The 57671-nt window shown below is 42.1% G+C and carries 52 protein-coding genes and 2 tRNA genes (1 of these 54 running past the window's edge); 21 read left to right on the forward strand and 33 right to left on the reverse strand.

Annotated elements, in window-relative coordinates:
* Together EV690_RS16660 and EV690_RS16665 are read left to right on the forward strand one after the other, a co-directional pair.
* Positions 1–148: transposase (locus EV690_RS16660; RefSeq protein WP_165872795.1), on the forward strand; the 148-nt coding region annotated here is incomplete at its 5' end.
* Between the two features lie 126 nt (positions 149–274).
* On the forward strand, positions 275–925 hold the full coding sequence (locus EV690_RS16665; protein WP_131914162.1) for an SDR family oxidoreductase: 651 nt from the start codon (positions 275–277) through the stop codon (positions 923–925).
* Positions 926–1021: 96 nt separating this feature from the next.
* Here EV690_RS16665 and EV690_RS16670 read toward each other — a convergent pair whose 3' ends face one another.
* Both EV690_RS16670 and EV690_RS16675 read right to left on the reverse strand, forming a co-directional pair.
* Positions 1022–1792: a DNA repair protein gene (locus tag EV690_RS16670; protein ID WP_131914163.1), complete on the reverse strand. Its 771-nt coding sequence runs from the start codon at positions 1790–1792 to the stop codon at positions 1022–1024.
* A gap of 28 nt (positions 1793–1820) precedes the next feature.
* Positions 1821–2513, reverse strand: a complete 693-nt coding sequence (locus tag EV690_RS16675) for a sensor histidine kinase (RefSeq protein ID WP_131914164.1) — start codon at positions 2511–2513, stop codon at positions 1821–1823.
* Between the two features lie 146 nt (positions 2514–2659).
* Between EV690_RS16675 and cysB the strand changes: the two genes are divergently transcribed.
* The gene (gene cysB / locus EV690_RS16680) at positions 2660–3646 is read left to right on the forward strand and encodes an HTH-type transcriptional regulator CysB (RefSeq protein ID WP_131914165.1); all 987 of its coding nucleotides are present in this window, start codon (positions 2660–2662) and stop codon (positions 3644–3646) included.
* 18 nt (positions 3647–3664) lie between these two features.
* Here cysB and EV690_RS16685 read toward each other — a convergent pair whose 3' ends face one another.
* From EV690_RS16685 to pabB, 3 genes are read right to left on the reverse strand one after another with little or no spacing between them, the layout of a single operon-like run.
* On the reverse strand, positions 3665–5041 hold the full coding sequence (locus EV690_RS16685) for an L-serine ammonia-lyase (RefSeq protein WP_131914166.1): 1377 nt from the start codon (positions 5039–5041) through the stop codon (positions 3665–3667).
* A gap of 3 nt (positions 5042–5044) precedes the next feature.
* On the reverse strand, positions 5045–5623 hold the full coding sequence (locus tag EV690_RS16690; RefSeq protein WP_131914167.1) for an NUDIX hydrolase: 579 nt from the start codon (positions 5621–5623) through the stop codon (positions 5045–5047).
* Positions 5623–6975, reverse strand: a complete 1353-nt coding sequence (pabB, locus tag EV690_RS16695; RefSeq protein WP_131914168.1) for an aminodeoxychorismate synthase component I — start codon at positions 6973–6975, stop codon at positions 5623–5625. The genes EV690_RS16690 and pabB overlap by 1 nt, the downstream gene beginning before the upstream one ends.
* A 341-nt stretch (positions 6976–7316) precedes the next feature.
* On the opposite strand from pabB, the gene EV690_RS16700 reads away from it, so the two are divergent.
* From EV690_RS16700 to EV690_RS16710, 3 genes are all read left to right on the forward strand, one after another.
* Entirely contained in the window at positions 7317–8834 is a 1518-nt protein-coding gene (locus EV690_RS16700) for a fumarate hydratase (RefSeq protein WP_131914169.1), read from the forward strand.
* Positions 8835–9042: 208 nt separating this feature from the next.
* A complete protein-coding gene (locus EV690_RS16705) occupies positions 9043–9579 on the forward strand; it encodes a hypothetical protein (protein WP_131914170.1) in 537 nt (178 codons plus the stop codon).
* A gap of 315 nt (positions 9580–9894) precedes the next feature.
* The gene (locus tag EV690_RS16710; protein WP_131914171.1) at positions 9895–11793 is read left to right on the forward strand and encodes a methyl-accepting chemotaxis protein; all 1899 of its coding nucleotides are present in this window, start codon (positions 9895–9897) and stop codon (positions 11791–11793) included.
* Positions 11794–11882: 89 nt separating this feature from the next.
* On the opposite strand, the gene EV690_RS16715 is transcribed toward EV690_RS16710, so the two are convergent.
* Positions 11883–12728, reverse strand: a complete 846-nt coding sequence (locus EV690_RS16715) for a MurR/RpiR family transcriptional regulator (RefSeq protein ID WP_131914172.1) — start codon at positions 12726–12728, stop codon at positions 11883–11885.
* 380 nt (positions 12729–13108) lie between these two features.
* Here EV690_RS16715 and EV690_RS16720 point away from each other — a divergent pair, with 380 nt between their 5' ends.
* The 4 genes from EV690_RS16720 to EV690_RS16735 all read left to right on the forward strand — a co-directional run bounded on the left by EV690_RS16720 (position 13109) and on the right by EV690_RS16735 (position 14919).
* Positions 13109–14092: a glucokinase gene (locus EV690_RS16720; RefSeq protein ID WP_131914173.1), complete on the forward strand. Its 984-nt coding sequence runs from the start codon at positions 13109–13111 to the stop codon at positions 14090–14092.
* A gap of 103 nt (positions 14093–14195) precedes the next feature.
* Positions 14196–14283 (forward strand) — tRNA-Ser (locus EV690_RS16725).
* Positions 14284–14297: 14 nt separating this feature from the next.
* Positions 14298–14390, forward strand: a tRNA-Ser gene (locus EV690_RS16730).
* Positions 14391–14499: 109 nt separating this feature from the next.
* Positions 14500–14919 carry a GNAT family N-acetyltransferase gene (locus EV690_RS16735; RefSeq protein ID WP_131914174.1) on the forward strand — a complete coding sequence of 140 codons (420 nt, stop codon included), beginning with the start codon at positions 14500–14502 and terminating at the stop codon, positions 14917–14919.
* Positions 14920–14958: 39 nt separating this feature from the next.
* Here the strand turns inward: EV690_RS16735 and EV690_RS16740 are convergent, their stop codons facing one another.
* The 7 genes from EV690_RS16740 to dgcN all read right to left on the reverse strand — a co-directional run bounded on the left by EV690_RS16740 (position 14959) and on the right by dgcN (position 24062).
* Positions 14959–15693 carry a hypothetical protein gene (locus EV690_RS16740; protein WP_131914175.1) on the reverse strand — a complete coding sequence of 245 codons (735 nt, stop codon included), beginning with the start codon at positions 15691–15693 and terminating at the stop codon, positions 14959–14961.
* On the reverse strand, positions 15680–18808 hold the full coding sequence (putA, locus tag EV690_RS16745; protein WP_131914176.1) for a bifunctional proline dehydrogenase/L-glutamate gamma-semialdehyde dehydrogenase PutA: 3129 nt from the start codon (positions 18806–18808) through the stop codon (positions 15680–15682). Before putA ends, EV690_RS16740 begins: the two co-directional genes overlap by 14 nt.
* Positions 18809–18953: 145 nt before the next feature.
* Entirely contained in the window at positions 18954–19745 is a 792-nt protein-coding gene (locus EV690_RS16750) for an AraC family transcriptional regulator (protein ID WP_131914177.1), read from the reverse strand.
* 53 nt (positions 19746–19798) lie between these two features.
* Complete coding sequence (locus EV690_RS16755; RefSeq protein ID WP_131914178.1) at positions 19799–21109, reverse strand: hypothetical protein; 1311 nt, start codon at positions 21107–21109, stop codon at positions 19799–19801.
* A gap of 71 nt (positions 21110–21180) precedes the next feature.
* The gene (locus tag EV690_RS16760; protein ID WP_131914179.1) at positions 21181–22041 is read right to left on the reverse strand and encodes a D-amino-acid transaminase; all 861 of its coding nucleotides are present in this window, start codon (positions 22039–22041) and stop codon (positions 21181–21183) included.
* Between the two features lie 28 nt (positions 22042–22069).
* Positions 22070–23047, reverse strand: a complete 978-nt coding sequence (dgcA, locus tag EV690_RS16765) for an N-acetyl-D-Glu racemase DgcA (RefSeq protein WP_131914180.1) — start codon at positions 23045–23047, stop codon at positions 22070–22072.
* Between the two features lie 13 nt (positions 23048–23060).
* A complete protein-coding gene (gene dgcN, locus EV690_RS16770; RefSeq protein WP_131914181.1) occupies positions 23061–24062 on the reverse strand; it encodes an N-acetyltransferase DgcN in 1002 nt (333 codons plus the stop codon).
* Positions 24063–24740: 678 nt separating this feature from the next.
* Between dgcN and alr the strand changes: the two genes are divergently transcribed.
* The gene (gene alr / locus EV690_RS16775; protein ID WP_131914182.1) at positions 24741–25829 is read left to right on the forward strand and encodes an alanine racemase; all 1089 of its coding nucleotides are present in this window, start codon (positions 24741–24743) and stop codon (positions 25827–25829) included.
* A gap of 263 nt (positions 25830–26092) precedes the next feature.
* Here alr and EV690_RS16780 read toward each other — a convergent pair whose 3' ends face one another.
* The 3 genes from EV690_RS16780 to EV690_RS16790 all read right to left on the reverse strand — a co-directional run bounded on the left by EV690_RS16780 (position 26093) and on the right by EV690_RS16790 (position 29102).
* Positions 26093–27295 carry an MFS transporter gene (locus EV690_RS16780; RefSeq protein ID WP_131914183.1) on the reverse strand — a complete coding sequence of 401 codons (1203 nt, stop codon included), beginning with the start codon at positions 27293–27295 and terminating at the stop codon, positions 26093–26095.
* Between the two features lie 366 nt (positions 27296–27661).
* On the reverse strand, positions 27662–28261 hold the full coding sequence (locus EV690_RS16785; RefSeq protein WP_131914184.1) for a TetR/AcrR family transcriptional regulator: 600 nt from the start codon (positions 28259–28261) through the stop codon (positions 27662–27664).
* A gap of 7 nt (positions 28262–28268) precedes the next feature.
* Positions 28269–29102, reverse strand: coding sequence for an oxidoreductase (locus tag EV690_RS16790; RefSeq protein WP_224055022.1), 834 nt, complete (start codon positions 29100–29102; stop codon positions 28269–28271).
* A gap of 863 nt (positions 29103–29965) precedes the next feature.
* Between EV690_RS16790 and EV690_RS16795 the strand changes: the two genes are divergently transcribed.
* Both EV690_RS16795 and EV690_RS16800 read left to right on the forward strand, forming a co-directional pair.
* Complete coding sequence (locus tag EV690_RS16795; RefSeq protein ID WP_131914185.1) at positions 29966–30697, forward strand: SDR family oxidoreductase; 732 nt, start codon at positions 29966–29968, stop codon at positions 30695–30697.
* Positions 30698–31103: 406 nt separating this feature from the next.
* Positions 31104–31700 carry a LysE family translocator gene (locus EV690_RS16800; RefSeq protein WP_131914186.1) on the forward strand — a complete coding sequence of 199 codons (597 nt, stop codon included), beginning with the start codon at positions 31104–31106 and terminating at the stop codon, positions 31698–31700.
* A gap of 54 nt (positions 31701–31754) precedes the next feature.
* On the opposite strand, the gene greB is transcribed toward EV690_RS16800, so the two are convergent.
* From greB to kdgK, 3 genes are all read right to left on the reverse strand, one after another.
* On the reverse strand, positions 31755–32243 hold the full coding sequence (gene greB, locus EV690_RS16805; protein WP_131914187.1) for a transcription elongation factor GreB: 489 nt from the start codon (positions 32241–32243) through the stop codon (positions 31755–31757).
* 269 nt (positions 32244–32512) lie between these two features.
* Complete coding sequence (locus tag EV690_RS16810; protein ID WP_131914188.1) at positions 32513–32920, reverse strand: gamma-glutamylcyclotransferase family protein; 408 nt, start codon at positions 32918–32920, stop codon at positions 32513–32515.
* A gap of 131 nt (positions 32921–33051) precedes the next feature.
* Positions 33052–33990: a 2-dehydro-3-deoxygluconokinase gene (kdgK, locus tag EV690_RS16815; protein ID WP_131914189.1), complete on the reverse strand. Its 939-nt coding sequence runs from the start codon at positions 33988–33990 to the stop codon at positions 33052–33054.
* 238 nt (positions 33991–34228) lie between these two features.
* Here kdgK and EV690_RS16820 point away from each other — a divergent pair, with 238 nt between their 5' ends.
* On the forward strand, positions 34229–34756 hold the full coding sequence (locus tag EV690_RS16820) for a YgjV family protein (RefSeq protein ID WP_224055023.1): 528 nt from the start codon (positions 34229–34231) through the stop codon (positions 34754–34756).
* Between the two features lie 200 nt (positions 34757–34956).
* The gene (locus tag EV690_RS16825) at positions 34957–35301 is read left to right on the forward strand and encodes a DUF3634 family protein (RefSeq protein WP_131914190.1); all 345 of its coding nucleotides are present in this window, start codon (positions 34957–34959) and stop codon (positions 35299–35301) included.
* Between the two features lie 59 nt (positions 35302–35360).
* Here the strand turns inward: EV690_RS16825 and EV690_RS16830 are convergent, their stop codons facing one another.
* Positions 35361–37418: a methyl-accepting chemotaxis protein gene (locus EV690_RS16830; RefSeq protein WP_165872796.1), complete on the reverse strand. Its 2058-nt coding sequence runs from the start codon at positions 37416–37418 to the stop codon at positions 35361–35363.
* A gap of 337 nt (positions 37419–37755) precedes the next feature.
* Between EV690_RS16830 and EV690_RS16835 the strand changes: the two genes are divergently transcribed.
* Complete coding sequence (locus tag EV690_RS16835) at positions 37756–38616, forward strand: HAD-IIA family hydrolase (RefSeq protein WP_165872797.1); 861 nt, start codon at positions 37756–37758, stop codon at positions 38614–38616.
* A gap of 247 nt (positions 38617–38863) precedes the next feature.
* Here the strand turns inward: EV690_RS16835 and asnB are convergent, their stop codons facing one another.
* From asnB to cspD, 9 genes are all read right to left on the reverse strand, one after another.
* Positions 38864–40534 carry an asparagine synthase B gene (gene asnB, locus EV690_RS16840; protein WP_131914193.1) on the reverse strand — a complete coding sequence of 557 codons (1671 nt, stop codon included), beginning with the start codon at positions 40532–40534 and terminating at the stop codon, positions 38864–38866.
* Positions 40535–40714: 180 nt separating this feature from the next.
* Entirely contained in the window at positions 40715–42313 is a 1599-nt protein-coding gene (locus EV690_RS16845; RefSeq protein WP_224055024.1) for a cation:proton antiporter family protein, read from the reverse strand.
* Between the two features lie 189 nt (positions 42314–42502).
* A complete protein-coding gene (locus tag EV690_RS16850; protein ID WP_131914194.1) occupies positions 42503–43189 on the reverse strand; it encodes a DUF2982 domain-containing protein in 687 nt (228 codons plus the stop codon).
* Between the two features lie 82 nt (positions 43190–43271).
* Positions 43272–44399 (reverse strand): cupin domain-containing protein, encoded by a 1128-nt coding sequence (locus EV690_RS16855; protein ID WP_131914195.1) that lies wholly within the window; start codon positions 44397–44399, stop codon positions 43272–43274.
* A gap of 58 nt (positions 44400–44457) precedes the next feature.
* Complete coding sequence (gene purB / locus EV690_RS16860; RefSeq protein ID WP_131914196.1) at positions 44458–45825, reverse strand: adenylosuccinate lyase; 1368 nt, start codon at positions 45823–45825, stop codon at positions 44458–44460.
* Positions 45826–45849: 24 nt separating this feature from the next.
* A complete protein-coding gene (gene hflD / locus EV690_RS16865; protein ID WP_131914197.1) occupies positions 45850–46473 on the reverse strand; it encodes a high frequency lysogenization protein HflD in 624 nt (207 codons plus the stop codon).
* On the reverse strand, positions 46470–47582 hold the full coding sequence (gene mnmA, locus EV690_RS16870; protein ID WP_131914198.1) for a tRNA 2-thiouridine(34) synthase MnmA: 1113 nt from the start codon (positions 47580–47582) through the stop codon (positions 46470–46472). Before mnmA ends, hflD begins: the two co-directional genes overlap by 4 nt.
* Before the next feature lie 57 nt (positions 47583–47639).
* On the reverse strand, positions 47640–48332 hold the full coding sequence (locus tag EV690_RS16875) for a pseudouridine synthase (RefSeq protein WP_131914199.1): 693 nt from the start codon (positions 48330–48332) through the stop codon (positions 47640–47642).
* Positions 48333–48530: 198 nt separating this feature from the next.
* Entirely contained in the window at positions 48531–48746 is a 216-nt protein-coding gene (gene cspD, locus EV690_RS16880) for a cold shock domain-containing protein CspD (protein ID WP_131914200.1), read from the reverse strand.
* Positions 48747–48954: 208 nt separating this feature from the next.
* On the opposite strand from cspD, the gene clpS reads away from it, so the two are divergent.
* Both clpS and clpA read left to right on the forward strand, forming a co-directional pair.
* The gene (gene clpS / locus EV690_RS16885) at positions 48955–49275 is read left to right on the forward strand and encodes an ATP-dependent Clp protease adapter ClpS (protein ID WP_131914201.1); all 321 of its coding nucleotides are present in this window, start codon (positions 48955–48957) and stop codon (positions 49273–49275) included.
* Between the two features lie 39 nt (positions 49276–49314).
* Positions 49315–51573, forward strand: a complete 2259-nt coding sequence (gene clpA, locus EV690_RS16890; RefSeq protein ID WP_131914202.1) for an ATP-dependent Clp protease ATP-binding subunit ClpA — start codon at positions 49315–49317, stop codon at positions 51571–51573.
* Positions 51574–51651: 78 nt separating this feature from the next.
* On the opposite strand, the gene infA is transcribed toward clpA, so the two are convergent.
* The 3 genes from infA to aat all read right to left on the reverse strand — a co-directional run bounded on the left by infA (position 51652) and on the right by aat (position 53325).
* Positions 51652–51870 carry a translation initiation factor IF-1 gene (gene infA, locus EV690_RS16895; RefSeq protein ID WP_016401030.1) on the reverse strand — a complete coding sequence of 73 codons (219 nt, stop codon included), beginning with the start codon at positions 51868–51870 and terminating at the stop codon, positions 51652–51654.
* Positions 51871–51946: 76 nt separating this feature from the next.
* Positions 51947–52642 carry an arginyltransferase gene (locus EV690_RS16900; RefSeq protein ID WP_165872798.1) on the reverse strand — a complete coding sequence of 232 codons (696 nt, stop codon included), beginning with the start codon at positions 52640–52642 and terminating at the stop codon, positions 51947–51949.
* Positions 52639–53325 (reverse strand): leucyl/phenylalanyl-tRNA--protein transferase, encoded by a 687-nt coding sequence (gene aat, locus EV690_RS16905; RefSeq protein ID WP_131914204.1) that lies wholly within the window; start codon positions 53323–53325, stop codon positions 52639–52641. Before aat ends, EV690_RS16900 begins: the two co-directional genes overlap by 4 nt.
* Positions 53326–53380: 55 nt before the next feature.
* Between aat and EV690_RS16910 the strand changes: the two genes are divergently transcribed.
* On the forward strand, positions 53381–53851 hold the full coding sequence (locus EV690_RS16910) for an outer membrane lipoprotein (RefSeq protein WP_131914205.1): 471 nt from the start codon (positions 53381–53383) through the stop codon (positions 53849–53851).
* A gap of 45 nt (positions 53852–53896) precedes the next feature.
* Here EV690_RS16910 and trxB read toward each other — a convergent pair whose 3' ends face one another.
* Entirely contained in the window at positions 53897–54850 is a 954-nt protein-coding gene (trxB, locus tag EV690_RS16915; protein WP_131914206.1) for a thioredoxin-disulfide reductase, read from the reverse strand.
* 547 nt (positions 54851–55397) lie between these two features.
* On the opposite strand from trxB, the gene lrp reads away from it, so the two are divergent.
* Together lrp and EV690_RS16925 are read left to right on the forward strand one after the other, a co-directional pair.
* Positions 55398–55865 (forward strand): leucine-responsive transcriptional regulator Lrp, encoded by a 468-nt coding sequence (gene lrp / locus EV690_RS16920; RefSeq protein ID WP_131914207.1) that lies wholly within the window; start codon positions 55398–55400, stop codon positions 55863–55865.
* Positions 55866–55999: 134 nt separating this feature from the next.
* On the forward strand, positions 56000–57671 hold the 5' portion of the coding sequence (locus tag EV690_RS16925) for a DNA translocase FtsK (protein ID WP_165872799.1). It continues 812 nt past the right edge of the window; the window shows 1672 of its 2484 coding nt (coding positions 1–1672); it begins with the start codon at positions 56000–56002; its stop codon lies off the right edge, out of view.

Here is a 57671-nt window from a genome sequence, read left to right on the forward strand (position 1 = left end):
CTATAAGTATCGACATCTGGTTGAGAATGCTTTCGCAAGGATTAAGCACTTTCGTTCTATATCAACGAGATATGACAAGTTAGCAAGGAATTACGCCAGTATGGTATCACTAGCATTTACGATAATGTGGCTACCGATGTATTGCTGAATAAAATATGTACAGCAAAGATCAACAGTCCCTAGTAATTGTTTGATTTGTCCCCATCTTATTTAAAGTTATCTTATGAATTTTTAGTTTATCTAGTAACAGCCATTTCGTTTAAAGGAGAAGTGAATGCGACCTTTAGTGGTGGGAGCCAATGGCCAAATTGGTCGGCAGTTAATCAATCAACTCCCTTTGTTTGGCCATCAGTGTACAGCAATGGTGCGCTCGAGTGAGCAATTCCAACAGCTTGAAGAACAAGGCGTTGCGGCAATTTGTGCGTCGCTTGATGATACAACCGAACATCTGACTGAAGTCATTAAAGGCCATGATAGCGTCATTTTTACTGCTGGATCTGGTGCTAAAACAGGGGCCGAGCAAACATTGCTTATCGATCTTGATGGTGCAGTTAAAGTGATGCAAGCAGCTGTTGTGGCAGGAGTAGAGCATTTTGTGATGGTCAGTGCCATCGGCGCTAACCAACGAGAACGCTGGAGTGAAGCTCTCAAACCCTATTATGTGGCGAAACATTACGCCGACAGGGAGCTGATTCGAAGTGGCTTAAATTATACAATTATCCGGCCAGGTCGATTAATTAATGGGCCTGCTACGGGTCAGGTAATGATTGCCTCTGAGATTTGTCATGAGGGGACCATTGCTCGCGCGGATGTCGCCTCAGTGATATGTACAGTGCTGGGAGATAAACACTTTTATGCTCACGACTTTGACTTATTAGCAGGTAAAGATGATATTCAACAGGCTCTGGAAGGACTGTTATCGTGATTTGGCTTGATTCAAAGATTAAAAAAGGCCCAATGATTCATGTTGGGCTTTTCTATTCATTGAGTGGGCAAAGAAATCGATAACAAGTAATGCAGGTTACCATTTTTTCTTCGGCTGGAAGAGCATATCCAGTTCGTCTTGCTCTTTGAGGTCTTTTGCTTTTTCTTCTTTTTGTTGGGTCTGAACTTTTTTTAATCGCTCACTCATTTCATCATTCATTTGGTGCATGTACGCTAATCGCTGCTCTAAATATTCATCCCGATCGCTCAAATTGCTGACAATTGTAATCGCCTTATTGAGTAATTGTCGAGCCGTTCCCCACTGCCGGACTGCTTGTGATTCGGCTGCCCTTTTGATCGTATTTTCGATGTTTACTTTTAAGGTCATCAATTCAAGACGGCGATCTTCAGCGACAAAAATGGGGGTTGCGATTCGCCCTCGAGAATGTTCTGAGCGAATGACTGCTCGAAGGCGTTTAATGACTTTAAGCATTTGTAATGCTTCGGTATCGTTATCAGGCATTCGCAAATGCGTTGGGCTTTCATAGTTCCGATTTTGGATTTGGGTCAATTGATTTTGACTGGCGTTAAGACGCTCATGTAGCCCTTTTACTTCGGGATCAATTTTTTTTATTTGCTCTAATGCGTACATGATCCGTTTATGTAATACGGTCATCATTTCTTTTGAATAGGGTATGCGTGCTGAATTTAGCAACAAATCTTCACTCTCGCTAATAATCACTTTTTGTCGTGAAATAGCGATCCGCTGGTCGGCTTGTTGTTTCTGTTTATATTGCAGAGCAATGTTATACCCGATCACCAGAAATAACAGGACGCCAATTGCAATTAACACCAGTGTGAAAATCATAAAAGCTAGCTCAATCCCTCTGTAAAATTTAAGGCAGATGCAAAGTAAAGATGCCGCCGCCTAAGTCTCCACCATTTGTTAAAGTAATTTCGCCGTGGCGATCCGCTTTATGATGCGCTTGTGCTGTCAATTGGGCAAAAAATAAACCTAGCCCGCTGTGGTTGCTGCTGCTTTTCCTCGGTTTTAGTGAAATATCTTGGACTGATTTGATTATATCACTATTAAAACCAATCCCATCGTCGAGAATACTTATTTCTAATTTGTTATCGGCCGTTTGGGCGATGATTTGAATATTTTTTTCCACAAAACGAAGCGCGTTGCTGATTATATCATTGAGAGTGTAGGATATTAACTGATTGTCACAATACCAGAACAAATCTTCGTCACAAATAATTTCGATATTGATCCCTCTGCGCAGGGTCACCCAGTGAAAGCGAGCTTTAACATCATCGAGTAAATCACGAATAAACACTTCTTCGATATTAATTGCAAGGTTATTGCCTTGGTTTTTGTACATTGTCAGAGCTTGTGTGAGCATAATACTCATATGCTCAGATTGCTCGCGTAGATGGGTGAGTTCTTGCTGTCTCTCTGATTCGTTTGTATAAGTTTTATTTGCGATTGTTTCAATGGATTGGTTGAATAAAGTCAATTCATTCTTCATATCGTGAAGCGTTGTTGCCATAACTGCGGAAAGATCGAGAGAATCAGTGCAATCCACTTTAGAAGCCTTTAAAATTGAGTTTTACCTAAGCAAGCTTAACGGGCATTGCTTAGAGCGTAAAGTTAATCATTAAAATAGTTGCACCTGTAAGCAAAAAGGCAAGCCAGTGCGGCGGTTCATTTGACTACAAGTTGAAATAACCCATGAAATTACAACAATTACGATACATCGTCGAAGTGTTAAACCATGACCTGAACGTCTCGGCAACGGCTGAAAGTTTATATACTTCTCAACCTGGGATCAGTAAACAGATCCGTACATTAGAGGATGAGTTGGGAATTCAGATTTTTGAACGCAGTGGTAAGCATTTAACGCGGGTGACTTCGGCTGGTAACGAAATTATTCGTATCAGCTCAGAAATTTTAGCCAAAGTTGAAAGTATTAAAGCGGTTGCGAGCCAACATACGCATCCTGATCAGGGCACCTTGAATATTTCAACGACTCACACTCAGGCTCGCTATGCATTGCCTGAAGCGATTCGCGGATTTATTCAGCGTTACCCCAATGTGCTGTTAAATATGCATCAAGGAACTCCGTCACAAATTGCCGATGCGGTTGCGAAGGGCACTGCTGATTTTGCGATTGCAACCGAAGCGATGTATATATTCTCAGACTTGATTACTTTGCCTTGCTACCACTGGAACCGCAGTATTTTGGTTAAAGCTGAACACCCACTGGCTAAAAAACATCTGCGTGGTGAGTTAGTGACGATTGAAGATGTGGCTCGTTATTCTTTGGTGACCTACATTTTTGGGTTTACGGGAAAATCTGAGTTAGACCATGCATTTAATGACGCTGGATTGAAGCCTAAGATTGTCTTTACTGCGACCGATGCGGATGTGATTAAAACCTATGTGCGGGTGGGGATTGGCATTGGGGTATTAGCCAGTATGGCCATTGACTCTGAGCAGGATAAAGATTTAGTTGCGATTGATGCCAGCCATATATTCCGTGCTAGCACCACTAATATCTGCTTTAGAAAGGGAACCTTTTTGCGCAGTTATATGTATGATTTTATCGAACGGTTTGCACCACATTTGACACGCAATTTAGTGGATAAGGCAGTGCAAACAAAATCTCAAGAAGAGATTGACGAGTTGTTTGCGGACATTGAATTGCCAGTCTATTAACTCGCAATTCAATTGTCTCTAACACTCGATAATATTAACTGCTAGGCCTCCCCGGGCAGTTTCTTTATATTTAGTTTTCATATCTTTGCCGGTTTGCCACATGGTTCGAATTGCTTTATCGAGTGAAATGGCGTGCATTCCGGTCCCTCTCAGTGCTAAGCGGCAAGCATTAAGTGCTTTAATTGCCCCCATTGCATTGCGTTCAATGCAAGGTACTTGGACTAAACCACCAACGGGATCACAGGTTAAGCCTAAATTATGTTCGATGGCAATTTCAGCGGCGTTTTCAACCTGTTCGGCTGTTGCTCCCATAATCGCGGCAAGCCCAGCAGCGGCCATAGATGAGGCAACACCAACTTCACCCTGACAGCCAACTTCAGCGCCTGATATGGACGCATTTTGTTTATATAAACTGCCAATTGCGGTTGCGGTTAGGAAATAAGTCTGGCAATGACTTGGCTCAAGTGGACGGATAAAACGGTTGAAATAAGCTAATGTTGCCGGGATGATTCCTGCTGCGCCATTGGTGGGGGCGGTCACAACTCGACCTCCTGAGGCATTTTCTTCACTCACTGCTAACGCATAGAGATTTACCCAGTCTAAGACATTGAGGGGGTCACCTGAAAGTTTTTCCATCGACTCGAGCTGTTGATATAAAATAGGGGCCCGTCGTTTCACTTTTAGCCCACCTGGTAAGATTCCTTCATTTTGAATGCCTCGGTCAATGCACTGTTTCATCACCGTCCAAAGTTGTTTGCAATATTCATTAATCGTTTGTTTATCATGAAGTTGTTGTTCATTGGCGAGAACGACACTAGCAATACTCAGACCATTGGTTTCACAATGGCTTAACAGTTGTTCTGCACTCTTAAACGAGTAGGGCTCGCTCGCGGTAAATGATTCGGGCACAAGGTCATGGGGGCGATAATCTTCCGATGGGGTAATAAAGCCACCACCGAGTGAAAAATAGGTTTTATCAATGCAACTGCCATCGCTGAATTGGGCATGAAATGTCATAGCATTATTGTGTCCGGGATGACTTTTACGGCGATGGAAACTAATCGTGCCTCGTCTTGCGAAGAAAATTGGATATTGAGCGATTAACTTCAGTTGCTGAGTTTTTTCAATAGCAGCTAAATAATCGTCAATTTTATCACAATCGACACTTTGCGGCAGTTCACCTAAAAGTCCCAAGATAATCGCTTTCCCCGTGCCATGGCCTCGGCCGGTGGCTCCTAACGAGCCAAACAGCTCAATATGGAGCGTGGTTTGAGCATTAAACTGGGGTTGTTTGACAAGCCACTGGGCAAATTTTTCAGCGGCTAGCATGGGGCCGACGGTGTGCGAGCTTGACGGGCCAATTCCAATGGAAAAAAGATCAAACACACTGATCATAATTTACCTCGATGATGACAAATTTAGGCCTGTTAAACGGCAGGCTAATTGATATAAAACAGCTGCGGTTGCTCCCCAGATAACACGATTATTCACTTCAATGAAGTCAATGACTCTTTTGTTTTGCCCATCTGAGGTCTTAAGGCGCAGATAATGCCTTGGTTGTAAAAAGGGATCTAGTGGTAAATGAAATATTTCTGTTACTTCAGCTGTATTGGGATACAGCTGAGGCTTATGTTGGAGTAATCCAACATAAGGTGTCATTGTAAATCGTTTGCCAGCATCTTGGTTAGGGAGTTTGGCAATTAATTTAACCTGATGTTGTTCAAGGCGAATCTCTTCATAAGCCTCACGAAGAGCTGTCACTGACAAATTATTATCTTCTGTTTCAAATCGTCCCCCAGGAAAAGCAAATTGACCTTTGTGATGGGCAAGCGTGTGGCTACGGCGAATAAAGATTAATCGCCACTGCTGATTTTGCTTAAATACGGGCAGTAGTACGGCCGAGGCAATACGCTGTGGGCAATCATCCGTAATAGGGTAATCTGGTGTGAGAATAAGCTTCGATAGCCAATTTTGCATCAGGACAACGACTCCAGAACAGGAAGAATCTTAGCTAGTTTATCAAAACATTCTTGATATTCCTCATCTGCTTTTGAGTCTGCAACAATTCCGCCACCTGCCCAAACGTACAGTCTATCGTGGTGAGCAACTAAAGTTCGAATGGCAATATTGGTATCCATCTTTGCATTTTGACTGATATAACCGATGGCACCACAATAGATGCTGCGTCGGTGCGGTTCTAGCTCATCAATAATTTCCATGGCTCGCACTTTCGGTGCTCCGGTGATTGACCCCCCGGGAAAACAGGCGTGAAGTAAATCTTCTGCTGTTAAATTATCATTTAATTTTCCAGTGACGGTGCTGACTAAATGATGAACCGCTTTAAAACTTTCAATTGCAAACAATTTGGGAACCTGAACACTGCCGGGTTGGCTTACTTGCCCAATATCGTTACGCAACAGATCCACAATCATCACATTTTCAGCGCGATCTTTTATCGAGTGAGACAGTTCATCAGCTAATTGCTGGTCTAAAGCAGGGTCTGAATGGCGGGGGCGGGTGCCTTTAATTGGTTTGGTTTCAATGTATTGCCCGTCTAACTTAATAAAGCGTTCGGGCGAAAGTGATAAAATTGTGCCTTGAGGAAAGTTCAGATAGGCGGCAAATGGTACCTGATTAGTCGATAGTAACTGCTGATAGGCATAACGAAGATCGCCTTTAAAATTGCAATAGAATTGTTGCGTCATGTTTACTTGATAACAATCACCACTTTCGAGATATTCTTTGATTTGACCAATACAGCTCTCGTATGCTCGTTGATCTAAACTGCCTTGCCAAGGGGAACATTTAGAAAATTCTTTGATTGGTTTTAAAGTGTGCTGATTGAGCCATTGCCAGCGCTGCTGAAGTTTTTGCCCCCCGTCATTTTGAGTCGTGTTAACGACCAAAGTTGTATTCTTGTCGATGCGATCAAAGATGAGAGCCCAGTCGTAGAGCCCTGTTAGCATATCAGGAAAATCGGGCAGATTACTTTTTGTCGCTGATGTCTTGGCTCGGCCCAATTCATAACCAAAGGCACCAACGAGTCCACCACAGAAGGGTAATTCACTTGTTTGTTCACTGCCAAGCCACTGTTGGCGCAATTGCTGACAGAGTAAAAATGGCTCTTCGGTCGTGGTATAACGGCCATTAGGTGTTTCGATAGTGGTAATTTGACCTGAAGTTTGCATTGCAACGATGGGATCGGCAACGGCAATGCTATAACGGTCATTGCCATTTCCGCTTGTTTGTAGCAACTGGCTCCATTCTAGAGGGGCAATTTTCAACATGAAATCTTGCAGCGTAAAATCTATTTTTCTTTGAAAGATCATTTTGTTAACTCAGTTATAGTATTGCCAAGTGACATAAAGAGGCGTTATGCTGAACAATGGATGTAAGCACATTTGTTTAATTGGTGCGATTTGGACTGTTTTAGCGCTACTCGTATTAGCAGATTGGTTAGCCCGCCGTATTCAATTGTAAACACTTTGTCGTTTTGGTGTTTGTGCCTCATCTGCGACATTGAAAGCATGTTAGATTGACCTTCATTCAGTGATAACAAGTCAATGGACTAAAGATATTGCTAATATATAAAGAGGCGTCTGAGTGAAGTCAAATGATTAACTTAGTTGATTGGTATCCAAAATCCCTACTTTAAAAAGGAGACGTTGCTATGACGGTCATCCAAAAACAAGATCTGGTTGAGAGTATTGCAGATGCATTGCAATTCATCTCTTATTATCATCCTGCTGATTTTATTCAGGCAATGAACGAAGCCTATGAAAAAGAACTTAATCCGGCAGCGAAAGATGCTATCGCTCAAATATTAATTAATTCGCGTATGTCTGCTCAAGGGCATCGACCAATGTGTCAAGATACCGGAATCGTGACGGTATTTGTCAAAGTTGGGATGCAAGTGCGATTTGATTTTGATCAGTCCTTACAAAGTGTTATTGATGAAGGGGTGAGCAAAGCTTATAAGAGCAGTGATAACCCGCTACGTAAATCGATCGTCGAAGATCCGGCCGGGACACGAAAAAATACAGGAACGAACGCTCCGGCTGTGGTCCACACTGAATTAGTGGCTGGCGATAAAGTGGTGATAGAAATTGCCGCTAAAGGGGGCGGTTCTGAAAATAAAGCTAAATTAGCCATGCTCAATCCATCCGATGATATTGTTGAGTGGGTGGCAAAAGTGTTACCCACGATGGGAGCTGGTTGGTGTCCCCCAGGAATGCTAGGCATTGGCATTGGCGGAACTGCCGAGAAGGCAGCTGTGCTAGCTAAAGAGTCATTAATGGCATCGTGTGATATTCACGAGCTGAAAGAGCGTGGTGCTCAAACAACAGAAGAAAAACTGCGTTTAGCTATTTATGACCGCGTCAATAAACTTGGTATTGGTGCGCAAGGGCTTGGAGGGTTAACCACAGTTTTAGATGTTAAAGTTAAATCTTTTCCAACTCATGCCGCCTCCAAACCGGTTGCACTGATTCCTAACTGTGCGGCAACCCGACATATTCATTTTGAGCTAAATGGGCATGGAGCGGCTGAATTTACCCCGCCGGATATCAATTTGTGGCCTGAGGTTACCCAAGCGAGCGCAGGCGATGTAAAACGGGTAAATTTAGATGACATCGACGCAGAGCAAATTGCGACTTGGAAAGCAGGGGACACGCTGTTGCTCAATGGTAAGATATTAACTGGACGAGATGCAGCACATAAACGCATTCAGGATCTACTAGCGACTGGGAAACCGTTGCCTGATGGTGTTGATTTTAACGGACGGTTTATTTATTACGTTGGGCCGGTTGATGCGGTTGGCGATGAAGCGGTTGGCCCGGCTGGACCTACAACCTCAACACGGATGGATCAATTTACCCAAATGATGCTCGCCAAACTTGGTTTGCTGGGTATGATTGGTAAAGCTGAACGGGGCGAGCAAACAGTGCAACTGATTCGTGAGCATCAAGCCGTTTATTTAATGGCTGTTGGCGGGGCGGCTTATCTTGTTTCCAAAGCGATTAAAAAAGCTCGGGTTGTTGCGTTTGAAGATCTGGGTATGGAAGCGATTTATGAATTTGAAGTGAAAGATATGCCGGTAACTGTTGCGGTAGATTCGCGTGGTCATAATGTTCATGAGCAGGGCCCGGTGATCTGGCGTGGTAAAATTGCACAAATGCAACCATCTTAATGGCTGTGGAGTGATTAGGTAAGCGGGATAATTCTTTTTGAGGATTATCCCGCTTGTTGATGATTTTATCGGAAAATATTTAAGTTTGAAGCCATTCAATATATGATGCTTTGCGGTATATCTAGAATTTAATTATATGTGTCTGTTTAAAAATACGATTTACTCTTGTTTATCGATGCTAGCCTGCATGTGTGTATTATCAGGGTGCGTGACGACGCAATCGGTCCCAAAAGCAGTTCAGCATACTGCCACTTCGTCGAGCAATCCGATACAAACGCTCATGATTAGTCGTGATGAACGTTACCCTTTAGTCGTCGGGTCTTTGATTCGTTTTTCGCCACAGATGACACAAATGATAACGCATCATAATACGGCTTTAAAACCCCACTATCAGTGGCTTGAATCACAGTTGCATTCACTTTTAAACTACCGTGGATTTATGGTCACTCCATCATCAGCAACCCTTTATTTTGCAGCGGCGCTCTATCATCCGCCATTACAAAAAAACACCGATTCATTAGCACGTATTTATCAGGCAAATCTTCAGCGTCCAGCGGGTCGTGAAGATTTATCTTTACTGCTGCGGATTTATCGTCGGGGAGCGGTTGATCCTTTGTGGCAGGGAGCTGTTGATCACTATGCCATCCTTAAATCAGATGGGACTCTTGTGGTCGATTTAGCTAAATCACGGCGGATTTTAATAAGTTTGTTAAAGACCATTCCAATGCGCTCTTCAGCGCAGTAACATCGAGTTATAGCTTGCCCGTTGGTTTTCATAACTGGCGCTATAGCTCTGTTGGCCACGCTGTTTATAAATTTTTGAATAAAAAAAACCCAGCGACTGCGAAGTGCTGGGCTAAGGACTGTGTTTAATTGCTTGGCATAATATAAGACTACGGCAAGTATGAAAAGTTCACCATACACTCAAAAAAAAGTGTTTTTTGTCGATAAAGTTTTGTAGCCCTTTGTTGGTAAGCCATAAAAATAAATAAATGTGGTTTAAAAAGGACCTCATTATAGATATATAAAGCGGATTTGGAATCTGCTAATTGGGGGAAATATGGAATATAAAAAAGGATTATCCTTGAAGCTGAAGCTTTCAGTGGCTGCGACAGTTGCGATCCTCATTGGTTGTCTTGCTGTGATGATTGTCTCTTTTTTCAGCTCAATCACACAGCGTACGGATGTACTTGATAAACAATTACAATCATTAACTACGAATTACAATCATTACGTAAAAGACTGGATTGATGCTCGTTCACGGGCTTTGAAAGCAATTCCTAATAAGATCCCAGCCGATAATATGCTGGCAACACTAAAACAAGTCCGTGATAGTGCAGGTTTTTCAAATGTATTTATTGCTTATTCTGATGGTTCTGAGCAAAACGCCGGGCAGGTGAAGTTGGCGGCAGATAATAATGATCCTCGGACTTGGGGCTGGTATAAGAATGCGAGTAAAGATCCTGGGACCTTATACATGGATAATCCTTCGGTTGCATCTGCAACAGGTGAAAATGTGGTTTCATTTGGTTTAGCCAAAGAGGTTAATTCGCAACAGGTTGTGTTTGGAGCGGATATGAGTATGAGCAAAATTTTAGTTCTGCTCAAAAGTGCTCAGTTGCCTGGTGAGGGACAGGTGTTGATCGCAAACCAACAAGGTAACATCTTCGCGTATCAAAATACCCAGCTATTAAATCAGCCTGTCGATTCGATTGCACACAAACTAACGAAAGCCAAACTAGCCGAACTTTCTCAATCTAATCAGATGGTTAATATGGATATTGGTGGGCAAGACTCGTATGTCATGGTTTCACCCATAGCGAATAGCCGTCTATATACTGTGGTAGTGATTAATAAAGATTCTATTTTAAGTCCTTTATATAATTCCCTATGGTCTCAGATTGCTGTGGCATTAGTTGTTGCGATAATTTGTATCATCTTATTTAACATATATAGCTATCACCTGTTAAAAGCATTAACGGTTGTTTCTGAAGCATTGGCTAAAATTGCCAAGGGTGGTGGAGACTTGACTCAGCGTATCAAGGTTTCCAACCGTGATGAAGTTGGAATGCTTGCTAATAACTTTAACCAGTTTATCTCCACCTTGCAGGGGCTTATTGCTGATTTGCGCAAAGATATTAGTGAGCTTCGTGACGCTGCTAAGTCGTCTGAGCAGCGAGCAAATGGCACAGCGAAGCGCCTAAATGAGCAGCAACGAGATGTGACCTCCGTGGCGACTGCGGTTGAAGAGATGGCTTCGGCAACGGCTGAAATTGCCTCGCATGCGCAGCACACTTTAGAATCTGTTGGTGAAGCGACGAATAAAGCGAGCGAAGGGAGTCAATTGGTTGAGAGCAATCGTCAATCTATCGATACTTTGGCAAACTCCGTTGAGCAGACTTCTCAAGTGATTGGTGAGCTGCATGAACATGCCCAGAACATTAATGATATTTTGACCGCCATTCAGACAATCGCTGAGCAAACGAATCTTTTGGCTTTGAACGCGGCGATCGAAGCGGCTCGAGCGGGTGAGCAGGGCAGGGGTTTTGCAGTGGTTGCTGATGAAGTTCGTAACCTTTCACAGCGTACTCAAAGTTCAACAGAGCAGATCCAGTCGACGATTACGACGCTACTGTCTATCACGGATAGAGCTGTTTCAATGATGCAAAAAAGTTATGAGAACTCTCAACATACGGTTGAAGATGCATCAAAAGCTGCTGAAGCGCTCAGTCAAATCGATCAGGCTGTTCAGGTTATTAGTGACATGAACGCGCAAATTGCGACTGCAGCGGAAGAACAGGCCCAGGTAACGACAGATGTCACTACTAATAGCGCCCGTATTAAAGATGTGACTGATGAGTTAGTCGTGGATGCAACTGAAGCGCGTGAACATTCAGTTGACTTGGATGGCCGAGCCGAACGGCTTGCCCATAAAATTGCCGAATTTAAAATCGACTAACTGATAAAAAGCCCATGTAATATGGGCTTTTTGAATGATTTGGCCCGCCTAATTAAGATTGATGGTGCGGGCAAGGATTAGTGCTAATTTCAAGATTGTTCAATCCGCGAATCGCGTAATGTTTTTTTCACTTTTTTCAGATTTTCCCTGAATCTATCGCCTCGACGCAATGTAAATCCAGTTGCTAAGACATCAATCAAGGTCATTTGAGCTAGCCTAGAAGCCATTGGCATATAAACATCTGTATCTTCAGGAACATCCATTGCAACCAATAAATGGCAGTATTCTGCCAGAGGTGAATGTTTGGAAGTCATCGCAATCACTGTTGCACCATTGCCTCTAGCAAGTTTTGCTATATCAACCAATTCTTTGGTGCGTCCGGTGTGTGAAATGAGTACAACGACATCATCTTCAGTACTCAAGATACAACTCATACGCATCATGACAACATCACTGGAGCAGGCAACAGGCACATTGAAGCGGAAGAATTTGTTCAGTGCATCATGAGCAACAGAAGCAGAAGCTCCAAGACCACAAAATGTAATGCGTTTGGCCTGAGTCAGCAGATCAACGGCACGATTTATGACGTTTGGATCTAAGCTATTTTTAGCTGCTTCTAAACAGGCAATCGATGATTCAAAAATTTTTGCCGTATATGCTTCTGGCCCATCATCTTCTTCAACATGTCGATTTACATAGGGTGTACCATTAGCTAGGCTTTGTGCTAAATGTAATTTGAAATCCGGGAAACCTTTAGTATCGAGTCGTCGACAAAAGCGATTGACGGTAGGTTCACTGACATCAGCCATTTTTGCTAAGGTTGCTATGCTCGAGTGAATCGCTGTTTGTGGAGATGCAATAATCACTTCAGCGACTTTCCGTTCGGATTTACTAAAAGAGTCAATATTCTTGGTGATTTTTTCGAGCGTATTCATAAAATTCTGTCTAAGGTTGTTGTCGTTTTAAGCAAGTTTCCGGAGAACTTGGTGAATGTTTATCAGCTTCAGGTTTGCGCAAGATCAACGGTATTTATACTACGCTCAACCGATCCAGTTGTTACCCTATCTGTAAGATTTTTTCAGTTAGTTAAGATGAACGCATAACTGCTTCTATTCAAGATAAAATTTCAATTAAACAATTTAATAGTAGATGTTTTTATGGGATTTTAGTATGACTTAAATCTAAATTTAGTTATTTTTATTATCTCTTTCGTAATTTTATAACGAAAGTTATTCACATTGAATCACGGTGGGTTTTATCTTCATGCCAATACGGGCTAGAATATAGCGATCAATAAAACTAAAAGGAGTGGCCCATGGCGAGTGCCGGCTTAATCGCAGATGTTGGCGGGACGAATATTCGTCTAGGTGTGATCGATTATCAAAGTGGCGAAATTCGTCATATTATCAAATATCGTTGCAGTGAGTTTCCTGGGATTGAGGACGCAATTCGTTCCTATCTTAATGAAGTGGATGAAAAGTTGCAGGAAGCGTGTATTGCGATTGCTTGTCCAACAGGTGGCGACTGGATTGCGATGACTAATCACAGTTGGGCTTTTTCCAGAAGTGAAACAAAACGGAACCTAGGGTTGGAAAGTTTTAATGTGATCAATGATTTCACAGCCAATGCGATGAGCATTCCAACCTTGAGTGATAAGCAAAAAATCCAGATTGGCGGTGGCCCGGCAGACCCATTGTCTCCCATTAGTGTTTATGGTCCGGGAACTGGCTTAGGGGTCGCGCATCTAGTCAACCACCAAGGACGTTACATTCCAATCTCCTGTGAAGGTGGACACGCTGATTTTTCACCGATCTCTGAATTAGAAGTTGAACTTTTGTCTTTCTTAAAAGGTCGTTTTGGGCGTGTCTCAAATGAACGGATTTTATCAGGTCCTGGCCTGGCAAATATTTATGAGGCACTTTGCCATATTCATCAGCAACCCGTTCAACAATACCAACCTGCCGATGTCTCAGCTAAAGGGTTAAGTGGTGAAGACTCGGTCTGTCGTCAAGCTTTAGCAATGTTTTGTCAAATGATGGGAAGCTTTGGCGGTAATTTGGCATTAACCTTGGGGGCTTTTGGTGGCGTATATATTGCCGGTGGTGTGGTCGGAAATTTTGTTGATTATTTCATTGCGAGTGATTTTCGTAACCGGTTTGAAGAGAAAGGTCGCTTTAGCCGCTATTGCGGAAAAATTCCTGTTTACCTGATTACAGCTGAGCAACCTGGCCTACAGGGAGCTGCTGCTTATTTGCGTCAGGAATTGGGGTATCATTTAAATGCGAAGAGCGCTAAGTAAGCAAATTGGTGATTTGCTCACCAATCAAACACTAAAGTAAAGAAAATAGTTGAAAGAAGGGGCGTGATTCCATAACATACGCCTCGCCTTTAAAGGCAACAGCGGTGACGTGTCCGAGTGGCTGAAGGAGCACGCCTGGAAAGTGTGTATACGGCAACGTATCGAGAGTTCGAATCTCTCCGTCACCGCCACAAATAAGTTACACGGTGAGATGGCCGAGAGGCTGAAGGCGCTCCCCTGCTAAGGGAGTATAGGGTTTGTAGCCCTATCGAGGGTTCGAATCCCTCTCTCACCGCCATTTTATTCTTTTAGCTTCTATCACATTCTTTTCTCTGTAGATTCATTATCCTTATCTATACTTAGTTAACTGCTTGTTTTGTAGCTTATATTTTAAGGATGAATAGTTTATGCAAGTAGATTGGATTGATTCACAGAGTATGGACGCAGCTATTGCGCTGCTGGCCAATAAATACCCCGCATATTTAATTGAAGATTTAGCTAAGCAGATTGTTGTTCAACGGGAAAAATTCCATTACCAGCTCATTGGCGTTTGGGTTGAAGGCGAATTAGTTGGTGTCGTCGGTTTTACCGAAGGAATGAAGCTCAATTGGGGAAAATATATCCTGTTAGATGATTTTTGTGTTGCGCTTAAATGGGAATACACCGGCGTTGCAGAAAAGTTGATTACTTGGTTACAGCATTATGGCAAGCAAACAGGTTGTCGGGAATTGCATATGAACTCAGATGTTCAAAATTTTGCAGATCATAAGTTTTTGTTGCAAGAGGGATTTAGAATTTCAAGCCACCACTTCTGTTATCGTTTATAACTTTGCTAAGAAGTGGCAGCCAGAAAAAGTGGGTATCTGTTAGTTTTTAGTAATGGCTGCTGTCGCGCCAAGTTCAAGTAAACTAGCATTCCCGCCAATGGCAGTAGTATTGATTGTACAGGTTTTCTCAGTACCAAAGCCAATACAAAATGTGCCGTTGTTCATCGTGGAGAGGTAAGGATCTGTTTCGCAGATCAGTGGCACGATGATCCCTTCTCGTTGAGAAAGTTGTCGATTAATCTGAATGATATCTTCATGATTTTTTGATGCTAGAGCCACCACTTTTAATTCAGGATCATTGAGTAGTTGTTCTTTTTGCTCCCAACTGACAATTGATACTTCCTCCATGTCGATAAAACGTCCCATCAGTTGTTTGAGCATTCCATCGGCGTATGGTTTAAGTTGCGGATGGACTGTTACTTTGACTGGGTTGCGACAGAGCAGGGCGGTGCTAAGCATGCCACTTAGTGCGGCAGCTGGCATGTCTTGATCGATAATAATAGCAGTGAGCCCTCGCGGTTCAATCCATAACTCATTACTTTCACCTGTTACGCCTGGCATCTGGTAGATACCTTGAAGAATTTTTTTGGCACTCACACATTGAAAATCGATCATCGCGACACATTCTTGCCACTGTCGATCATCACTGGGTTGTGCTTCTCGAATCGATTGCGCCCACTGTCGAAGTTTGTTGATGCGAGTTCCGACAATTTCGCTTAATTTCGGGTTACTGGTTGCGATGCTATCAGAGAGGTAAGTTTTAAGCATTTCCATGATTGCTCTCCTGCTGAGTGTCGGATACGGTGATATTTTGACTAAAGCGATAAAGGTAATGGGGACCACCTGCTTTGGGGCCTGTCCCTGATAAACCTCGACCCCCAAATGGTTGAGATCCTACTGTTGCACCAACTTGATCCCGATTGACGTAACAGTTCCCAACCTGTGCGTTTAAGGCAATATTCTTGAAGCGGTGCTCGATTCGGCTATGAATTCCTAAGGTGAGTCCATAACCGAGCTGATTAATCTGTTCAATCAGAGTTTCAAGGCCATTCGCAGGATAGCGAATCACATGTAAGATTGGGCCAAATTGCTCTTTTTCTAGCTGATTGAGCGAGCTAATTTCATAGGCTGATGGTGCAACAAAGATGCCTCGGCTGTCTTTAGGTGCTTCAAGTTCGAAGATCGTTTGGGCTTCGTTATGAAGCTTAGATTGATACGCTAACAGTTGTTTTTGAGCGGTCTCATCAATCACCGGACCAACATCGACATTTGCTTCGAGCGGGTTGCCAATTTTTAGTTCTGCCATAGCGCCTGCGAGCTGTTTTATAAATAGATCTGCCACATCATCTTGAACACACAATACTCGCAGCGCACTACAGCGTTGTCCAGCTGAAACAAATGCTGAGCGCAGCACATCTTTAATAACTTGTTCGGGCAGGGCACTACTATCGACAATCATGGCATTTTGCCCCCCTGTTTCAGCAATCAATGGGACGGGTAATTGCTCTCTTTGCGCTAATGCGCGGTTAATCGCTCGAGCGGTTTGCGTTGAACCAGTAAAGGCAACCCCCGCAATTTGCGCTGCGCTGACTAGCGCTTGGCCAATTTCGCCTTCGCCAGTGACCAGATGTAATACGTTAGTGGGAATCCCTGCTTGATGAAGTATCTCAACGGTACGCACTGCAATCAGAGTTGTCTGTGGTGCTGGTTTTGCAACCACAGTATTCCCACTGACTAATGCAGCAACGATTTGACCGGTGAATATTGCCACTGGAAAGTTCCAAGGACTGATACAGGCAAAGACACCCCGCCCCTTATAAGCATTGGCGCAGCTTTGATTCGTATAATCGGTAAAGACATTGGAACTGCCTAGCCGCAGTTGTGCCTGCATGGCATAGTAGTTACAAAAATCAATTGCTTCACGGATTTCATCAATAGAGTCTTGAAGTGTTTTGCCGGCTTCTCTTTGACACAAGGCGATCAACTCAGCAAAGTTTTCCTGCATGAGTTCAGCTGCTTTTTTAAGGCATCCAGCCCGAGAGGCCGTGTCTTGTTTTGACCAGTTAGGGTAGGCCTCTGAAGCAATCTGTAGAGCCTCATTGAGCTGTTGTGTTGATGTTGAACTGACTAATCCAACTTCAAGTGCACGATCATATGGTGAATGAATGCTATGTGCATTTTCAGGGTTAAATTGCAGTGAGCCATTAATTAAGGGGCCGGCTTGCCACTGGTGAGTTGCAAACTCATCGCGAGCTTCAATGAATGCCCGAAGATGATGAGCAACATGTAAATCGACCCCCTGAGAGTTGGCTCGTCGTTCGCCATAAATAGCCTGAGGCAATGCGATTCGTGGATTGGCAAACTGGTTTTGGGTACTGAGCTTGGCAATTGGATCTTCGACAATCTCTTCAACGCTACATTTAGGGTCAATGAGGCGATGAACAAAAGAGTTGTTTGCTCCATTTTCTAATAGTCGGCGAACTAAGTAGGGCAATAGATCTGCATGTTTCCCCACGGGAGCATATATACGGACACTGATGTTTTCTTGAGTGATAATGCGGTCATAGAGAATATCCCCCATGCCATGTAGGCGTTGAAATTCAAACGGGTGTGCTTTGGGGAATGTTAAAATGGCCGAGATTGTTTGGGCATTATGGCTGGCAAACTGTGGGTAAATTAGCCCTGTGGTTGCCTCACTTAACATCATTTTAGCGCAAGCCAGATAACTGACATCAGTGCCTTCTTTGCGGGTATAAACTGGATAGGTTTTTAGCCCTCGTTGTTGATACAATTTTATTTCGCTATCCCAATAGGCACCTTTCACTAAGCGTGTTGGGATTTCATCACCCACATCATGAGCCAATGCTGCAAGCCAAGCAAGAACAGCTAAGGTACGTTTTGAGTAAGCTTGTACAACGAGTCCCATTTTCCCCCAGCCTCGGCAAGCCTCATCACGAAAGACTTTTTCAAAGACTTTAAGAGAGATCTCTAAACGTTCAGCTTCTTCGGCATCAATGGTAATGGCAACGTCTCTTTGGCGAGCTTCTCTAACTAATTCCAAAACGGTCGTAACCAGCTCGGTTAATACCCGTTCTTCTTGTAAGCTGTCATAGCGTGGGTGAAGGGCTGATAGTTTAATGGAAATACTCGGTTTGGGGCTGTTCGGCAGTGCTTGGGTTGTCCCAACGGCGCGAATACTGTTGAGATAATCTTGTTTATAGGCATTTGCATCTTCGGCTGTTAATGCGGCCTCTCCAAGCATATCGAAGGTGTAGGTATAACCTTTTTTCCGATAGCTTTCACCATTTTTTAAGGCTTGCTTGATATCTTCACCGAGTACAAATTGGTAGCCAATGATCTTCATCGATCTACGAATCATGGTACGAATTGTTGGCGCACTAAAGCGCGACAACATAACGCGAATTCCTGATTCTGCCTGGCTTGGCGGAAGGTTGAGTAATTGTCCAGTTAATCGCAAACTCCAAGTTGCGGTGTTCACTAGCAATGAATCAGATTTGCCCTTGTGGGCACTCCAATTGCCTGAAGTTAATTTGTCATCAATGAGTGCTTGAGCTGTTGTTGGGTCGGGAATACGAATCAATGCTTCGCAAAGGCTCATTAACAGCACACCTTCTCGGGTGTTTAAGCTATATTCGAGCAGCAAGGCATCAAGCATCCCCATTGACTTTTTATCAGACCTAATATCGGAGACTAATTGGGTTGCTGATTGAGTAATCGCCTCTTGATCATACTGCTCTTTGGCCAAATCAATCAGTTCGGTTAACCATTCATCTTCGTCAATGTCATTGAGCAGAGCCAGATTTTCCCATAAGTCTTGTGGTGATTGGGTTAAATAGTTACGATCGAGTGTGTTTTTTGCGTTAAACATAGACTATTTTCCTTTCATCGTTGTCCAACGAATCTTTATTTTTGTAAGCGTATTGTTACGATTTTAAGACGAATTTTGAGTAAAAGTATTGAACCAACCTCCGATATTTTTGTGTAAAAATCGGAAAATGATCATTTTGTGTAACTTATTGGCTACTTGTGTGAGTATTTCGATAACGAGCTGGAGAAAAGCCAGTTAGTCGACGGAAGACATGGCTAAAACTACTCTGCGATGAAAATCCACAGCTTTGAGTGATCCCTTCAATACTCATTTGTGTATGTTCGAGCAGTTTTTGTGCTTGTTTGACTCTGAGTTGCGTGACATAGCGGGATGGGGTTTGCCCTGTTTGGCGTTTAAAACGGGCATAAAACTGGCTTTCTCCTAAGAAGACTCGGCTCGCCAGCTGTGCAACACTGATTGGGCCATCAAGGCGACTTATAATGTATTGATCTAATAGTTCGAGGTTAAAATTGCGTGGTGCAGTGCTGCTATTGCTCTGATAAACCGGCAAAAAGTGTTTTTCGAGTAAGCATAGGAGAATGTCGCCACAGGAGCGCTTGAGTAATTTATCTCCGGGATATTGGCTGATTTCTTTGACCAGATTCAGGATCAACTGTTGGGCACTTTGATCCAATTGAAAGTAGCCAGGCTTACTTAATAATGGAAGGATTCTCTGATGTACTTCCATGGAAAAAAAATAGTTATGCGCTGGCAAATTTAAAACGAGTATTTGATTTTTACCTGTTCCGCGGAAAGTATGGCCCTTTCCAGAAGTGACCATGACACCTTGGCCTCGCGAGACTCTGTTACTGATACCATCAATCACGAAATCAATATAACCTTCTAGTCCTATCACGATTTGATGGTGATCGTGGCAGTGTAGCATGGCCTGCTTGGTGAGAGTTTGAAGTTCCACTGGTTGCAGAGAAAAAGCCATATCTAATCCTTGTTATGTGGCTAACAGGCGTTTATGATTGATTTTTCAGCAATTTAGTTTTCGATTTGACGCCGAAAAAATCGAATCATTTCGTCGCGTGTTTTGCCATGATCCAGATGGAAAATATCATGAGGGAATAAAAGTTCAATGACCCCTGAATCAAAGATCCGTTTTACTTCATATTCATTGTGTGAAACATCTTGCTGATACATGTAGTTGAGCCAGGTTTGATTGGTATGAATGATAAATTCAACACGCATTCCTCCCAAGCGAGCAAAGAATTTTAACATCGAAGTTTTATCGCTCGAACCGATGGCTCGGCCTCGATATATAGAATTTTCTATTAATGTATCAGAGATATCTTCTAGCACCATTAGTGAATTAGCTTGTGCAGCACTGCGAGTGAGGTGTTGTTGGAACAGCTTAATATCACCAATATTATCCAAAACGGCCATTAAACCTAACTCATCATCCACTGCGACAGCCGGGTTTTTTTCGTTTTTACGTAATAGCTTTAAAACTTTTGCTTCAGGTGGTTTCTTACGAATCGAAACATAAATTGGAACTTGTCGTGCGCCACTGACAAAACGACGTCGTTTTAAAACTGTTAACTTTTCACCAGGATTGAGATTCACTAATTCAGCTTGTTTAGGATTCAAAACTTTGACATGAGTGCAACGGAAGTCATTGCAAGCATGTTCAGAATGCAGATATACCGGGTCTAATTCACCTATTTTTAAGTCTGAACTCCATACGTAGCTATTTAAAAATCCTAAGAAATTTGTGAATTTAGTCGCGATTTCTGTTTCGCGTTCACGTTGATCGATACTGGCCGCTAATGTCATTAAAGTGATTTTACGGCGGGCTTCAAATCGGGCTTTTTTATGATAACGATCATCAAACATAATGAGCATCAGTTCGATGGGGTTATTGACCATCTCTATTTCGTTAGTCGTTTCGATAAACGAGGCGTAAGGCGAGAGGATTTTATCTTTAAGGGAGTTAATGACAGCATCAGCAGTACGGGCGTATTCATAGACTCTATCGTCGATCTCTTTAGGCGTGCCATCAATACCGAACATGTTACTTAAGAGTTGAAATGCTCGTTGAGTCCGTTGCTTTTTGAGTTCTTGAGAGTGAATTAATTGGTCAATTTGGCTAAAGCTTTCAATCCCTAAAAATTCAAAAAGCTGGCTGCGTAAGGCTCGATATTTAGAGATATTGTTACTATCCTGTCGAAGGTCTTTGACCCACTGTCGTGTAGCGGTACTAAAACGGCTCCCTTTAAGAGCAGACTTTTGAACGGCAAATGGACCTTCTTGTTGTAAGGAGGTGAAAATACTTGACGAGGATAAAACAGACATATCCAAATTCTTTCTCATACAAAGTGGTAAATCGGTGTTACTCAGATGAGTAACACCGAGCTAAAGTTCAACTAGCTTGTTTGTTTAACCGCTAATTCAATGTAAATATCACGAAGACGGTTGGCCATTGGGCCAGGTTTTCCATCACTAATTACTTTATCATTAATTTTTACCACAGGATAAACAAAAGTGGTAGCAGAGCTAATAAAAGCTTCTTTTGCGCTCATTGCCTCTTCTGGGGTAAACAAACGTTCTTCAACTTTAATTTGTTTCTCTTCGGCAAGTTTCATTAATGCTGCGCGAGTAATCCCATGCAAGATATCATTGCTGAGCGGACGGGTAACGACAGTATCATCAGCGGTAACGATATAGGCGTTATTGGAGCTTCCTTCAGTGATATAGCCATTTTCGGTGAGCCAAGCATCATCAAAGCCTTGATCATGAGCTGCTTGTTTGGCTAATGCAGATGCTAAAAGCTGAGTTGTCTTAATATCCCGGCGGTGCCAGCGAATATCTTCTATCGTCATCACTTTTAGCCCTTCTTTGGCTTTTTGACTATCCAGCAGTGAGCGTGATTGAGTAAACATCACTAAGGTCGGCTGTGCGTCTTCAGGAAAACCAAACTCACGGTCACCATCAGAACCGCGTGTCAGTTGCAGATAAACACCACCTTCAGTGATCTGGTTTAAGCGAATTAATTCATTTTGAATCCGCGCAATTTCTTCCACTTTTATGGGTAAAGTGAGTTGTAACTCATGACAGGAACGGGTTAGACGTGCCATGTGGCCTTCGTTATCAACTAATTTACCGTTGATGACTGCTGTGACTTCATAAACGGCATCAGCAAATAAAAAGCCGCGGTCAAAGATTGACACTTTGGCATCGTGTTCATTGATGTATTCCCCATTAATGTAAACAATACGGTTTAACATGATCTGTTTCCTTTATTCTATTTTTATATTAACCCCAGAGTTTCGCTGTCATGGGTTGCATCTGACTTTGAACGGTGTAATTAAAGCCTTCGCTTTGATCTTTGGCCAATAGTAAAGGCCCATCCAAATCAACAATTTTAACGTCTTGGGCGAGTACAAATGCTGGTGCCATCGCCAGTGATGTCCCGACCATGCAGCCAACCATAATACCAAAGCCGGATTCAACAGCGGCTTGTTTAAGTGCTAGTGCTTCGGTTAGTCCGCCTGTTTTGTCGATCTTAATGTTGATCATCTCATAGCGGCCTTGGAGTTTAGATAAGTCTTTGCGGTCATGACAGGATTCATCGGCACACAGAGCAATCGGGTGTTCTAGCTCAGCGAGAAGGTGATCATCAGCTTGTGGCAGTGGCTGTTCAATCATTTCAACACCTAGTTTCACGAGTTCTGGAACCAACTGTTGATAGATTGTTTTAGTCCAACCTTCGTTTGCATCAATGATGATTCGAGCGTTGGGGGCACCTTCACGTACAGCTTGGACACGTTCTAAGTCACCAGCGCCAGCCAATTTAAGCTTAAATAGGGGACGTAATTTATGTTCCAGCGCCTTTTGTTGCATCTTTTCAGGGGCATCGAGTGATAGCGTGTAGGCTGTGGTTAACGCCTTAGGGGCAACACCTAGCAGTTGCCAAATACTCTGATCTGAACGCTTGCATTCTAAATCCCAAAGTGCGCAGTCGACGGCGTTACGTGCCGCTCCTGCGGGTAACATTTGCAAGAGTTGTTCGCGGGATAACCCAGCTTCTACTGCTGGGCGAATATCTTCAATCTGTTGCCTAACGCTGGCGAGAGTTTCATCATATCGCGCATATGGCACACATTCACCGCGTCCAACAGCGGTTCCATGGGTTAACTTGACTTGAATGACCTTTGTTTCGGTGCGGCTACCTCGGGAGATTCGGAAAACCCCTGCAATCGGCCAACTTTGTTCGATAATTTCTAATTGCATAAATACTCGCTCATTAGGCCAATAAGTTGTCAACAATACGGCTAACACCTTGGCGGAATGGATCGACAACGGGTAGACCAACTTCTTTTTCAAGTTGTGTCATATATTCGTATGCTTTGGCTTCATCTAATTTAGCGGTATTGACTGAAATACCTACAAATTTAACCGCCGGGTTAGTGAGTTTTGCCATAGCTAAATTCAATTGCATACATTGATCGATTTCTGGCAGGGCAAAATCTGGTGTGCCACGCATATGCTCGCGTGTGGGTTCGTGGCACAGTACCAGTGCATCAGCCTGCGCGCCATGGATCAAGCCGGTTGTGACACCTGCAAATGATGGATGGAATAATGACCCCTGACCTTCGATAACATCCCAGTGATCGGGATCGTTTGCGGGGGCTAAGACTTCAACAGCTCCTGAGATAAAGTCTGAGATAACCGAGTCCACGCATACTCCTGCACCACTGACTAAAATTCCCGTCTGACCGGTGGCTCGGAAGGTCACTTTTTCGTTGCGTTTGGCCAGCTCATCGGTAATAGCAAGAGCTGTATACATTTTACCAACAGAACAATCGGTTCCCACTGGCAATAAGCGTTTTCCGGGACGCTTGGTACCTGCCGCAACAGGGAAATCTTGCGTTGGGAAGCGAACATCGAACATAGTGCGGCCAAATTTATGAGCAGTTTGAGCCAATTCAGGAATATCATTTAAGCGAACATGTAAACCAGCGGCTAAATCCATGCCTACTTCCAGAGCCTCTTGGAGTACTTTAATCCAAGCATTGGAGATAAAACCTCCGCGGTTGGCGACGCCGATCACCATGGTTTTGGCGCCTTTTGCATGAGCTGTAGGAATATCAATATCTTCCAGTCCACAATCTGCGTTACATCCTTGCATCCGATATTGACCTACGCAGTATTCTGGATGCCATTGTTTGATTCCCTGCGCCACTTTGGCAGCCAGAGCGTCGGGTGCATCACCCAGAAATAATAGGTACGGCTTTTGAATTTCCATTGTATTTCCTTAATAGAGCAATGTTGTGTCGATGACTTGATGAACGATTGCGGTTTGCGCTACAGCATTGAGCCTACTTTTTAAAAACATAAGCTATACGGTTCATCAGTTTTTCATTTTATTAAGCAATTAGCGTGACATTTTGCAGATTTTATAGGCAAGAAAAGGGGAGGCTTGAGAGCGATATCTGCGCAGAGACCGAATGACCATGCAATGATTCAAGGGTGATAAATTTTATAGTTTAAAAAACTAATAAATTAAAAAATAATAGGTTATTATTCTTAATCTAATAATTTGTATATCTAGTTATATATATTGATTATATATGCACAATATGACTAGATCGTACATACTTATGATCAATTATGGTGCTAAATTTTATATTTTGGGCGCTATTTTGGTGCATTTGGTATAATTCATGATTTTATAGTTATTAGAAAATCGATTTTTATTGTAATTTTTTACAGAATGAGAATTTTTTAAAAATTTTTTTTAGTCAGATTATCTGGTTGTAAAGGTAAAATTAGAATTTATAACTTTTTTCTCTTGGTTGTTCCCTTTAACGATAATCTGGCAGATTAATTGCCTTTATTCAAAGAGAATAATGAGAGTTTGATAAAATCTGGAGTTTAGACCAGATTACTGGTTTGTTGGGTGGATGGCCCTGGAGTGTTTGAGATGGTTACTGCTGAAGCAGTGGTTGATTTAGCCGCATTAAGAAATAATTTAGCTCGTTTGAAGTCTTGTCAACCTGACAGCAAGATGGTTGCGGTTGTCAAAGGTAATGCCTATGGGCATGGTAGTGTGGAGGTTTCTCGGGCGTTAAACGAATGGGTTGATAGCTTTGCTGTTGCTCGTTTTGAAGAAGCCGTGGTGCTTCGCCATGCCGGAATTAGCAAGCCTATTGTGCTACTCGAGGGGTGTTTTGATCAGGATGAAACGGATCAAGCGATAGCACTAAACTTTCAGCCTGTTATACAAAACGACGAACAAATTGCTTGGATAAGACAGTCCTTAGTGACTGAAAAAACTAATTTCTGGCTAAAAGTCGATACGGGGATGCACCGCCTTGGGTTTTCCTTAGAAGAAATTGCAGATAAACATCGTGAATTGTTAAAACTTGCTGCAGTTGATTCTTTTGTGGGGTTCGTGAGCCATTTAAGTTGTGCAGATGAACAAGATAGTTCAAGAACGGATGAACAGTTAGCTCATTTTATTGAAGCAACAAAAACATTAGTAGGGCCTCGCTCGCTTGCGAATTCGGCAGCGTTGTTGACTCGTCGGGATATTGCTTTTGATAAGGCACGCCCTGGTATTGCTCTGTATGGTGTAACGCCATTTGCGGGGCGTTGTGGCCAAGATGAGCAACTCGAACCGGTTATGACGCTTAAATCTAAATTAATTGCGGTGCGTGATCATAAAAAAGGTGAGCCGGTGGGCTATGGTGGGCTTTGGCAATCGCAATCTGATACCCGATTAGGTGTTGTGGCGATCGGCTATGGCGATGGCTACCCACGTACAATGCCAACGGGAACGCCAGTGTTGGTTAATGGTCGAAAAGTCCCATTAGTTGGAAGAGTCTCAATGGATATGCTCACAGTCGATTTAGGCGCACAGGCCAGCGATCGAGTCGGAGATGAGGTGATTTTATGGGGCAAAGGTAACCCAGTTGAACCCCTTGCAGAGCGTGTTGGAACCATTGGTTATGAGCTTCTAATTCAACTGACGTCGCGAGTGAAACGAACTTATATCGAGAGTGCGTCATAAGTGAATCTGATAATTTTACAGTAATGGCTCATCAGTGTACCGTTCAGCGTACTGTATTGAATCAGTTGATCTTTATTTCGCTGTATAACTAACCATCTAATATGATGCACAATGAGTCGTTTTTCTGAGCTTACGGTGTCTCAAGGTGAGTGACTGCACGTCAACAAAATAATGAAGATGTGCAGGCTGTTGCCCTTTTGAATGCTCAGACTAAGGAATGTCGAGGTTCACATTACCTGATTAATAGATCAATAAAGTACTTTTTATTTGAAGGTTTTTTTGAAATTCATGAAGAGAAACCATGTTAAAATTAAAAAAATACACATAAAGTATAATAAAGATAGTCCATATCTGTAAGTTAATTCACTGTTTAAAATTGATATCATATAGGTAATTAATACAGTCGATAACGATTGCATAAACCCTAACAATGATGAGGCGGATGCATTTAATTCAGCTGAAAATAAAGACATGATTTCGGCTGAACCGATGGTGAGAATGATTCCATTTCCTATAGCTAAAATACAAAAAGAAAAAATAAGAAAAGAAACAAAATCAAACATAATAAAGCGGCAGAAAGATATGATGCCTAACGCCCCGATAATAAATAGGAGTAATCCTGCTAGTATCAACATTTTTTTACCAATTTTATATAAAATAGATTTAGTTAATCTAGTGCCCAAAAAATAACTAATGGCAACAGGAATATAAAAGAAAGAAACTTGTAAAGGCGAATATCCTAATCTATGAAAAATGAATGGTGATTGAATTATGTAAAGGAAATATCCAGAATAGACGATGCAAAGGCCTAAAGAGATAATTGAAAACCGGCTAGATAACAGCAATCTTTTAGATGAATGTATAATAGCATGAATTGAGAAATCATGTCCCTTAATCTTGAGTGTTTCAGGTAAAAATAACAATGTTATAATAAATAATAATATAGAAAAAGCACTCGCAAAAGCAAAGACAAAATGCCAATTAGAGATATGTAAAATAGTACCACCCAGAATAGGGGAAATGGCAGGTGATAAAACGATAGCAGGGGAAACATTAGCAATCATGTGAAATGCATCTTTTTTATCTAACACATCGTAAGCAATTGCACGCCATATAACAATAAGAACACCTGCACCTACTCCAAGTATAAATCGCCCTATCACTAAAGTCGTTAATGATACAGATAGGGCACATAAGACAGAACCAATCGATGTTAGAAGTAAAGCAGCTAAAACAGCAATCCTTCTACCATGACTATCAGAAAATGATCCACAAAAGAACTGAGAAACACCAACCCCTAAAAAGTATGTCAAAAATATATATTGTATTTTTCCTGCTGAAACGCCTAAGTCAACAGACATTAGATGTACACAAGGCAAAAAGATATCTGTATTCATCATTCCAAAAAAACTTATGGATATTAAATAAATAGTAAATATTTTTTTATCATTAACGACTGATTTCAATATTCTTCCCTCTAAAGTTAATTTAGATAAGCTAAGTTGGGTGTTGAAAAATAACGCTAAGTTAACTATTTTTAGATATGAAATGGTCTCTCTAGAGAAAATATAATCAAGATTTTTTCATCTTCGATATGTGTTGGATATATTTTAAATACATCAACTGGTCGTATTTTTACTGAATTTAGTAGTTCGGCCTGTAGGGGTAACCTTTGTTTCTATATCAAAAAGTGTATTTTAGAAAAGTATGATTAATGCTCCTTATCGAACAAAATACTGAAATTCTCGGTTTCACTAAAAATCAATCCAATTTTCTCTTTAATGAATAAAAATAAATTTCTACATAAATAAAGCAGATATGCTATCAATGATTTATTTTTTTATACCAGAGGACATTCCGTAAAATACCGTATTGACTATTTGTTCCGCAATTGAATGATTAAGAGGAGCATGATTGGTAAATAACCGAAAAATAGCGGGTCCATAGATGAGATCCATCGCTATCTCAACATCGATTTTTTCATTTACTTCACCGCGCTTAACGGCTCTATCCCAAATCACTTGGCAGGCTTTTCGTCTACCCTCGAGGAATCTGGCTCGGAATTCTTGCTGTATCAGGCTGTCATATTGGCTTTCCGCAATGAACTCTCTGAAAAGGCGCCCCTGAGCAGATAAATAGAAACGAATCATTTCTTTTAGTTCTTCAATAAAATCTAGGCGAACAGAATGATGATTTGGTATGGCGACTTCTTTTGCCATGAGTTCAGAAAATGCATCAAGGCATATTGCGACCTTATTTGGCCACCATTTATAAAGTGTCGCTTTACTAACACCCGCAGTCTTAGCTATTGAATCGGCCGTGATACTTCTTAAAGTTTCATGACGAGTCAGTGTGAGTGTTGCGGTTAAAATAGCTTGTCTTGCTCGTTCACTACGAGGTCGTCCGCGATTAGGTGTATCACTTTTACTCATATAGATTCTACTCAAGGTTTGTGGATAAACTTATCGAACGATATGACTCAAGTTCTTGCCCAACATAGTTAAGCTTATCTTGAACTCTTTTAAGAGCATCTTCCCCCAATGGGATTCTTAATGGTGGCGATTTTAAGGAAGCAATCTCCCTTATGGCAGTTGCCGCTTTTTTAGGATCTCCTAATTGAGACCCATTCGCCTCTTTGGCTCTGTTTCGATTAATAACAGAGTCGTAGTCACTAAGCTGCTTTGCTGCGAATTGAATGGACTTTTCACTCAAAAACTCCGTTCTAAAAAGACCTGGTTCGACAACTGTTACCTTAATACCAAAGTGCTTAACTTCTTTTTCTAACGCTTCTGATAAACCTTCGAGAGCAAATTTTGACGCACCATACACTCCGTTGCCAGCAGAGGCGGCAAAGCCTCCGAGAGAGGAGATATTAATAATGTGCCCGCTACCTTGTTGTCGCAAGATAGGTAAAACTGCTCTGATTATATTGAGTGGTCCTTCAACATTGGTGGCGAAGATATTGCGAACTTGTTCTGCTGAGGTTTCTTCAACCGCACCAAGAAGACCATATCCAGCATTATTTATCACGACATCAATGCGACCAAAGTAACTTATCGCCATCTCAACAGCCTTTTGAGCTTGCATCTGTTCTGTTACATCAAGCTGGACGATTCTCAATTGATCACTCGTAGGTAAATCATTGCTCTTCATTATATCTCGAACGCCGGCAATGACAGCGTCACCTGCTTCTAGAGCTGCTGCTACCATCTCTTTGCCCAACCCTCGGGACGCGCCAGTAATAAGCCAAACTTTCATGCCACTGTTAGTCATTCGTAATGCCTTATATCATGCTTTATTTAATATACTAAACGTTTAGTTTATAAAATAAAACAGTAAAATATTTCCAATATTTTGGAAATTCTTTAAAAGTCTCGTTGTGCTGCATGTATCGCTTTGATTTTATGAGGTATTGCCCTGGTGTGTTTTTATACAACTATGCTCGAAATGGATGATGTAGCATCGATTACATAGTCCTTCTCTTTGATGTTTTAAGCACATCAATGGTTTTTCTATACCATTATCGACAGATACTTGTTTACCTGCTCCCAATGATGGTAAATGATTTTCAAGGGCAATGAGTTCACTGTTAAATGTTTTCGCATCGGCTTGGTCGTGTTTCAATTACTTTGGAAAGTTGTTAGGGAGGCTTTAGGGCTTCGTCTGCCTTTATTTATCGGCATACCTCTGTTTCTTGTGGATTCCAAAGACGATATTTTATCAACAGATATCCAATCAATTGTCGTTTACGAATGATTCAAGCTGGTGGATGGTACTGACTCTGCTGGCGCGGGCAATGATCCGAGATTCATATTTCTTAGTATGGTTCGCTTAGTCACAATACTATTTCGTTTCCCTGTGACTTATTCGGAAAAGATCGATATGGACTCTTAACGATTAACAATAAATCCTATCCGAATAGTTATGATTTAAGAAGCGTATATATCATATTGGCGCTATATGGATTTGAGCTACCTAATTGATGTTAAGGAATTATTCAGGTAGCTTACAGTGAGTTTCGTGGATAGGCTCCAGTGATTATGTCGCCCATTTGGCGCGATGCGAAGAATCAATCTTACAATTCAGGTTATTCATTAAGATTTGAGTAAGATTTAGCTATGTAAGGAAAGCTTTGTATGGATAAGGTTTCGATTGTAACTGGTGGGGGGCGTGGGATTGGTGCTGCAACATCAAAGTTATTAGCCTCTCAGGGCTATAAAGTTTGTGTAAACTATCGTTCGGATGCCCAAAGTGCCGATGCTGTGGTCCGTGAAATTATAGCTTCAGGAGGAGAGGCTTTTTCGTTTCAAGCGGATGTTTCGAATGAATGTGAGGTTGTCGATTTATTTGATGCAACAGAAAACGCATTTGCTCCAGTAACACATTTGGTCAATAACGCAGGTATTTTATTTTCACAAATGAGTTTTGCTGACATTGAGCTAGAGCGGTTTAATCAAGTGATGTCGTCCAATATTACAAGTTGTTTTCTTTGTTCTCGTGAGTTTGTTCGGCGGGTTAAATCTACCGGTGCGATTGTCAATGTTTCATCAGCCGCCTCCCGGCTTGGCGCTCCATTTGAGTATATTGATTATGCGGCATCGAAAGGCGCAATGGATTCTCTGACAAAAGGTCTATCATTGGAACTGGCTCCAAGAGGTATTCGAGTCAATGCTGTAAGGCCTGGGTTTATTTATACACAAATGCATGCTGATGGTGGTGAGCCCAATAGGGTTGAGCGATTGGCTGCTCAGATCCCATTACAACGCGGGGGGACTCCAGACGAAGTGGCAAATGCAATCGTTTGGTTATTATCTGATGAAGCTTCCTATGTTACCGGTTCATTTATAGATTTGGCGGGGGGAAAATAGGCCATCGATTTTGGCATCGCCACAATTAAGTCAATTTTTGTTGACTCCTACATAGTGGCGTCAACGATTGAATGTATTGTTCTGATAAGTCGTCAGTCAATATCATTTCTTGCACTTTTACTAGGGACTGTTGACCTTTTGTGATTAGTTTTGCAGAAATCTGAGAGGGATTTAGGCAAGGCAAACGTTGTGCCGTTTATTCTCCACAAAGAACGTTTAACGCTGGATAAATTCCTCTCAGATACTGCCCTTGGGGTTCATTTAAACGCATCCTGAACTTTGTTGCTCCCTGTTTGCTTAACTCATTAAGCGACACAGGGTGCGCCGCGTTCAAAATGTGTTTAATTTGAACAAAATTCAACCACCAAAGGTCAACAGTCCCTAGGAAATAGTTGGGTCTTGATAGATGAACATACAAGGGTTTATGCTCGCTATGATTCCGATTGCTCTTTCTCCAGGAGCTAGCCTTAGTTTGGCAATGTCTAATGTTTCATCTGAGGGATTTAGAGGGGTTTTCAAAGTCATAATTGGGACCGGGTTTGGTATCGTTGTTCATGGAATGCTGGTTGGATTAGGTATATCCAGTTTCATTGTCGAAAACGTAGTTTTGTTAAGTACCTTGAAATTGGCTGGTATTTTATTTTTATTTTACCTTGGCATTAGGTTATTGCTGTTGGCGAGGAAGTCTCGTCCTGGTGTGATCGGTAGTTTGAAGAGCGTTAGTATTCAAGAAGCTTTTTTGTTAAATATTTTTAATGCTAAAGCTATCTTATTCTATCTCACCGTGGTTCCCATTTTTGCGGGAATTCATTTCGTGGGCTATTTATATCTTTCTATGTTACATGTTTTAATTATGGCTATTTGGACCTCAATCTGTAGTTATTGTTTTGTAGTTGCGCAAAAGAAGTTCCAGTTAACAAACGTTAACATGACCATAAATATTGCAGGGGGACTATGTCTAGTTTATTTATCTTGTGTATCTGCATTAGGGCTTAACAGCTAACGATAAGCCCCTATATTGAATTTTTTAAGTATAAATAGGTAATCAATATTATGCTTATTTTTCACCGACAAGCGGTTGATAGCTAATTTTGTTGATAAACCAGCTTTTCTCACCCTCAGGGGTTTTAACGATGGCCTCGTCATCGACCTCTTTTTTAATTAAAGCTCGGGCCATTGGCGCATCGATAGATATATAATCTTTGCGTTGGTAAATTTCGTCTGGTCCGACAATCCGAAACACTTTAACTTCTGAGTGTTCACTTTCCACTTCGACCCATGCTCCAAAGAACACTTTTCCTTCTTGAACCGGAGAGTATTCGACGACTTTAACCGCTTCAATACGTTTACGCAGAAAGCGAATTCTTGAGTCAATACTTCGAAGTAGCCTTTTATTCTCTTTATAGTCAGCGTTTTCTGATCTATCTCCAAGACTCGCGGCCCAAGCTACTTTTCCTGTGATTTCTGGGCGATACTCACGCCACAGATAATCCAGTTCGGTAGTTAATGCTTCTAAACCCTCTGGGGTGATTAGATTTGTTCTCAATTTTAAACCTGTTACCTGTATCGATATGTCAGAGACGCCTGGTCTTGGTGAGATACACCATTAAGTGCCCCTGCGGCTGTCATAGACTGTTATTTATGACTCGTTCCAAGCCCTAGCGTTCAAAGTCTATTGAATAATAGAGTGCTAACACTTATAAGATTATTTGCTAATTATAAAGCGATACCGAGCATCTGTGTCAATGCTAGGTTTAAGAAGGTAAACCGAAACTCAACAGGGCAATGAGATATGCCCTGTATGAGTGGTAATCTTTATGCTAGAACGGTGTTAGCTTGGCGTGTTTGTTCTCGTTTTAGTGGGGCTTGATAAACACCCGCAAGTGCCGCATAGCCTTCACACATCACGTAAAGCCATGCATCGCCAATTCCTTGAATTTCGCAGCGGATACGGTCATGAACAGTGGGATAGCGAAAATAACTATCTAACTCTTTTAAGGTTGCTATATCAATCTTATATACGGTGACATTTAAGGATTGATTTCCGTCGCGGATGACGACAGGTTGTTGTTTGTACTGATAAAGAGCAAATTGCGCTGGAGTTTGATGTTGACCTAAATAGTCGCAATCTGCCAATAGTTTATTTATTTTTAAGCTATGTTCTTCATCAATTTGACCACAAACAGCAATACAGGTATTTCGTTCCGGTTGATTATGTTGCATGATTAACCTACCTTTATTATCTAAGGGAATTGTTCCTTAGGCTTGTTACTCAGCTACATTATAAATGCGGCTGTTAGAGCTTTTATGGGATAAATGAGAAGCAACCTCTTGTTCCTTCTCTGCGTTATTGGTTATGTCAGTAATGGCATATTGTTTCTATCAATAATTGCACCTTTATAACGAATCACCGTTCCGGCAAGATCATGTCCCCAATGAGCACAGGTCTGTGGGTCTTTCCCCAGTAACATTGCAGCAATAAAGCCGGCTCCAAATGAATCTCCTGCGGCGGTTGTATCGACCACGTTCTCTTTAGGAACCTTATTTGCTGCTACAGTATAATGTTCATTTTCTACAAATATGTGACAAGGCTGTGAGCCCATTTTCAATACAATAGAATTCACCCCTAACTGACGCGTTCTACTCAAACAGTCGTTTGTTGTGTGCTCCCCATAGAGTGCAAGCTCATCGTCAAAGGTTAACAACGCTAAATCAGTGAGTTGTAATATCTGTTGATAGATTTGCTGAGTTTCTTCGAGATTCTCCCACAGGGCAGGGCGATAGTTGTTATCAAAAATAATTTTACAGCCTGCAGCTTTGGCTTGTTCAAGAGCTGTAAATAAATTATCACGGCTTTTGGAAGTTAAAATAGCCAGAGAGATGCCACTTAGATAGATCCAGTTAAACTGAGTCAGTGCCTTGGCTATTTCTGGATAATTATCTTGTTCTAGACAGTATTTAGCCGCCGAGTCATTACGCCAGTATCGAAAGTGACGTTCACCATCAGGATCTGTTTCAATGAGATATAGCCCGGGTAGTTTATTGGTTAGGTGTTGCACATACTGCGTATCAATCCCTTCTTGTTGCCAACTGTGCAGCATTTGTTGACTAAACATATCTTCACCAAGCCCAGAAATATAACTTACGTTAATATCAGCTGAGCGGGTCAGTCGGGAAAGGTAAACCGCTGTGTTTAACGTATCACCACCAAATTTACGACTTAACAACTCTTGTGACTGTTGTTGCAGTTCGACCATACACTCGCCGACGATGGCTATCTGCATTTGACCCATGTTTACTCCTATAAGTGTGACGCAAGATGCGATTATAGTAACGACTCAGATAATTATTTTAACGGTGAGTTTTTGCATCGATATTGATTTTACACCATTTTTCATCATCCACCGAGATTTCTAAGCAAATTAAGAAACGCTGTTTTAATTATATCTTTGATGGATATTGGTGCCTAGATTTTCTTTACATAAAAATCAAAACAGCGTTCCAATATTAGAGCTTGCCAAAGAGAAGGATATGCTAGAACACTTTATGGGCCATTTCTGGGGCCAGTTGTTTGGCTTTTTGAGTTTTGCCTTAGGCGTGCTAAGTTTTTTGCAGACGGAGGACCGTAAGCTCAAGTTAATTTTGGTCACTTTGAACATCTCTAACACGATTCATTATGCATTGTTCGGTGCCATGACGTCGCTCATTGCCTCTATTCTATCGACTTTTCGAACGGCTTTATCCATTAGAACGCGTTTGCTCATAGTGGCATTAATTTTTATTGCACTGAATATCGGCTTAGGTGTATGGGTTGCTCAGGCTTTTTCCGATCTATGGAGCGTTATCGGCATGACAATTGGGACATATGCATTATTTAGATTGAAAGGAATGTCCATGCGATTTGCCTTTTTAGTGGGATCAAGCTGCTGGTTAGTTAACAATATTATTGTTGGGTCAATTGGTGGAAGCTTACTGGAAATTATGATGATTTCGGTAAATGCTTCGACAATTTTCCGGTTGTTTCGAACCCGAGATAATGCGGTTTGTAATGCACAGTGAATGTATTTGTGATGAGTTTATACACTGAAGCGCCCAGAAAAATAAGTTTTGAATATTTGTTTATGTTAGATCCCATAAATCAATAGGTTGAAACTTATCAATTAAACTGATTGGAAAATTCTATCTATCAAATGAAAGATCAGCGTTATAATCACCTCGATGAGTTGGTTCATCAGTCCAATTAATCAAAGGAGGTTTTCATGGTGTTTGTATGCCTCATTTGCATAAGTGTGGTGCTACTTGTTGCCTACTGGCAATCTCTTGGACGCTATACATTTGTGCTGATGATTGAAAAGGAGCGCGTTCGAATGCTTAAAGGAAATGTGCCTGATTCATTTATTACTTTCTGTCAGACAATTTCTTTGATTACTCCTGCACAACATCGGGTCATCATACGTGGCGATCGTCATCTGGGACAATTACGCCTTACTTTTTCACGTCATATTGATGAAACTACACGCCAACAGCTGCGCAATCAATTTCCTTATTCAGCCTATGGCAATGCTCAGTTAGATTGGAAGTTACCTAATAATCACATCGAGTAAATTCCTTATAAACTAAAAAAGGTAGCGTTCAACGCTACCTTTTCCTTTGGTTGGATCAACTAGACTTTGAAGCGGCTAACTAACTGATGTTGCTCTTGGGCAATATTGCCGATAACTTGGCTAACTTGATGGGTTTCACCGCTGACCTTGGTAATGCTTTGGCCGAACTCACGGATTTGGTTAATATTTTGACTGATCTCATTTGCTACGGCGCTCTGCTGTTCTGCTGCACTCGCAATTTGTTCTGCCATTTGCAATACATTACTGTTGGATGAGGCGATTTCAGTCAGGGTTTCATTGGTGTAAGTGACTTGTTGAGCCGTATCTTGAGCAGCTTTATTTGCTTGTTCAATTGTTTTTACAACATTATCCGTTTCGCTTTGCAGTTGACTGATAACCGACTCAATTTCACCAATTGAATCTTGCGTCCGGCTCGCTAGCGAGCGCACTTCGGAGGCAACGACCGCAAAACCTCGACCATGTTCACCGGCTCGAGCTGCTTCAATAGCGGCATTAAGGGCGAGCAAGTTGGTTTGTTCTGCGATATTTTGAATGACTAACAAGATATTGCTGATGTTTTCGCTGCTGGTGGCTAGTTTTTGGATCCTTTGTTGGGATTGTTCTAATTGTTCACTCAGTGACCCCATCGCAGTTTGCGAATCTTGTGCAGCTTTTTGCCCTTGGATGACGGATTGCTGAGCCGTATTGACCGTCATGTTGGTTTGCTGCGTGTTATCGGCAACTTCCCGTGAGTTGGCTGCCATTTCTTCGACTGCAGTTGCGACTTGATCGACTTGGGCAAATTGCTGCGTAATGCTCTGACTTGTTTGGTCGATCAGTTCGATTGAGTGGCTACTGTTTTGTTTCATATTATCAACTGATACGACGACATCTTTAATCAGTTGTCGTAGCGATCCAACAAAACGGTTAAATGAATTGCTCAGTTGGCCTATTTCATCTTTACTATTGACTGGAACCTGATAGGTAAGGTCGGCATCGCCTGTTGCGATTTTTTCCAGTTCATTACGTAAACTATGTAATGGTTTTACAAGCGGGCCAGTAAACACCCAGGTTAGAATGATCATCACCACGGCAACGACAATACCAATTAACAACTGCTGACTCAGTGCATTGGCAGTATTAGTTGATAGTTTTTGGCTCATTACTCGCTGGGCTTTAAGGACTTGTTGTTCGGGTAATCGGACCATGATTCCCCATTGAGTATGTAAATTTGCCAGGGCTAATGGATAAAAACTAATTAACTGATGTTGCTTTTGATCCCATTGGTTGACGATTTTGCCATCATTAATTAGCTGTACCATATTATCAGGGACGCTACTTTGGTCAGAATCGCGGCTAATCAGATTGCCATTTTGGTCAGTCAATACAATATTTCCGGAACCTGAATAGAGTGCTTTATCCATGGATTGAATGAGGCCATTAATCAATAATGGCTTAATCAGCAAAGCGGCCTCAGCAATGACCTTACCTTTTTCTTCTATTGGTACTGACAACCAGAAACCTTCTGATTTATCTGTCGCGGGACGTAAACAGGCCATGTCGTTATCTAAGGCACAAAGCGCCGGCTTCATTTCTGGCTCTTTAAGTTGCTTGGAGCTGATGGGCTTTTGGGTATACTTACCGTTACTTTTGATCCAGCGAGCCGTAAAGCGTCCTTGGTCGTTACTGCCGAGATAATCAGAGCCTAAATAGCCGATATCATTTTCACCTAGTCCACCGGATTTGAAAATGACAGTTATTTGTGAGGCATAATGGTCGCTGCTCAATTGTGCTTTTAGCATGGCAACAATAGATGAGCGTAAATTCGAACCTGGTAAGTAATTTTTCAGGGTATTGGTCTTGGAAGATAAGATTTGCGTCCCTAATAAATTTAACTGATTCTTCCGAGCCTCAATTGCCCCCGTGAGCTGTTTAATTCGCCCTTTTAATTCAGCGGATACGAGCTCCTGAGCGTTTTGTTTAAGAAGAATGCCAGCTTGTTGAGTAATGACATCGCTGTTATGGCGAGATGAATAGATAGTGGAGGCCATTAACAAACAAATGGTTACAATCAGCGCAACCCCTGTAAATACCGTGAGTTTCCATCGAAAAGACATCTTAGTGATTCCATTACATTTCCCGAACATACAAGATTATCTGATTTTTATGTAGTCATCAATTATAACTAATCTTTAACGTCATGATAATTTATAGAAAATGATGGAGTGGTGGTTATTGTCGTAAAATCGCTTTTTAAAAGCGAGATATACTAGACAAGTTTGTTTATTAGTCAGTATTTAGATGAATTGGTTAATAGTGGCAGGGGTTATAATATGTCTATGATTAATAACTGAGATCGGTATGATAGTAATTCCTATTTATTAGCCTTATTTTATTTTTATGATTAATAGCCCTCATGATGCATTTAGGACTTATTTAAGTATACCTGAACGAATGCCTCGTTATTTAGATAAACAACATTCTTATCAAGTCATTGATAATATTTGCCAAATTAGTGAAGAAATTGATGTGTTTCTATTTGATGGCTACGGTGTTCTGAATGTTGGGAAAACAGCCATCAATGGTGCTGTGGAGCAAGTGAATAAATTAAGAGCAATGGGGAAGAAAGTATATGTTGTGACCAATGCTGCGACTCAGGATATGAAGGGCTTAGTCCAGAAGTATCAAAATTTTGGCTTTAACTTTGAATGTGACCAAATTATCAATAGTCGAGAGGTCATGATGCAGGAGTTTCTCGCGCGCACGTCGCCTGAGCAAGGCTCAATTGGTGTGATTGTGCCTAAGCCATATTGTCGTGTCACAGCTGATTATGATGAGCGTTATCCAGAAGATGATTCTTTTTGGGATGCCGACCAGTTTTTGTTCTTAAGTGGTAATGGGTGGAATCAGCGTTTACAAGAACGTTGGGTTCAGGCACTGCAGGAGCGACCTCGTCCAATCTGGGTTGGGAATGCAGACTTAATTGCGCCACTTGAACAAGGGGTGTCTCATGAACCGGGAAGTTACACCTTAACGCTTGATGAACCGCTTTATTCTTGGGTAAATTGCTATGGTAAACCATACCGACCTATTTTTGAGCAGGTTTTAAGTTGTATTGCGCGAGATTATGGTGAAGTTGAGCCATCACAGGTGGCAATGATTGGCGATACTTTACATACGGATATTCTTGGGGGAGCCGCTATGGGGTTCAAAACGGTTTTGGTAACTGGATCTGGCTTTTTGCGAGATATGAATGTTCAAGAAAGTATCGAGCAAGCGCGGATATATCCAGACTATTGTTTAACGAGCATCTAAGGTCGGGGTTGTTGAGCTTTTGTGGTAGAAGTGTTCAACATGAGCTTAAATGAATCCAAAAGGTCTTATCTGATAGAGGGGAGCGAGCGCTAAACGTGATTGTAGCTAATGACTACACGGCAAAAACGTTTCCTCGCCTAATTCGGTCTAAAGCTGCTGCAAAAACAAACACACTAACTGTTATCTTCATTCATAAAAAAGCCCACTTTATTCAGTGGGCTCTATTCACTTGACTGGTTTAATAACCTTAGACATCGTAAGCTTCATTATGCACATTGGCAACAGCCCGGCCAGATGGGTCGGCATGTTGGGTAAAACTTTCATCCCAAGCCAATGCTTCAGGGGTCGAACAAGCAACCGATTTTCCCCATGGCACACATTCAGCTGCACTGTCGAGTGGAAAGTGCTCTTCGAAAATACTGCGATAGTAATAAGCTTCTTTCGTATCCGGAGTGTTGATAGGAAAACGGAATTCAGCTGTGTCCATCATCTGGTCAGTGACTTCGGTTTGCACAAATTCTTTTAAGCTGTCGATCCAAGAATAACCAACGCCATCAGAGAACTGTTCTTTTTGCCGCCAAGCAACACTGTGTGGTAGGTAATCTTCAAATGCTTCACGCACAATATGTTTTTCAATTTTACCGTTGCCACACATTTTAGCGGCTGGATTCAAGCGCATTGCAACATCCATGAACTCTTTATCAAGGAATGGCACGCGACCTTCAAGGCCCCAAGCAGCCAAGGCTTTGTTTGCTCGTAAACAGTCAAATAAATGCAGTTTTGACAATTTACGGACTGTTTCTTCATGGAACTCTTTTGCATTTGGTGCTTTGTGGAAATAGAGATAACCACCAAATAATTCATCCGAACCTTCGCCTGAAAGTACCATTTTGATTCCCATTGCTTTGATTTTACGGGCCATCAGATACATTGGGGTTGAAGCACGAATCGTTGTGACATCATACGTTTCAAGATGATAAATGACATCTCGCAGAGCATCTAAGCCATCTTGAACCGTAAAGTGAATTTCATGATGAACGGTACCCAGAGAATCAGCGACTTCTTTAGCGGCTTTTAAATCGGGTGAACCTTCCAAGCCAACGGCAAAAGAGTGTAGCTGTGGCCACCAAGCCGCTGAAGCATCGTTATCTTCGATACGCCGATCCGCAAAACGTTTGGTAATTGCAGAGATAACTGATGAATCCAGACCACCTGAAAGTAACACCCCATAAGGTACGTCACTCATTAATTGCCGTTTAACTGCTGCTTCTAATGCGTCGCGTAATTCTTCAACAGAGGCTGGGTTGTCTTTGACATTGTCATATTCTTCCCAATCACGCTGGTAGTAACGAACTAATTGCCCATCTTTACTATCTAAAAAATGCCCAGGAGGGAATTCGCGAACTGTTTTGCAAATGGGTGTCAGAGCTTTTAACTCTGAGGCTGCATAGAAGTTACCGTTTTCGTCATAACCAGTATATAGCGGGATAATTCCCATATGGTCACGACCAATCAAATACCGATCTTGTTCCTCGTCATAAAGAATAAATGCAAAGATGCCATTTAGTTCATCTAAAAAGGCATTTCCTTTTTCCTTATAAAGAGCCAAGATGATTTCACAATCAGATTCGGTTAAGAAGTTGTAATTGCAATTGAGATTAGCGCGCAACTGTTTGTGATTGTAGATTTCACCATTCACCGCCAGAACATTAGTTTTTTGTTCATTATATAGCGGTTGAGCTCCATTATTTACATCGACGATTGCCAATCGTTCGTGAGCTAGAATTGCGTGGTCTGAGGTGTAAATCCCCGACCAATCTGGACCGCGGTGACGCAGCCGTTTTGACATTTCCAGAGCAACTTTTCGAAGCTCCGAGACATCAGTCTTAATGTCAAGCACGCCAAAAATTGAACACATATTTTTCCCTTCGTTTTTTATCTCAATTAAACAACTATCCCATATAGGGATAACCGATCATTCCAATGTGCCAATATCAGCAAATATTGCAAGTGGTTATTCACTATTTTCTGTAAAATTTTATTTTCTTGGTCGTCAATAGTTGTTTCTGCTGTTTTATGAGGGACTTGGAGTGAAAAATTAACGTTTCCCATCCGTCCAGTTCACGGCATCATAGATATGTTGCGCAAACCCGAGGCCTGCTTCTTCATATAAATTAACGACATGATTAACGCCCAGCTCTTTTAAGGCATCTTCATCATCTTCAAACCGACAGATAGCAGCGATCTCACCGGCATAATCTCGTCGGTGTAACTGGGTAACCGCATATTCATTCCCGTTATGATGCGGCATGGTTAAAAGCACCAATTTAACGGATTTACTTAATACTAATTTCTCCCAAAAATCGGAGTCGGTTGCATCACCTTGGATAACCACTCGATTGGCTTCCATATGTGATTGAACCTTTGTCAAATCAGTATCAATGCCAATGACTTTCCCTGGGTAGTGTTGGCTCATCAGTTCATATGCTCCAGAGCCAATGCGTCCCATCCCTAGAATAACGATCTCCATATTTCCCAATTCGATTGGTAAGTCATCTAAGTGCAGCCGATTACGCTGTAATCGACACAACCTGTTTTGGACGCGACGATAGATATGATCGGCTTTTTGGTTGAGCGGGGCACTAATAATAAAACTGAGACTGAGAGCGATTGCCAAAATAGCCAGCCAGGAGCCGTCGAGTATATTACTTTGAACAGCTATCGCTGAAACAATTAAGCCAAATTCACTGTAGTTCGCTAAGCTTAGTGTGCCCATCCAAGCAGTCCGAGCGCGAAGTCGAAAAACTAACATTAAAAGCAGATAAAGAGCGGCTTTCAAAGGCACCAATAAGGTAATTAAAATTGCAATGAATAAGCTTTCCATTGTGGGGAAATAATGCATGCCAATGGAAAGGAAAAAGGCGACTAAAAATAGTTCCTTAAATGCAAACAAATCACGGCCTAAATTGTTGGCTTGTGGTGTTCCAGCTAATAACATTCCTATTAATAATGCACCTAAGTCAGGCTTAATATGAACGCTATCAAACCATGCATATCCGACAACAAACGCCATACAAAAACCAACTAATAGCTGCACTTCACCATGACCTGCACGGTTGAGAAGTCGCAGTAAAAGAGGGCGTAGAGGGATCAGCGTCAATAGCGATAAAGCCCATAGTGAGGGGATTTTACCAGAGCTAGCACTTAAGTAAATCACGGCAAAAAGGTCCTGCATAACCAATATACCAATGGCAACGCGGCCGTATAATGACTGCAGTTCACTTTTATCCTGTAAAACTTTTACGGCAAAAACGGTACTAGAAAAGCTTAACGCAAATGCGAGGAGCATCAACGCCTCGTTTGAAAGTACTTTTAGCTGAGTGATGGACAACCACTTAAACACACTAAAAATGGCTAGAAATAACATTCCATTAAAGATTAAATGCAAGAAAGCCGTGCCATAAACTTCCCGTCGTAACAGTGTTCGGACATCCAGTTTTAAACCGATTGAGAACAACAGTAATGTCACACCTAAATTCGCGATAGTATCGATTACCGGTGCCTGATGAATACCTAAGAGGTGCAAAACGAATCCAGCGACTAAAAAACCCAATAAGGGGGGGAGTTTAACCAACTGGAAAATAAATCCTGAGCAAGCTGCTGCCACTAAGATGACGATGTAGTCCATAGTGTTCATCGACAACAATCCTTGAGCATATGTGTCCTTTGTGTGTAGCGTACATAGTATGAGTTAACAGAAGAGAGCCATTAGGCTGAAATATCTAAACTATAAGTTCTGCCAAAGCAAAAAATCCATGTTATCTCGCAACTTATCGAATAAAGCATAGCACTTGGTTTATAATTCGCCCAGCTTTTGCGCTGTGAGTCAGCCTCGGTTGACGTTGCCTGCTAAGCATTGACTTCGAAAGTCACGAGCCAGGCGTAGAAATTTTTCGGGGGATTGCTCTACAATACTTTGATCAATCAATAAGTCGTAGCCAGTCATCTGGCGCATATTGGCCATTCGATTGGCAAACATTGCTTTTAGACCATGATATGTTTCGCCTGAATGAGTATGGTAATAATCGTCTTCTAACAGGTGATCACTCGGGCAAGAGCCTGTTGGACACTCTTGTCGAAGTGCTGCAAATAGGGCACTGCGCTGTTCAGTGAGAAGGTGTGCGCATAATCGTGGTGAGAGGGTATTTAAGAGAAACTGCTCATCTCTAAGCCGGATGCCAATATAATTTAGCTCTATCCGTTCAAATCCGCGCCCGACTGACGGTATTCCAAAACGTTCAATTTGCTCCCATGGCAGAGCCCAACCTCCATAACGGTGATGAAATTGGAGATGATCGTGGCATAACACTAAGCCAAATTGAGGCTGGGCTGATTTACTCAGGCCGATACGAATGCCTAAGTAGGCGAGGATAATCCCAAATGCAGCAATAAAGCTGACTGCAATATTGGGAATATACAAAATACCGACACTTATAATGGCTAGTGCGATGCCAATGTAGATACAGCTTTTAGCGTTTCGTCGAGAACTTGAAGAAAGTTTAATAGTATCCATATCTGAGCCATGCTATAGACTACTAACTGTTAATAGTATGTTGCTTAGCTTAGATAAATGCAACTTCCCTAAATCGCCATGGCTATAACCAATACCAGAAGCCTCGGTTAACCCACTGTGTCAGTTGAGTGACAAAGCCATGATCGCCCAGCGCTTTATTGAGTAAGTTAAAATTCAGCTGGTTTTGATTGGCCAAATGCTGATAGCCTGTAAAATCACCGTCAAATGGGTAGGCCTCACCATCGATAAATAACTCGCTTAATCCTTGCAGATAAATAACTTTGAGTCCTTCAACTCGATGCAATATTGCGCCTTGCTCTAGGTGCTTAATTAACGCTTCAGTTGTGAATCGTTCGTCTTCTTGAAGCGGTAAAATATCGATATCTCGACGAGTCTGCGAGAAAAACCGGCCAAAAAAATCGCGCATCTGACGGTTATCATTCAATAGGTTTTGCATTAATCCCAGCAGTTTTTGCTGTTGATGACGGGTGATCTCTCCCCAAGCATGGCCAGCAACAAGTTCTGGGTCATTGTAACGGGTAAACGGTTGGCTTTGATCGAGCAGGTGGTCTGCAAAGGCACTAAAAAGCTCTTTTTGATCGGGGGCGCGAAAGCCAATGGAATAACTCAGTGAATTATCTAGAGAGACACCGTTATGTGGACATCCGGGTGGAATATATAAAACATCACCACTTGATAACTCTTCATCGATAGCAGGTTCAAATGGGTCACACTGTTTCAGTCCAGCTTCGTTGGCAAATTCTCTAAGATTTTGCCGCTCACCTACTTGCCAGTGGCGCTGTCCTTGTCCTTGAATAATGAATACCCCATATTGATCAATATGAGGTCCTACGCCGCCCTTTGAGGTTGCAAAACTAATCATCAAGTCATCGAAGCGCCAGTTGGGGAGAAAGTGGAAAAGTTCTGCTAACTTCGCGCAACTATCATGCCAGTGGTTGGTTGCTTGAACTAACAGGGAACTGGCTGGTTGTTCTAATTCGTCAAATTGTTCAAATGGACCAAACTGCACTTGCCAGTGGTTATCTCGAACAGTAACCAATCGCGACTGCAGTTCTTCTTCCATCGCTAACCCTGCAAGTTCTTCAACGCTCAGTGGATCAATAAAGTCGGTAATCCCCTGGCGAATTAACAGAGGTTTACGTTGCCAGTAATCCACCATAAAGTGGTTGATATCAAAATTAAGCTTCATTCCGTCTCACTACAATTAAAGGCGAAAAAGCCACAGTATTTACACTGTGGCTGTTAGATTAAATGTCTTGGGCAAGCTGGGTTGCTTGTCCAATATAATTTGCAGGGGTGAGTGCTTTAAGTTGATCTTTAACCTGTTCAGGCAGTGCTAAAGTATCAATAAATTCCTGCATGATTTGCTGATTCACTCGTTTACCTCGAGTGAGTTCTTTGAGTTTCTCATATGGTTTTTCAATACCATAACGGCGCATCACCGTTTGGATCGGTTCTGCTAAAACTTCCCAGTTATGATCAAGGTCGGCGAGAATATTAGCTTCATTGACCTCTAACTTACGGATGCCCTTAAGAGTTGCCTGGTAGGCAATCATGGAGTAACCAAGTGCAACACCGATATTGCGCAATACCGTTGAGTCGGTTAGGTCGCGTTGCCAACGAGAAACAGGAAGTTTGCGGGCCAAATGGTCGAATAATGCGTTAGCGATGCCAAGGTTACCCTCAGAGTTTTCAAAGTCAATTGGGTTGACTTTATGAGGCATGGTTGAAGAGCCAATTTCACCGGCGATGGTTTTCTGTTTAAAGTAGCCTAAGCTGATATAGCCCCAGATATCGCGATTAAAATCTAACACAATGGTGTTAAAGCGAGCCAGAGCATTATAAAGCTCAGCAATATAATCGTGTGGCTCAATCTGAGTGGTATATGGGTTCCACGTTAATCCCAGACTGGTCACAAATGTTTTTGAGAATTGGTGCCAATCGATATTTGGATATGCGCTTAAATGTGCATTATAGTTACCCACTGCGCCGTTGATTTTACCTAGGATTTCAACCTGTTCGATCTGTGCTAACTGGCGACGTAGCCGAGCGACAACATTGGCCATCTCTTTGCCAATGGTTGAAGGCGATGCAGGTTGTCCATGGGTGTGCGAAAGCATTGGAATGGCCGCATATTGCTTCGCCATAGTTGCGATTGCATCAATAAGCTCATTGAGTTGAGTGTTGAGAACATGCTCGCGTGCTTCATTGAGCATCAGAGCGTAGGAGAGGTTATTAATATCTTCTGATGTGCAAGCAAAGTGGATAAATTCGCTGACAGCAAGTAATTCACTATTATCAGCCACTTTTTCTTTGAGAAAATATTCAACGGCTTTTACATCGTGATTGGTGGTTTTTTCAATAGTTTTAATCCGTGCCGCATCCTGCTCTGAAAAATTTTCGATCAGTTCATCAAGGAACTGATTGGTGGCATTACTAAATGGGGGCACTTCGCTGATCTCTTGATGTGAGCTCAGTTGTTGTAGCCAACGGACTTCGACGGTCACTCGGTATTTAATTAAACCGAACTCGCTGCACAACGCGCGCAATTGACGAGTTTTAGCACCGTAACGACCATCAATGGGGGAAATGGCTGTCAGCGCTGACAATTCCATGGCTTATCTCCTGGTTTTCATTTTTTAGAGTGTCGATAGACATTGCTCTACCTGGGTGAGTAGCTTACTTCGTTGGAAGATCAGCTGTAGTCGTTTACCTCCGACCTGCTGCCAGAGTATCGCGGCGCGGATCCCAGCTAAGAGGATCGCCCGTACTCGATTCTGGTTTGCAGGCTGCTGCAGTAAACTGCGATCGCCAGTCACCTGAATACGGCTTCCTAGCGGACTTATTATATCACTATAGATGGCCGCTAAACTGGCCTGAATTTGTTCATCAGTGATGGCAAAATGGGTAAGTTGGCGCTTCACTTGGGAAATGCGCTCGGCAAGCATGGCTTGCATATCTGCGCGTTTATTAAGTCGTCTCGCCAAAGAGAGCAGTCCAACGATATAACGGGTCACTTCAGGATCGCGTAGCTCATTGCGATGCCCCATTTGCGCTTTGACCGTTTCTAGACCTATGGTTAGATTTCTTAAAGAACCATACACGGATTCCGTATCAGGCGGATCGGTCTGTAAAATACTTTTCAGTGAAGCTTCCCAACAACTGGTTTCAACTGATTGTCCTCGGGCGATTTGCTGAACAATTCGGCAGGCTTGACAAATCCCAGCGAAACCAATTACTTGTTCCTCTAACGTATGTGTCATAGTTGCCTCTGGGCGTAACGTTTCTCAATAATCCCGCCACCAAGACATTCTTCACTGTCGTAAAATACCGCCGACTGACCAGGGGTAACTGCTATCTGGTAGCTATCAAATTCAACAAGTAGGGTGTCATTATCGACAGGAACGATTTTACAGGGGATATCCTGCTGTCGATAGCGTGTTTTAACGACTGCGCGGAATGGTTCCAAACGCGGCTGACGATCGACCCAATGCAACTGTTTCACCTGCATCGCCATTGAGCGAAGTCGCGGGTGGTCATGGCCTTGTCCAACAATCAAAGCATTACGCTCAACGTCTTTATCAACGACATACCAAGGTTCTTCACCGGCATCTTTACGACCGCCAATATGTAACCCTTTTCGTTGACCCAAAGTATGGTACATCAGCCCCTGATGCTCACCGATGACTTCACCATCAGCCGTTTCAATTTTGCCAGGGCGAGCAGGCAGATAACGTTTTAAAAACTCAGTAAATTTGCGCTCACCAATGAAACAGATCCCAGTTGAATCTTTTTTATCTGCCGTCACCAGATCTTGTTCTTCGGCAATTTTCCGCACTTGCGGTTTTTCTAGTTCGCCGACTGGAAATAGCGTCTGGGCCATATGTTGTTCGCTTAATGTGTACAAAAAATAGCTTTGATCTTTGTTCTTATCCAACCCTCGCAACATTTTCCAATGACCATCGATAAAACCATTGCGGACATAATGACCTGTTGCGATGTAATCTGCACCCAGTTCTTCGGCAGCAAATTCTAAAAAAGCCTTGAACTTAATTTCCTTGTTACACATGATATCTGGGTTCGGTGTGCGACCAGCTTGATATTCAGCTAAGAAATGCTCAAAAACGTTATCCCAGTATTCTGCGGCAAAATTAACGGTATGTAATTCGATGCCGAGTTTGTCACAAACCGCTTGAGCATCAGCTAAATCACTGGCGGCAGAACAGTAGTCAGTCCCATCATCTTCTTCCCAGTTCTTCATAAACAAGCCTTCAACCTGATAGCCTTGTTCACGTAATAGGTAAGCTGAAACGGATGAATCGACTCCGCCGGACATGCCGACAATTACTTTTTTGCTGCTATTCTTGCTCATGCTGACTCAATACTAAAAATTTGCTCGCTATTCTAGCAGATGAGACTGGAGCGATCACTATAAAGGGGGGCGTTTACGGTGTTTTCTTGGTGCTTGGGAAGGTTGTTTTATGAGTTTAGCAATAGCCGCATCATTGCTGATGTCTGTACTTTGTCCAGGGGCAAGTTGGCCTATATTCCAAGGACCGATGGCTGCTCGAATCAAACGTAACGTAGGATGTCCGGTTGCTGCGGTCATTCTTCTGACTTGTCGGTTTTTACCTTCCTTAATCACTAACTCTATCCAGGTTGTCGCAATATTCGCTCGATAACGGATCGGTGGATTGCGCGCCCATATCTGGGGTTCGGAAATGATTCTTGCTTTGGCTGGGCGGGTTTTACCATCCTTTAGCTCAATACCATCACGAAGTTGCTTAAGTGCTTGTTCATCGGGTTCGCCTTCGACTTGCACCCAGTATGTTTTTGCCATTTTTTGTTTAGGATTCGCAAGCTGATGAATCAATTGCCCATTGTTGGTTAAAATTAACAAACCTTCACTGTCCCGATCGAGTCGTCCTGCAGCATAAATATCTGGAATATGAATGTAGTCAGCTAATGTTTTGCGATTATCACTGTCGGAGAATTGGCAAAGTACCATATAAGGTTTATTGAGCATAACCACCCGGGTTACAGACGGTGATACGCTGGAAGTCGTACGACGGCTCTTTGGGGCGTTCTGCATTTTATTGTGCGATAGATTTGTTTTTTTCATGACCTAATGATAGCAAAAAACGTCATAAAATATGTAGTTATGCTACAAAATCAAGTTCCACAATTGCTCGATGATTAGGGGGAGCAGGGCGATATGCGGCATGATTAGTGTTAGAAATATTATTGTGGCAGAGATAAAAATAAAGCGGACCAGCTATAAAATGATCCGCTTTAATTATCAGCGACGTAATACGTCCAATTATTTTGTGCTGTCGTCAAACACAATACTCGTTGCGTGGTTACCTTTCGGCCCTTTTTGCATTTCGAATTGAACGTGCTGACCGGCTTTAAGGGTCCGATACCCGTCCATCTGGATGGTTGAGTAATGAGCGAAAATATCTTCGCCCCCCTGATCAGGGCAAATGAACCCAAATCCTTTGGCATTGTTAAACCATTTTACTGTTCCGGTTGGCATACGACATATCCCTATTTATTTGTGTTTTTACCAATGAACCACCATCATATCTAGGACAACTTAAAATATAGATACGATTTACTATGGCAATTTTACAATCTAGTAAAAATGTTCCATCAGTCAAGAAGCAATTTTCAATTCTGCTGGTGTTGTCATTTTAAAGTCGTTAATGTGGTAGATATATTTCATTGAGGCTATAGTTTGAAATATGGGTAATCAGCCGAACTGGACTGATTTTGAGGAATTAATCCAGACAGATAGTAAAACCAAACTTCAGCCACCATCTTTGTATAAAGTGGTGCTAAATAATGATGACTATACACCTATGGAGTTTGTGGTTGAGGTTTTGCAGAAATTTTTTAATATGGACTTAGAAAAAGCAACACAAGTGATGTTAACGGTTCATTATCGGGGTAAAGGCGTATGTGGAGTTTTCACAGCGGAAGTTGCCGAAGCAAAGGTTGTCCAAGTTAATCAATATGCGAAAGAATTTGAACATCCCTTGTTATGTACGATGGAGAAAGCCTAATCAAATCAATGATGTAGGGCCGTTTTGCAGGAGTCAGCTATGTTAAATAAAGAACTCGAAGTCACCCTGAATAAGGCGTTTAAAGAAGCCCGTCTGAGAAATCATGAATTCATGACGGTCGAGCATCTGTTGTGCGCTTTGCTAGATAATGATTCTGCTAAAGAAGCCTTAGAAGCATGTGGCGCTAATGTTAACCAACTCAGAGAAGACTTAAATAGTTTTATTGAGCAAACGACACCCGTTATTCCATCAAATGACAGTGATCGTGAAACTCAGCCCACGTTGGGATTCCAAAGGGTATTGCAACGAGCTGTATTCCATGTTCAGTCATCAGGGAATCATGAGGTTACTGGGGCGAATGTTTTAGTGGCAATTTTTAGTGAACAGGAAAGCCAAGCTGTTTACTTTTTGAAAAAATCAGACATCAATCGACTTGATGTGGTGAATTATATCTCTCATGGTGTCAAAAAGATCGATGGTGATGATGAAGGATTAAGTGGTGCGGCTGAAGAAGTTGAGAGCGTTTCTGAAGAGCAAAAACAATTGGAAAGTTTTGCCACTAACCTAAATCAACAGGTGCTTAATGGTAAAATTGATCCACTGATTGGACGTGATAGTGAGTTGTCTCGGACCATTCAGGTTTTATGTCGGCGCCGCAAAAATAATCCATTGTTGGTGGGCGAGGCTGGGGTTGGCAAAACTGCTATTGCCGAAGGTTTGGCTTACCGGATCGTTCACGATGAGGTCCCTGACGTGATTAAAGATGCCACTATCTACTCTTTAGATATGGGATCGTTGTTGGCAGGAACAAAATATCGTGGTGATTTTGAAAAACGTTTTAAAGCGTTGCTCAAGCAGTTATCCGTTGCCGATAACGCTATTTTGTTTATCGATGAGATTCATACCATCATTGGTGCTGGGGCTGCTTCTGGGGGCCAGTTAGATGCTGCTAACCTGATAAAACCATTACTCAGTAATGGGGTGTTGCGTTGTATGGGATCAACAACCTATCAGGAATACAACCAGATTTTTGAAAAAGATCGGGCACTCGCTCGTCGTTTCCAAAAAATCGATATTGTAGAACCGAGTGTTGATGATACAACGAAAATTTTGATGGGACTGAAAAGCCGCTATGAAGCGCATCATGAAGTGCGTTACACCACTAAAGCGCTTCGTACGGCAGCAGAACTTGCGGCAAAATATATCAACGAACGTCATTTGCCTGATAAAGCAATTGATGTGATTGATGAAGCGGGCGCAAATATGCGGATGTTACCTGTGAGCCGCCGTAAGAAAACGATTGGAGTTTCTGATATCGAGGCGATTGTGGCCAAAATTGCGCGAATTCCAGAACAGAAAGTTTCATCAACGGATCGCGAAATTCTCAAAACACTGGGTGAAACTCTGAAAATGATGGTGTTTGGTCAAGATCGTGCGATTGATGTTTTGGTCGATGCGATTCGCCTCAACCGCTCAGGGTTAGGTGTTGAAGGTAAGCCTGTCGGGTCATTCTTGTTCGCTGGGCCAACGGGTGTGGGTAAAACAGAAGTGACTCAGCAGCTTGCTAAAGCGATGGGCGTTGAGTTGGTGCGGTTTGATATGTCTGAATATATGGAGCGTCATACCGTCTCTCGGTTGATTGGCGCACCTCCTGGATATGTTGGTTATGACCAAGGGGGATTATTAACTGATGCGGTGATGAAGCATCCTCATTGTGTTGTGTTATTGGATGAAATCGAAAAAGCGCATGAAGATGTCTTTAACTTGTTACTGCAGGTGATGGATCACGGTACTTTGACGGATAATAATGGTCGTCATGCCGATTTTCGTAATGTGATATTGGTGATGACTAGTAACGCAGGTGTTAAAGAAACACAGCGTAGTTCGATTGGCTTTAAACAGCAAGATCATAGCTATGACGCAATGGATGAGATCAATAAAATCTTTTCCCCAGAATTTAGAAACCGTTTGGATAGTATTATCTGGTTCAATGCTCTGGATGAATCAATTATTGATCGCGTTGTCGATAAGTTTGTCGTTGAGTTGCAGGCACAGCTAGATGCCAATGGTGTGTCTATGGAAGTGGATAAAGAGGCACGAGCGTGGTTAGCTGTTAAAGGTTACGATCCGATGATGGGTGCGCGCCCGATGGCTCGAGTCATTCGCGAACAGCTGCGTAAGCCGTTAGCTAATGAGATTTTGTTCGGTGAACTTAACAAAGGTGGACATGTCAATGTCTCTGTTGATAATGACAAATTAACTTTTGCATATAATCAGGTTACAGCCGAACAAATCTGATAGCTTGCTTGTTATCTGATAGCTTTAAATAAAAAAACCAGCGATTGAGCTGGTTTTTTTACACAGCGAAACAGTGACTTAGCGGGCACGGAATACAATACGTCCTTTAGACAGATCATAGGGTGTCAGCTGAACAGTCACTTTATCGCCCGTTAAAATACGAATGTAATTTTTACGCATTTTTCCAGAGATGTGAGCAGTGACCACATGACCATTTTCCAGTTCAACGCGAAACATTGTGTTAGGTAATGTGTCCAGAACTGTGCCTTGCATTTCAATGTTGTCTTCTTTCGCCATGATTCCTCAGTGAGTATACTCCAAAATTAAACGCCGCAAGAATGCCAGAATAAAGCCTCTGTGTAAAGTTTATTCGTTATATTGAGGCCTGCCACTGACCATATATAAAGCGTTGATGAGGATAATAATGCTGCTTGTAATTCATCTTCTGGCAACTATCTATTTGGTAGCCCAAATAAAGCCATTGTTTTTGATGTTCTTTGGCTTGTTGAATTTGGTTGAGAATGAGCCAGTGGCCCGGAGACCGTTTGGCAATTTCAGGCGCAAAAAAACTATAGACAGCGCTTAGACCAAAGCTTAACCAATCGGTGACAGCAACGGCGACCAGTTTACCGTCTAAATAGACTTCTAGAAAACGAGTTGTTTGCCAGAAACTTTGGAGAAAATTGCGATAATCGCTAAAGCTGTGTTGGAGCATGCCACCATCGTTATGACGGCAGCTTAGATAACGTTTATATAAAGCAAATTGTTCGATGCTGGATTCCTCTGCCCACTTAAACGATAAATCTTGGTTGCGTTTAAGTACCCGTTTTTGTGAACGAGTAGGGGTAAAGTTTTGAACATCAACTTTAAGCGATTGGCATTGCTGACACCTAATACAATGGGGACGATAAACATCGTTGCCGCTGCGTCGAAAGCCTTGTTCAATGAATTCTTGATAGGAATACTCTGCATCATTGGTCATAAATACCACTAGTTCCCGAGCTTGATGAGCACTAAGGTAAGGGCAATCATGCTCGGGAGTCATCCCGATTTTTAGTGGTGATTTCATAAATAGCGTGGCTCCCAACATCCGGGTTGTAGCGGTTGGTTTCTATACTGTCGCACATATTTAAGAAAATTGGCACGAGAACAACTGATTACGCCCAAGCTTTGTAAATGTTCAGTGGGCATTTGTGCATCGATATATTGGCCACCATATCGGCCAAAAAGATCTGCTAAATATATAAATGCCATTTTGGAGGCATTGGTTTCTCGATGGAACATCGATTCACCACAATATATTTGCCCGATATTTACGCCATAGAGGCCGCCGACAAGCCGTTCATCATCCCAGATCTCAATTGAGTGGGCGAAACCTTGCTGGTGGAGATCAATATAGGCGCTTTTCATCTCATCAGTAATCCATGTTCCCTCTTGTGTACGATCGGCGCATCCATCCATGACTTGAGCAAAAGCGAGGTTGACACTCACCTTAAAAGGCGTTTTTTTTAGCCATTTTTTCATGCTTTTACTAACATGAGCTTCCTTAGGGGCTAAAATTGCGCGCGTACTAGGCGACCACCATAAGATCGGCTGGTGGTCATCAAACCAAGGAAAAATGGCGTTTTGATATGCATAAATGAGTCTTTGGGGGGCTAAATCACCACCTATGGCTAGCAGTCCATCAGGTTCATCAAGTGCTTGCTCTATATCTGGAAACCAAAGATCATCGGCTAATACATGCAATTGCATTGTACTTCCCTTAAACTCCTATTAATAATGGGTCATCTTAAGGTATAGGCTAGTTATGAATATACGTTTTTGTTTTTTAGTGTTCCCTTTACTGATAACTCCCTCTGTGTGGGCTAATTATCACCGTAACGTTGCCCGACCCGTTGAGCAAGTGGTTTTTGGTAAGGTTACATCGGTTCGTTATTTTAATCCTACCCAAGCCAGACATGTCCGGCATAATCCATGGAAGACTTTATTAGGAAGTGTAGTCGGTGGTGTACTGGGAAATCAATTTGGGAAAGGTTGGGGGAGGGTGGTAGCCACAGGAGTTGGTGCTGCGGCTGGTGGTGCTATTGCCCAACAAGCCCAAGAGCCAGAAACCCGCTTGATCCACTATCACTTGGTCGAGCTCTTAATTCGTAACAATGACAATCATAAGTTAATTGATGTGGTGCAGGATTATGATCCGAATATGCAATTTCACAAAGGGCAATCGGTAAGAATTCTTTATTTTAAAGATGGGGTAAGGGTTGATACTGAGTATTAATTGAGATCGAAAAGACCAATCAGCTTAGCTGATTGGTCAAAAGCGTTATTTCAGGTTGTCGAGGTAGCGTTCTACATCGAGTGCGGCCATACATCCAGCTCCTGCTGAGGTAATAGCTTGACGGTAGATGTGGTCGGCGACATCACCAGCAGCAAATACTCCAGGCACACTAGTGGCCGTGGCATTACCTTCGGTTCCTGAGGCAATTTTGATGTAGCCGTTGTTCATCTCTAATTGACCTTCAAAAATACTAGTATTAGGTTGATGGCCAATCGCAATGAATGCTCCCATCACATCTAACTGAGAAAGTTCACCCGTTAGCGTGTCTTTGATTCTTAAACCTGTAACCCCCATGTCATCGCCTAATACTTCATCAAGCGTTTTATTGAGGTGCAGCGTCATATTCCCGTTTTCTACTTTATCCATCATTCGGTCTAGCAGGATTTTTTCGCAGCGGAATTCTTCTCGACGGTGAATAACATGCACTTCTGAAGCAATATTAGACAAATACAGTGCCTCTTCGACCGCAGTATTGCCACCACCAACAACAACTACTTTTTGATTGCGGTAGAAAAAACCATCACAAGTTGCACAAGCGGAGATCCCTTTGCCTTTGAATGCTTCCTCTGAAGGCAGCCCTAAATATTTGGCTGAAGCCCCAGTTGCGATAATGAGTGCATCACAACTGTATTGACCACTATCACCAAAAAGCATCAATGGGCGAGAACTCAAATCGACGCGGTTAATGTGGTCGAGGATAATATTTGTTTCAAACTTTTCAGCATGTTCTTTCATGCGCTCCATCAGTCCTGGACCGGTCAGTCCTTCTGGATCACCAGGCCAGTTTTCAACCTCTGTTGTTGTAGTTAATTGGCCACCTTGCTGGATTCCGGTAATCAAAGTCGGGTTTAGATTCGCCCGAGCTGCATAAACGGCTGCGCTATAGCCTGCTGGGCCAGAGCCTAAAATGATAACCTGACTATGTTGGATGTCACTCATAGAATAAACTCTCATTATTATCGATTGTTTTCCCATATGATAGATGAATGTAATCCTACAGCGAAACCTTTGCTATAACATTTTTATATCAAATGGGTGAATTGTGAATAAAGGAAGCAATTTATCCAATGTGTAGTGCGGTCTATTGTTTCGTCGCGTGAAAAATCTTCAATTTATATGTAATCTTCCGATAATTGATTAATTTGCAGATAGAAATGTCGTTTATGCTTGCGAAAATACAGTTTTTATGCAAGATTGAGGGAGTTAGTAAAACTTAGTTTTACTGGCTACTAACCAATGGTCTCAATCAACCTCTCGATATAGTTAAAGCTTTTATATTGGCTTGAGCAGTAACATAGAGGGCTTTGAGCTTACTTCGTGTGTGAACCTATTTTGTTAGGTATATTATTTGCGGACTAACTCTTCCACAGTTTAGCTAATATGTGCTGCATATATGAACAAGGATCGTGAGTTGAGCTATTTAAACCGGAGGTTGAATAACAAAAAACGTGCAAAACAACATATTATTTGAAGTCAAGGTCAGCGCATGAAGGAACTAGATCGGATAGATCGCAACATACTCAATGAGTTGCAACAGGATGGCAGAATCTCTAATGTGGAGTTGTCTAAACGAGTAGGATTGAGTCCAACACCATGTCTTGAAAGGGTTCGCCGTCTCGAACGACAGGGATACATCTGTGGTTATACTGCTATTTTAAACCCGCAATATTTGGACGCATCACTATTAGTTTTTGTTGAAATTACCCTAAACCGGGGAGCAGCTGATGTTTTTGAACAATTTAACAGCGCTGTTCAGCAGTTAGAAGAAATTCAGGAATGTCATTTAGTTTCAGGTGATTTCGACTATTTGTTAAAAACACGTGTGGCAGACATGTCTGCTTATCGTCGGTTGCTTGGTGAGACTTTGCTGAGATTACCCGGAGTGAATGACACACGCACGTATGTTGTCATGGAAGAGGTAAAACAGAGTAATCGGCTTGTAATCAAGCATTAGATGAACAAAGGTAGTTTAATTATTGTTCGGGAGAGCGGCAGAGCCGCTCTTTTATTTATATTCGGCTCCCATAACATTATTATTGTTTTTATAATAAGAAGTATCTTATATTTTTCATTGAAGGAGAGTCCTTTTTGGCAGTTTTGTTCTCTTCCAAATTAAATGGTTGGCAACGCATACAAGAAGCTGGGGTCATCATTTTCATCGCCTTGGCGATTGTTTGTGCGATTGCTTTGTTTAGTTTTAATCCATCTGATCCTAGTTGGTCGCAGAGTTCTTGGCAGGGCCATGTTGACAATGCTGCTGGCTCTATCGGAGCGATGGTCTCTGATGGTTTGTTTTTCCTATTTGGTTGGATTGCATACCTTGTTCCGTTGATGTTGGCTGGCTTAGGTTATCTATTATTTTGGCGACCGGCTCCTATCAGAGAACTTTCTTTTTTTAATGCTGGTTTGCGATTGATCGGTTGCGTCTTAGCGGTCATTAGTGCCACGGCGTTGGCTTCGGTTAATTTTAATAACTTTTATTATTTTTCATCAGGTGGTTTGATCGGAGATTTAAGTTCTTCGGTGATGGATAAAGTTTTGGGGAACTTGGGGAGCACTATTATTTGGTTAGCATTGCTAGCCATTGGGGTGACTTTGCTCACAGGGGTTTCATGGGTCACAATTGTAGAGTCCATTGGTGAATCATTGCAGAGACTCGTCGGATTAGTGAAAGACAAATTTGGCAATCGTGGTGATGAACTTGTTTTTGAAAATACTTCATCACAAATCGATGAATCCGACGATCAAGAGTTTGTCATAGAGCATAAGAAATCAATTGTCTCACCATTGAAGCGTTTGTTAAAACAGCGCAATAGTGAAGATGAAGTTGTTCAAGAAGAGGGCTCTCTAACTGATGAAGCAGATTGGTTAGAAGAGGACCTATCTGATCGTCAAGAACCTCACTTTGATATTCCGGTCATCACCAACGATTTTGCTCAAGATGAAGCTCCGGTTCGGCCTGAAGCTGCACCCCAAAATAAACCGACTGTGACTGCGGCACCTAAAGCGCAGATGGTTGCTCCAGCGAATGCCAAAACACTCGCTGATTTTGAACCTGCCCCTAAGCCAAAAGATATGGCGCCGCTGCCGGATATGAGTTTACTTGACCGTCCGGATAAGAAAACTAATCCCGTGACTCAAGAAGAACTCGATCAAGTCGCTCGCCTGGTTGAAGTGAAATTGCTTGATTTTAATGTCGAAGCTAAAGTTGTCGCTGTCCACCCAGGACCTGTGATTACACGTTTTGAGCTTGATTTAGCACCGGGCGTTAAAGTCAATAAAATTACCAACTTGTCGAAAGATTTAGCTCGCGCGTTGTCGGCTATTAGTGTCCGAGTTGTTGAGGTGATTCCGGGTAAATCTGTGATTGGGTTGGAACTGCCGAATGAGCATCGTGAAATTGTATATTTGAGTGAGGTCCTCAATTGCTCAGCATTTCATAAAAATAAATCACCACTGACAATGGTGCTAGGGAGCAATATCTCTGGTGATCCTGTAGTTGTTGATTTGTCGCGGATGCCTCATTTATTGGTGGCTGGGACAACCGGGTCAGGTAAATCTGTTGGGGTCAACGTGATGATCATCAGTATGTTGTATAAATCAACGCCTGAAGATGTCAGGATGATCATGATTGACCCAAAAATGTTGGAATTATCAGTATACGATGGTATCCCTCATTTGTTGTGTGAAGTTGTAACTGATATGAAAGAGGCCGCTAATGCCTTGCGTTGGTGTGTCGGTGAAATGGAACGGCGTTATA

This window comes from Celerinatantimonas diazotrophica, assembly GCF_004339545.1.
Lineage (GTDB): Bacteria > Pseudomonadota > Gammaproteobacteria > Enterobacterales > Celerinatantimonadaceae > Celerinatantimonas > Celerinatantimonas diazotrophica.

What these genes read in the sequence shown, in the direction of transcription:
- EV690_RS16665 (WP_131914162.1), top strand. Translation starts at nt 275, where the DNA reads ATGCGACCTTTAGTGGTGGGAGCCAATGGCCAAATTGGTCGGCAGTTA.
- EV690_RS16670 (WP_131914163.1), bottom strand. Translation starts at nt 1,792, where the DNA reads ATGATTTTCACACTGGTGTTAATTGCAATTGGCGTCCTGTTATTTCTG.
- cysB (WP_131914165.1), top strand. Translation starts at nt 2,660, where the DNA reads ATGAAATTACAACAATTACGATACATCGTCGAAGTGTTAAACCATGAC.
- EV690_RS16685 (WP_131914166.1), bottom strand. Translation starts at nt 5,041, where the DNA reads ATGATCAGTGTGTTTGATCTTTTTTCCATTGGAATTGGCCCGTCAAGC.
- EV690_RS16690 (WP_131914167.1), bottom strand. Translation starts at nt 5,623, where the DNA reads ATGCAAAATTGGCTATCGAAGCTTATTCTCACACCAGATTACCCTATT.
- pabB (WP_131914168.1), bottom strand. Translation starts at nt 6,975, where the DNA reads ATGATCTTTCAAAGAAAAATAGATTTTACGCTGCAAGATTTCATGTTG.
- EV690_RS16700 (WP_131914169.1), top strand. Translation starts at nt 7,317, where the DNA reads ATGACGGTCATCCAAAAACAAGATCTGGTTGAGAGTATTGCAGATGCA.
- EV690_RS16710 (WP_131914171.1), top strand. Translation starts at nt 9,895, where the DNA reads ATGGAATATAAAAAAGGATTATCCTTGAAGCTGAAGCTTTCAGTGGCT.
- EV690_RS16715 (WP_131914172.1), bottom strand. Translation starts at nt 12,728, where the DNA reads ATGAATACGCTCGAAAAAATCACCAAGAATATTGACTCTTTTAGTAAA.
- EV690_RS16720 (WP_131914173.1), top strand. Translation starts at nt 13,109, where the DNA reads ATGGCGAGTGCCGGCTTAATCGCAGATGTTGGCGGGACGAATATTCGT.
- EV690_RS16735 (WP_131914174.1), top strand. Translation starts at nt 14,500, where the DNA reads ATGCAAGTAGATTGGATTGATTCACAGAGTATGGACGCAGCTATTGCG.
- EV690_RS16740 (WP_131914175.1), bottom strand. Translation starts at nt 15,693, where the DNA reads ATGGAAATGCTTAAAACTTACCTCTCTGATAGCATCGCAACCAGTAAC.
- putA (WP_131914176.1), bottom strand. Translation starts at nt 18,808, where the DNA reads ATGTTTAACGCAAAAAACACACTCGATCGTAACTATTTAACCCAATCA.
- EV690_RS16750 (WP_131914177.1), bottom strand. Translation starts at nt 19,745, where the DNA reads ATGGCTTTTTCTCTGCAACCAGTGGAACTTCAAACTCTCACCAAGCAG.
- EV690_RS16755 (WP_131914178.1), bottom strand. Translation starts at nt 21,109, where the DNA reads ATGTCTGTTTTATCCTCGTCAAGTATTTTCACCTCCTTACAACAAGAA.
- EV690_RS16760 (WP_131914179.1), bottom strand. Translation starts at nt 22,041, where the DNA reads ATGTTAAACCGTATTGTTTACATTAATGGGGAATACATCAATGAACAC.
- dgcA (WP_131914180.1), bottom strand. Translation starts at nt 23,047, where the DNA reads ATGCAATTAGAAATTATCGAACAAAGTTGGCCGATTGCAGGGGTTTTC.
- dgcN (WP_131914181.1), bottom strand. Translation starts at nt 24,062, where the DNA reads ATGGAAATTCAAAAGCCGTACCTATTATTTCTGGGTGATGCACCCGAC.
- alr (WP_131914182.1), top strand. Translation starts at nt 24,741, where the DNA reads ATGGTTACTGCTGAAGCAGTGGTTGATTTAGCCGCATTAAGAAATAAT.
- EV690_RS16785 (WP_131914184.1), bottom strand. Translation starts at nt 28,261, where the DNA reads ATGAGTAAAAGTGATACACCTAATCGCGGACGACCTCGTAGTGAACGA.
- EV690_RS16790 (WP_224055022.1), bottom strand. Translation starts at nt 29,102, where the DNA reads ATGACTAACAGTGGCATGAAAGTTTGGCTTATTACTGGCGCGTCCCGA.
- EV690_RS16795 (WP_131914185.1), top strand. Translation starts at nt 29,966, where the DNA reads ATGGATAAGGTTTCGATTGTAACTGGTGGGGGGCGTGGGATTGGTGCT.
- EV690_RS16800 (WP_131914186.1), top strand. Translation starts at nt 31,104, where the DNA reads ATGAACATACAAGGGTTTATGCTCGCTATGATTCCGATTGCTCTTTCT.
- EV690_RS16810 (WP_131914188.1), bottom strand. Translation starts at nt 32,920, where the DNA reads ATGCAACATAATCAACCGGAACGAAATACCTGTATTGCTGTTTGTGGT.
- kdgK (WP_131914189.1), bottom strand. Translation starts at nt 33,990, where the DNA reads ATGGGTCAAATGCAGATAGCCATCGTCGGCGAGTGTATGGTCGAACTG.
- EV690_RS16820 (WP_224055023.1), top strand. Translation starts at nt 34,229, where the DNA reads ATGCTAGAACACTTTATGGGCCATTTCTGGGGCCAGTTGTTTGGCTTT.
- EV690_RS16825 (WP_131914190.1), top strand. Translation starts at nt 34,957, where the DNA reads ATGGTGTTTGTATGCCTCATTTGCATAAGTGTGGTGCTACTTGTTGCC.
- EV690_RS16830 (WP_165872796.1), bottom strand. Translation starts at nt 37,418, where the DNA reads ATGTCTTTTCGATGGAAACTCACGGTATTTACAGGGGTTGCGCTGATT.
- EV690_RS16835 (WP_165872797.1), top strand. Translation starts at nt 37,756, where the DNA reads ATGCCTCGTTATTTAGATAAACAACATTCTTATCAAGTCATTGATAAT.
- asnB (WP_131914193.1), bottom strand. Translation starts at nt 40,534, where the DNA reads ATGTGTTCAATTTTTGGCGTGCTTGACATTAAGACTGATGTCTCGGAG.
- EV690_RS16845 (WP_224055024.1), bottom strand. Translation starts at nt 42,313, where the DNA reads ATGAACACTATGGACTACATCGTCATCTTAGTGGCAGCAGCTTGCTCA.
- EV690_RS16850 (WP_131914194.1), bottom strand. Translation starts at nt 43,189, where the DNA reads ATGGATACTATTAAACTTTCTTCAAGTTCTCGACGAAACGCTAAAAGC.
- EV690_RS16855 (WP_131914195.1), bottom strand. Translation starts at nt 44,399, where the DNA reads ATGAAGCTTAATTTTGATATCAACCACTTTATGGTGGATTACTGGCAA.
- purB (WP_131914196.1), bottom strand. Translation starts at nt 45,825, where the DNA reads ATGGAATTGTCAGCGCTGACAGCCATTTCCCCCATTGATGGTCGTTAC.
- hflD (WP_131914197.1), bottom strand. Translation starts at nt 46,473, where the DNA reads ATGACACATACGTTAGAGGAACAAGTAATTGGTTTCGCTGGGATTTGT.
- mnmA (WP_131914198.1), bottom strand. Translation starts at nt 47,582, where the DNA reads ATGAGCAAGAATAGCAGCAAAAAAGTAATTGTCGGCATGTCCGGCGGA.
- EV690_RS16875 (WP_131914199.1), bottom strand. Translation starts at nt 48,332, where the DNA reads ATGAAAAAAACAAATCTATCGCACAATAAAATGCAGAACGCCCCAAAG.
- cspD (WP_131914200.1), bottom strand. Translation starts at nt 48,746, where the DNA reads ATGCCAACCGGAACAGTAAAATGGTTTAACAATGCCAAAGGATTTGGG.
- clpS (WP_131914201.1), top strand. Translation starts at nt 48,955, where the DNA reads ATGGGTAATCAGCCGAACTGGACTGATTTTGAGGAATTAATCCAGACA.
- clpA (WP_131914202.1), top strand. Translation starts at nt 49,315, where the DNA reads ATGTTAAATAAAGAACTCGAAGTCACCCTGAATAAGGCGTTTAAAGAA.
- infA (WP_016401030.1), bottom strand. Translation starts at nt 51,870, where the DNA reads ATGGCGAAAGAAGACAACATTGAAATGCAAGGCACAGTTCTGGACACA.
- EV690_RS16900 (WP_165872798.1), bottom strand. Translation starts at nt 52,642, where the DNA reads ATGAAATCACCACTAAAAATCGGGATGACTCCCGAGCATGATTGCCCT.
- aat (WP_131914204.1), bottom strand. Translation starts at nt 53,325, where the DNA reads ATGCAATTGCATGTATTAGCCGATGATCTTTGGTTTCCAGATATAGAG.
- EV690_RS16910 (WP_131914205.1), top strand. Translation starts at nt 53,381, where the DNA reads ATGAATATACGTTTTTGTTTTTTAGTGTTCCCTTTACTGATAACTCCC.
- trxB (WP_131914206.1), bottom strand. Translation starts at nt 54,850, where the DNA reads ATGAGTGACATCCAACATAGTCAGGTTATCATTTTAGGCTCTGGCCCA.
- lrp (WP_131914207.1), top strand. Translation starts at nt 55,398, where the DNA reads ATGAAGGAACTAGATCGGATAGATCGCAACATACTCAATGAGTTGCAA.